Consider the following 45,051-nt stretch of genomic DNA (forward strand, 5'->3'; position numbering starts at 1 on the left):
CATCGACGACGGCCAGGTCCGGACCGTATACGACGCTATCAACCACAGACCACGCAAACGCCACGGCTACAGGACACCCTGGGAAATCCACCATTCAACAACGTTGCACTTGCTCTGAAAATTCAAGCTTCAAAAGTCTGTAAAACGTTGCAGAAAACGTTACAAGCGGCTGTTCCAATCTATGTCGTTGTCGGGGCATGTCGAAGGTTGTGCAGCGCTACGTGGACGCGCATGATGTCGCTCAGGTGATTGATCTGCATTATTTCAACACCAATCGTCTGGGAGAAGTGGATTTTGTGGTGCAGGACGGTGCGACAGTAATTCCCATTGAAGTGAAATCTGGCAATGACTGGAAGCGACATAAGGCGCTGGATAACATGCTGGCGGTTTCTGATTGGCATTTGAACGATGCCTATGTGCTCTGTAAAGGCAACATTGAGCAGGATGGTGCGATCACATATGTGCCTCTGTATATGAGTATGTTCATCAAGCCTTGCCCGAGACCGGCATCGATGATTCATACGGTTGATCTCAGCGCCTTGTAGTCCTGGAATGAAAGAGGCTGAGCGCGACAATCATCGTCCGGACAGGCTGGAACTCTGGTTCGCTTAGGCTTGAATTCCAAGTGGTCACTTCATCAATTCCACTTTGGACTTCGTTCGACACTCTATTATTAATGGAGATGGCTAATGAATGGTCGAAAGTGCTAGAAGACGTTTTGTTCCCAGAATGATTCGGAAGTTGAACAGGCCTTCTTCTTTTTGAAGACGGCGTGTTAAGCTATGAAAAAGGAGGCAACGGATGGGACTAACAACGCAGCGTATAGATACGCCGATGCAGGAGACGGCGCTTCCCGCCGTGCTGCAAGTCAAGACTCCGAAATTTACGCCACTACGGTCGACAAAATATCGTCGATCACTGTATGGAACCTATGTTCCCAAGACAGATGTTCGGCCCCTGCCGAGGTACCGCGCTGTGGAACAGGCTGATGGCTCTGTCGATGTGACTGTGTCATTGTCGAATTAGCATATCTCGTTGAGAGCACGGAGACAAGCCTCGCAGGCACTGAAGAACTGATTAGAAAATCGCGTGAGCTTACTCCGGACGTAGGCTTTATTATCACGCCAAGGTTTGTTCCCTCCACCACGGAAGTATTGATGAAAGGTTTGGGCGAACTGGTGGAGCGATATGGGTTGCCAGTGCAGTCACATCTGGATGAAAACTGAAGTGGCCTGATATGGTTGGTGGTGCAGATGACATTGATTCATCTGCACCACCAACTGGAGTGGCTTGATTTTTCTCAGAGGCTGGTGATCAAGGATGATTTTGAGTTATTCTGCCGCCTCGCCTGAATCATGTTCCATGAGTTCAATGAGTATTTCTTCAATATCAACGAGCGTCGGTTCTGGCATGCCCATCGCAGAGTAATACCCGAATGGTGAGCAGTCGCGAAAATAGTGGCAGAGAACTCGATATAGCGCGCGGTGTATGTCTTCTCGCAGATGAGACTGTTGTGCTCTAGGCAGTGTGCGGTACTGCTCTGCTGGGATTCCGTATAACTTCAGAATGTCGAAGAAGAGATTATCGTAATTCACCTCTTCCGGCAGATGATGCGCATAAGGGTGATGGACGGGAGAAAGGAAATGGTCCTTATACAGCTTGCGCATGTCCTTATCTGTGAGCTGGTCATAGAAGGGATCGAACTTTCCTTGAAGATACGAAGGGTCGACGTTGAGCGCCTTTGATACTTTTTCAAGCAGTTTCGGGCTGATCAACCCTTCGTCGAGACACCTTCGGATTGTCTTTTCGTTGACTCCGACACCGTCGTTTTCCGCCAAAGACTTTGCACTCCACCGTGGTGTTTGCAATTTCATGGCATCACGCAGTCTTTGCGGGTTGATTTTGATTTTTGTTGTTTTCCGGGTAACCATATTTCCTCCTAAGCGGACATTTTATTATAAAACACCCATCTTGATAAAGTTGTAATGTCCGTTTACTGTAGTTTTTGACAAGACAAAATAATGTGGAGGTGAAATCTATGAGCGTTCAATCGGGTTTGAGTGATTTTAGAGATAGGACTCAGGCGGAGGAAGCAACGAGTTCATCGGCTGTGCCGACAGATGCGCATGTGTTCCTCAGTTATAGCCATGATGATGACAACCATCTTAATGGTGGGATTATTCGCTTTATGAAAGACGTGGTAGAGGAATACACCTTCCAGGTTGGGAACACTCTTCAGTTATTTATCGACAAGGAGAGCATCAATTGGGGGGACAATTGGCGTACCGTTCTTGAGCGGAGCGTTGGGGCAGCCAATATCATTATCCCCGCGATTACCCCGCGGTATATGCGAAGCCGAGCGTGCAGGAAAGAGCTATTGGATTTCGAAGATGCAGCACAAGGAGACGAGTCGAAACAAATCCTTCCGCTCATGATTCAGAACATTGATGAGATGAGTGGCATCGATCGGCAGGATCCTGTATGGATTATTGCACACGACAAGCAATGGCACTCCCTCGATAATCTCCGCATGTTGAGCGAAAAAGAGAGACAAGAGCAGATTCTGGAGGTTGTACGTCGACTACGTGTAATCATCAAAAAGATAAATCAGACTGATGGAACTGATAGTAATGCGGCATCGCTGGTGGGTGCCGATAGTACGGTAGCCGATGAAACGGACCAGCCAGATGTGTTAGCGTCTTGGGGCGAATTAGAACAAATTGCACCCCGGATGAAGAAGTCGGCGGATAATTTCACCAAATCAGTGAATACAGTTGCCGAACTGATGTCATCGAATCCTGCACCTGTGAATGGAACTGCGACGCAGTATGCCGGATGGGCTTCCGGACTCGCTTCACAAGCGCAGCCTGTTCTCGATTCTCTCAATAAGTCCACAGAAGAACTGACTAGTCAGTGGAAGCAGGCATATGACGGGATGGCAAACTATGTCAATCTGGTCGAAATGATGCCGCAGGGGGATAGTCGCAATCAGATGATGGACAGTATGGGAACGACGTTTGATTCTTTGGGAACGTCTTTGGCGTTGCCGAATGAAGTCATGCAGCTTATTCCGTTGATGCGGGTGATAGGCAGTTTTGCCAAGCCGCTCCGTCCTCTTGCGAATTCGTTGGAGAAGTCCATAGGATTAATAGAAAGTATGCATAATATGGTGGAATTGCTTCAAAAACGTCTGGATCGGATTCCAAGATGAGCTGTCTGACTGCGAAACAGTGAAATCTCAGAATTGAGAAAACTTGAGTTGGTTCAATTGGTTACTGAGAATAGCGATATGCGTTTTGAACTGGTAAGGTTGCAGACGTTTCCTTGGAGACTGAGTATTTGTAGCTTTTGAGACCGGTGCCATGGCAGGGTGGGTCGACGGTAGTCTGGTTGGTTACCGTCGACCGGTTCTGATTATTGATCAAGCATGGTTTGCCTGTGTCGTTCCTGATCGTGTTCTGCACGATGTTTGTTTGGATTTCTGTGCACTTTATTTCATTAAAGCTGAATTAAAATATGTAGAAATCCAAGCGTTATCGACGTGTGCTTTGGTAAATGAACAACGATTATGCGTTCATTTATTAATAACTCTTCCCGGGGAATCGACCGCTGTATTCGGGTGTTCCATTACCCATTACATCTTCGGAATGAATTTTTAGCTTCATTCTCAATGACTCGATATTCTTTTCGAGTCCTTCGATACGTCTTTCGCAATAATGGATCCTATAGGAAAGCAGGCATCCCTTGTTCTCCCAACCCAAGCGAAAACACAGTATTTCCGGCAGGAAGTACACAAGGAGAAAAATCGGGACAGCCAACCAGGGTAACAGTTTCGACCAATCACCCATAATGAATCTCAGCAGAACGGGGCAAGATATGGCGCAGAAACGGTAACACCAAAGAAAGGCGCTTGTGACTTTACGATTGAATACGGCGTCTTCTTTCATTGTTAGTCTGGAGAGGAAGAACGGAATTTTCATTTGGCAGAAAAGCACAAGTAAGACAAACATAACAGCATCATCAGCCCACCTCAAATGCAGGTCCTTGGTCATAAACACAAGGACCAATGAGCCGAGGATGCCGCAAATGATGGAAGCAACACATACCCAAGCGTAAGCCCACAGCCGGTTTTTCAATTTGGGCTGCAATTTCTTTAGAAAGAGAACATGATTATGAAAACGTTCTTGCTCTTGGATCAGTTCGTCTAATTGAGCGTTGAGAATTTCCCAGTCGCTCACATTAATACAGAAACGTCCTACAAAAAACAGGATAAAGAAAAAACCAACGAAAAGAAACAAGCCGTATGCGTAGCCGTATTGATAGGTCATTCTTGGCATAAGCGCACCCACGAAGATCGCGACGAAAAACGAGGCTCCATACGTAAATCCTCCAACAACGTCAAGATCCGAGATTGCCTTTCTCTCCACGACAACCACCACCGCGAATGCGGCAAGAAAGGTTATGAACGACAGAACGAATCCACATGTGTCAATCTCTGGGAAGAAAGATCGCATGATATGCCAAGCTTCGAGCAGATTTAATCTTTCGGAACGTTCGGGCACGGGCATTGTTGCCCATAGGTAATCACCAGCTAATCCAATGTAAACAGATATGAAGAGCAGAAAAAGATGTACGTTCTTTGAAAAGATCGTGATATATCGATGCTGATGCTTTTTCATTATAGTTTTTCCGTTTTCCTTATTACCAATATTTTTTCAATAGAGATTTGAAGTTTTTAGCTACTTTCGGGTTCATGCAGTATCATGTTGGCTATCTGCGGACTTTATTCTGATAGTGTTTGGTCATGTCTCAAGGAGGGGCGAAAAGGCAAAATGACTGACAATCCGTAGTCAATAGTATCTGTCGTTTGCGCCGCTAATGGAAGTCGATAACCGTAATCTCGCGCGAGATCGGTGTGAACGAGCCGACTGTGCACAAGTATCTCAGGAAGGACGATTTGTCGCCCATGCTGCCAGTGCGACGATGCCAGGAATTGGTGGTCGCCGTGCGCTGGCGCGGAGCGATAATGCGCAGGCGGCATTTCGTATTGCAGGTGGTTGATGCAGAGACCTGCCTGGTAGCGTCCTTTTCCTGCTGAGCGGAGACCTTGTGAGCAATTACGCTGGACGCGGGGTGTGATCGAGCGCAGTTCTCGTTGGGGTCGCTCACCACCAGTCCTCGTCATCCGGAAGATTTGGCCATTGGGGGGGGGGCGCATATTTGATGGATGCGCTGGTAGTGATGCATTTCTCTATGTTGCCGGTCTCGAAACGTTCAGCTATGATGACGCCAGTGGCGGCAAGACTTTTCTTGGTGCAAGGCATGAGGCCCGATGCTTTGCACTCGCGGGTGAAAGATGTCCTTGGTAAGTGCTTTGACGGTGCATGTGTTAATGCTATCGTCTGCTTCATGATGAGCTCCTTACTACCTCGGTTCAGAACCAGCTGGCTTGTGTGGTTCGTGGGTTTTCCTTGCTTCAGTAGTTTCATTGTGGACAAAGCATGAAAAAGTAGACACCCTGCGCGCGGACTTACCAGTTTTTCGTATCACGGTATGTTGAAAATGGCGTTATTTCAACGCTTTAATAATGCTCCAAATGGTCGAGTTTTTTGTTAAAAAGTTGCGGTTTCCATACCCCCCCCCTACAGCCTTTTCCGCTGAACGGGCTTTTGACATAACCGCAACCCATGCTGCTGCATCTGGCAAACACGTCCTTGGAGATAGACGTCAACCAAATACGATTGTTTTAATGTGACAAGCTGCATTGTCATCCAGAGGACTACGAGGATAGCGTCCGGTTTTCTGCGTGTTCGCTGATTTGAGTCCTTGAAAAAGAGTGCAGTTTACTCTGCCGGGACGTGTGCAAGATCTTGGACTGACGAACTAGGCAAGTGACGATGAGGAACATGGTCGCCTCGTTTGTTTTTGCATGGGATTTCTCCACGTCTTTGAATTCGACGGTGATGTTCGTCTCGTTCACCGCCTCGTATGTGTTGTGCACGTATTGTTTTCAGGATCTCCTCGGTGCGTGTGTGAGTTTGGGAGAGCGGTGTTTGGCCGTTTCTTGGTAGCTTGAGCATATTCTGCTGCGCCCCGTTGAACATCTCCGTCCGTTCATCAGCGATGATGTCGGTGAGGAAGCCAGTTTTCTCCAAAGGCTTTGTGAAGGAGTCCACATCCATGCCGGGTTTAATCACCTGCGTCTACAGAATCGTGGTGCCACAGACGATGCTTTAGTCTATCAAGACTTACTAGCATCAATACCCACAACTGGACGATGTCGACTTCTTCGTCTCAATCGGCAGCAGGCCGGGCGTTCCCTGTGGATTTCAGTCCTTGTCCCTATCCCTCGATGCTCACATCGATTTGACGAAGAACACGGGTCACTTGATCCGTATGTTTGCCACCTTGTGCGGTGGTGTTCCGGGTTGCGCGATGGCCGTGATCTTCTGTGCGCGTAGAGTGCGAGGGAACATCACCGGCCCGTTGACGAATTCGGAGCGGGTGTCCGGCATAGGGGCAAGGCCGAGCGTGAATAGTTCGTCGCCGATTGCCAGTGCGAGATAGTCTTTGTTCGTCTCTACCAGTTCGAGATCGAGTTCAGGGATTCTGGAGAGCAGAGGAAGCGTCTTCGCCTTTCGTTTTGCGAATCGCTCGTTCGGGATGGTGATGGAGTTCGGCGAGAGTCTGTTGGACAGGATCGCGTCGTAGAAGTATTCGGCCTCGCCTCTGCGCGTCTTCGACTTGAACTCGCTTGGGGGACGGTTGCATTTCACGCCGCATAGGTGCATAAGACAGTCTTTTCGCCAAAGTACGTCGACACTATACCCGTCCTCGCAGATGATGATCATGTGGCGTTCGCATAGAACGCGGTCGTATTCAAGGGCGGCGGAATGGATGGCGCTAATCAGTTCACGCTTGAGCTGTACGAGCGCGACCATCTTTCTGCCTTTCCCTTGTGTCCGAATATGGTACGAGCCTCGGGGGCGTGATCCCGAGGCTCGTGGGAACCGTTGTTTATGGCTTCTGCATGCCGCCCCTCCTTGTGAAGGGGCCATGGCGAACCCGGTCCGGCACCGTCGTGTCTTTCCGTATCACCCGTTCGCGGGGCTAGGCCTTCGGTTCTCGCGGCGGGATTCGGGCCAGAATCCCGGAAGGCCCACGGCAGCCGGTTCCGCTTCAAGCTTCGGCTTACGCCCATGCCTCCGGACGGGAAGAGGACGTGGCGAAAGCTCAATTCATAAGAATATACCAATCTAAAGGGCGCGTCAAAAGAATACTTCTAGGATTCCACATTTATCCTTCGTGCTTCGGGCTTAATAAATGGCTCGTCATGGGTGAATGAAAAGCGATGACAGACTGGTTCGTCTGCTGTTTATGCTCTTTTTAGGCAGAGTCGTCATTCCCGCGGTGGCATAAACGGCCATGGGTCCTTCGAGTCTGGTTATGAGTTTGATACGTTGGTGGTGCGTGAGGATGAAAGCCCGTTGGATTGAGGAGCGTCTCGAACGCATCGTCTATGCCGGCGATGACCGTGATATCGAGGAGCGTTACGTTAGTGGGCGGCTGGTGCCCAAGCCATTTGACGCAATTTCTGGCGAATGATGGTGCTCCGATATGAGTAATCGGTGGGGAGGGTGAACTGATATCCCCGCCCCACCGATTACTCAATATCGTATCAAGGCTTTTGCCTTACCTGCAGGGTGAGCGGTGCTCAAACAGGTCAAGCAGTGTGACTCTGGGCTCCCAACATTCGGATCAGCTCGTTTGGTTAGTCTGCGTCTTCGAATTCGATGGTGATGTTGGTTTCGCCTACTGCTTCGCACATGGTGCGTACGTATTGTTCGAGGATGTCTTGGGCGCGCATGCGGCCTGTGAGAACAGGGTGTCGTCCGCTTGTGCGGTTTTCAGCATCTCTTGTTGGGCCGTGTCGTACATGCTCGTCTGGTCACTGGCGGTGATGTCGGTGAGGAACCCGGTTTCCATCAATGGTGTAGAGAACGAGTCCTCATCCACGTCGGGCTGGCCGATGATCTGCGCCTGCGGAATCGTGATGACATAGACGCTGCTATCCCCCTGCTTCCCCTTGCTTTTCACAGTGACCTTGCTGGCATTGATGTCCAGGCGGATGATGCCGCTGTATTCGATCCAAGCCTTCTTGTAGCCGTGGCTGAAGAACCAAGATCCGTCCTGGCTCAGCTCGGCCGTGTTGTGGTAGTAGTTCTCCATCGTGGTCAGTTCGGCGACATAGCCAAGATTGGAGAAGTCGGGAGCCTGCTGCTCCTTGCCGCAGCTTGTGAGCGACAGCGTCATAGCGGCGGCGATAGCAATGGAAAGAATTCGCTTACTTACGGTCATCAGACTGCTCCTGATATTCCAACGTATAGCCCTTTTCGTCTAGGATGGGCTTGCTGAGCGCTTCCACGGTTTTCTTGAGGTTGTCCGATGCGACCTGCATGATCTCGTCATCGGATTTGACCTCGTTGAGTGCATCCTGCTTGCACAGCTTGATGACTTCCTGAAGATCGGCATCCGGATTGCTTTCGAAGAAATCCAGAGAGGAACTGTCGATGACGGGGAATCGATGGTAGGGGTCGGCAGATACGCGATCACCTTGCCGGCATCTTTATCTTCCTTGAAGGAGATATCATCCATGGACACGCTCGTCGGCTGTTTTTGGTGTTTTTACTCCGGCAGAGGGCATCACCGATCTTATTGATTTCACCACTGAACTATTGCCAGAGGGGTGCCGTGCGGCGGAACAGGATGTGGTTCGGTTCAAGCTCAACAGAAGGCGTGTGTTTGCTCATAGTACTGTTGCTGCGGCTACCACTAGCGGTGTGTTGGTTGGCACAATACCGATTCCTATTCCGGATGCAGCCATTCTGGGGCCGGTCGAAATCGCCGAGGTGAATGCTCTAGCTAAAATCTACGGTATCAATAACGACGAAGATTCCCGTAAATTCCTCAATTCCATTGTGGAAGTTGGAACAGTGAGCATCGCAGCCAAAACAGCCATCAATGCCCTGAAAGCAATTCCTGGCATCAACATAGGGGCTACAGTACTCAATGCCGTTATTGCAGGAGGTATCGTCGCTGCGCTGGGGGAGGCATGCGTTTATGCCTTTGAGCAGGTGTATCTTGGCAATAAATCTGTCAGGGACATCGATCGGATTACCAAGTTCATGGAATCGAAACTTGCTTCGGGAATGGTGGACAGGTTGTCTGAAGTTTTGAAGAACGTCAAAGAAGGTATGTCTCCACAGCAGATTGCGGAGGTTGTTCTCAAGGCCATGTTTACCAAGTAGAGGCTTGCTGGTGACCTGATGTCTGTGTCTCTGCAGGCCAGACATCATCCAGCTGAATTAATTGTTAGCAGTGATTTCTGATAGGAGGCGGCGTCCGGTAATCAATCACGGGTTTGAACGGGGCCAGCTTCGATCCCGTGGCCGCAGCGTTCGGGAAGCCTGATATGTTGTTGCGCAGGCGTCGGCATTTTAGGCATTTCAACGGATTCCGTTTCTTTTTCCATCTTTTCGACACCGGCCCTAGCGCACTCATTCGGCGAGCTGCTCTTGAACCGGTTGATGTCACCGGCGATGGTCAGAGGTATCTGGTTGGTCACGGACATGCGCCTAAGTTTCTGCGTACGAATACAATGAGGATCATAAATGCCGCATGGAAGAGAGATAGATATGGGGCTTTTCGAATCATTGAAGCGAACAGCGAAATCGCTGCTGACAAATGCGCAACAAGAGGACGTTGAAAATGAAGCTCCATCTTCGGCCCCGGGCCCGGAACTGCGATTGAACATTTCCGTTAATCTTCCCGATTGCGTTCAGTTGAGCGGAACCACCACATCCTGTAAGGACTCCGTGCTGAGGCTTGCGCAACGCCACGGCATCGACCATGACGGATTTCTTGAGATCGCAGGCAAGATCCAGAGGGAGCCGGACAATCCGTATGATGACAAGGCCATTGCGCTCTATATAGAGGGGGAGCGTATCGGATACCTGCCTTCCATGTATCGGAATTATGTCGTTCTTCCGGAAGGAACCGTCAGGAGCGTGCCGGTGCAGCTCTTCACGGCGATGCTGCCTAAAGGTCTGCGTGGTGAAGCTTGGATTTGGATCGGCGATGGACGATCTGAATGGGAATGGTCGCGAGAGCGTAGACCTCGGGTGTTTCCAGAGAAAAGGCTCTTGCACGACACCGAAAGAATCAGGGTATAGTCGAGATGCCTTGGCCGATGTCGGTGAACGTGGACAGCAAATCTGTAGTGGCATGGCCAATGGTGTGCATTATCTGGAGATGGTTGAGCCGATCAAACAGCTCAAACGTGAATGGCGGCTCGAGGAGGCTCTTGTATTGTGCATGCAGGCCGTCGAGACGGCAGAGAACGATTCGACGGCCGAATGCGGGATCAGGGAGCCTGCGCCGTGGTATACGGAGCAGGCGGCCATCGTTCTTCGCAAGCTGAAACGCCCTGATGATGAGGAGAAGCTGCTGTGCTGTTATTTGGATCACGTTCCCAAGAACTGCATGCGGCGCACTGGGGCCGTGAGCATCGCTCAACGTCTGGAGAAGCTACAAGCGAAACGCAGGACAAAATGGTCATAATCAGGTAATGTGCAAACTATCGGGCACTACCTGCAGCTGCGAGTACTAATAGCATGTCCCCATGGTGCTCCTCATAAGTCCAGTTCTCTGTGATCCCATATCTATATCTATATGGTGTGAAGAAGCGGCTGTGCAAGGAGCTCATTGCTCCATTGGTTCAATGTTGGAAGGTATGAATACGCGTCGCAATGATGGTGTCGCAACGAAGTACTTAAGAACGAACCCGATAGAGATAGTGGTCGCGACTATTCGCGGCTTCCTCTGTATTCTCTTGAAGAATAGAAGTTGTTCGCGACCGTTCCACTTTTCTCGTGTGTATGCCTTCATCCAAGCAACCTCCATTGCACTGAGGTTATGCGTACTGTTTACGATTAGAACGCGCTTTTTACCCGCGTAGTGGAAACGCATTGAGAGGAATTGAGAGAGCATACTTGGGGAATGTTGCGTTGGGGGTGTTGATACACGAAGATCATTTTCCGTAGGTTCGCTCATGTTAAGAGATTGCGGGTCTCGGCGGTTATCCGTGGTCGGCGGGGGAGAAGTTGGTGTCGCGGATTTGTCTGGAGTTCCGTCTTCTAGGTATCGCAGGGATATGGGCTCTCCTCCCCTCGCGTTGTACTTCTCGATAAGATGGTTCCACTCCTGGGCTCGCCAGGACAAATCACTGTCGTTACCATGTTCAGGGTTGAGGTGGCTTGATTTTTGTTCCGGCTCACTATGAAGACAGAACAAAAATCAAGCCACCTCATCATGAAGAGATATACATATGATAATGACTACGCCATCATATAATCAACATCATCGAAAGTGATTAAAGCGCTACCTCCGGTGGCACGGACTGTTTCACCGATAACACTACGGCAGGAATCCGATATGAGCATAACAGCTATTGCGCCGATCTCTTCTGGAGCGCTCATACGTCCAATTGGAGAGTTGAGGTTGGTCAGGGAATGATTATCTTTGCCAACTAGCATAGGAGTGGCTGTCGGCCCTGGTGCTACGCCGTTTACAACTATGTCGTATGGTGCGAGACACTTTGCCAAGCCCTCCACCAGTCCGCGCAAAGCCCATTTTGATAAGTGGTATGGATTCATAGCTGGTCGGTATGCCGATGAGGACGTGACAAATAAGATATTGCCATGAATTGAATTGTCTCTCATGTATGTAGCTACAGTTTGTGTTAGGAAATATGTTCCTTTGAGATTGGTATTGAGAATCTCATCATATTGTTCCTCAGTAACCGAGCCGAAACAAGCACTGTTCAGTTGTCCCGCGTTATTTACAAGAACATCTATTGGATCTTCTAAATTCTTGCGGATTGATGCAAATTGTTGGCTAATAGAAGCGACGTTAGACAGGTCCAAAACAGCGGCTTGAACACGTGATTCATCACACTTCGTTTCTTCGACCAATTTGGCACAGGCTTGCTCAGATCGAGTCAAGGAACGTGAAGTGATGATGACATTGCCTCCTGCGTTCAGCACGGCTTCAGCAATTGAAAATCCAATTCCACTTGTACCGCCTGTAATCAGTACGCGTTTTCTTTGAAGCATTGCGCTTGAGAGCACCGGTACCCTGACCGGTTCCTTTTTCGCAAGAAGGGTTAAAATCTTTTTTACTGATGACTTCAATTTCATAATATTTTTCCTTTGAGAGAGGTAGTGTCTGATATCTTGCACACTTAAGTCATTGCCCGTCTGTGGCGTGATGACTTAAGTGCGCAAGATATCAGACACTACCTAGAAATTCTGTTTCGTTTTGATTATCTTCGACATTTTCATAGGCAGTATAATTGAATAATGTTGGTTCTTTTTATGCTAACTACTAACTAGAAAAAACGCCTTCCTAAGTATTTCAGAGTGGGTTTGATTCCAATTCCAGCAATATATTTCAATGAAGGCATACCCCCAACGAGTCGGTCGAATCTTCCATTGCGCCCCGGAGCTTCAAAAGCCACCATACCGTTACATGAATCCAGATAAGCACGCAGTTGCGTTTGTAATCCTGTCCGGATGCTGGTTAGCTGATTCTGCTTCAGACCTGTGACCGCGAGAATTTTGCTGTTATCTATGATGCGGTCATACATCCTGTCGTAACGAATCTGGTATTTCGCTCCGTGTACCTGTTCAAATTTTTCCAGCGAGCAGGTTACTACTGAGAGGGACACGATTTCTGTGTAGATGTCAGCGACCGTTTGCCATGTCTGGTGCTCGGCAGTCGAAACGGTGAATGCTTCGCCTATCGCATGACTGTTGCTAATGAGGAGGACTATCATGCGGGCAACGTCGCCGCCCCAAGTCATGGTGCCTTGTCTTTGCAGGATCTCGTCTGGTAATGGTACTGGGATATGGTGTAGCGCGCGCCATAGCCATGCATTGGATTCGTGGACTGCGAGTTGGAATCGACCGCTGCCGTCATAGGTGACGGCAGGACGGACGATGGTCCAATTGGTTTTGCTGCTTTTGAATAACATGTCTTCGCATCGGGCCTTGGCCAAAGCATATTCGTCAGTCGCAAGATATTCCTGATCGTCGATTACGTCAAGCAGACGGGGCGAATCCTCGCGGATTACGGGCGAGTCTGCATAGACGCGATAGGAGGAAACAAATACGTATTGTCCAGTTGCTTTGAGGAATTTCTCAACTCGTTCCTGGAAATCCGACGTAGACCAGACCATGAAGTCAATAATCGCATCCCATCGTTCAGAGAGTAGGCCATCCAAGAATAACAAATTCTTCGCGTCACCCATTCGATACACGAGACGCGGATTATCCGAGACCCGATGTCTGCGGCTCGTCACTATCACTTGATGCCCCATCTGCGTAAGGAGTTCGCTGACGTGGGTTCCCATCGCTCCAGTGCCACCGAGAATCAATACATGCATGTTTTCCCCTGGCCGGCGACGCCACGTTGGCCGAATCAGTGCCACCGAGAATCAATACATGCATGTTTTCCCCCTTTCACCTGCCGAGAATCTTCTTTACGGCTTTGACGCCCTCTTCTCCTATTAGTTTTCGCGCAACATTTTTGGCAGTTCTGGTGGCGTTGACCTCTAGAGTCGACATAATGCGCAATGCATCGCTTTCGTCCTGGCTATCAGTGAATACCTCAAGAAGCATGGGCTTGTTCGATTGCTCCGGAGAAGTGAATCGAACGATATTGCTGAGATACTCTTGCTTGTTGCTGGCGCTCATGTATTCGAAGCCGAGATCCTGTGCGTAATGTTTGAGCAGTTCGTGGGATTGGTTGCCGTAGTGGCCGCGGGCCGCAATAAATGCATCGGCTTCTTGTCCAAACTGTGCGGCTTTGTGATTATAGTTCTTGAATTCGGTGCCAACGCCGTTGTTTATGACCATGATGCGTACGTTACTTCCGACGTGCCGATTGCCCAGCGAATTGAGATCGTAGAAGCAGGCGAGATCGCCGATTACTCCAAAAAACAGTTTGTCCGGCGAAACAAGCGATGCTCCAATGAGCGAAGACATGCAGCCGTCGATGCCGAAGCCTCCGGTATTCGCATAGCAGCGGATGGACGAATCCACCGGGAAGAAGTTCCAGCTGCGTAGCGAATTCAGGATGGCGAGATGCAATACGGAACCGGATGGCAGCCTAGAAGAGGTTTGCTGCGCACACCAGATGTTAGAGAACGGCAGATTGGGAATCTTTGCACGCAACCCAGCATCTTCGGCGCGCCATTCATCAAGCAGTCGATTCGACATTCTCTCCGAACTATTCGACTGCAAAGCGTATGCCTCGAAGAACTCCTCTTCCTCCATGTCGAAGATATAGCGAAGCTTCCCGAATGCATCCCTTGGTTCACCATCCGAGCTGACCCGCCACACTTCCTTCGCGTACGGGTTAGCATAAGCACCAGAAATCTCTCCCATGTGAATCATGACATCCACCATCTGACAACTGGCTTTGTAATCCGATTGCTTAAGCAAAAGCATTGATTCAGCCCAGTAGTCTCCTGCATAGTTGGATGTATGGTCGCCAACCACTACGGCACCATATTTACAGCAGAAGTCATCAACCGCCTTCGTAAGACGTTCGTCCCATGCCATGTGTGCGCCCACATATATGGCAATGCGCTTGCCCTCCAGAGAGGGCAATACATCGTTCTGCTCGATGCGGTCAACATAGCCAACCTTTGGTAGCTGGTTAACGTTGAAATTTTCGCTGTACGTGGTCACGAGGTTGATGTGGACCGGCCCACCACCATGATGAGTAAGTTCAAGCAACGCACGGTTGAGATTTGCAGCGCACAATCGCCGATCAGCTTCAACACTGACGGACGGGCATTGCATACTGATTTTGCACACGTCGTTCAGCTCATTGGTACGATCGAGCATCTGCGGAGACATGTTGCCAATGCGACCGAGAGGTTGAGAACTGGTTACAGCTAGTACGGGAAGTTTGCGGTAATATGCCTCCGTTAAACCCGGCAGGTAGTTGCGTGACGCAGTAGCCCCCGTGCAAGTCAATGCGACCGGTTCACCAGATTCGGCGGCCATGCCACATGCCATATAGGCCGCAGACCGCTCATCCGCAGATGAAAAAACCATAAAGTACGGATCACGCTGCAGACAAGCGACGAAAGTAATATTCGTTGTTCCCGGGCTGGCCACCACTCTCCGTACCCCATGATGTTTCATGAGCGCTACAAGAATCTGTACATTGGCTTCATCCGTGTAACCAATAGACATTGCTGTTCCTTTCTTCATGTCGGCGGTTAATCCCAGCCGAGATCGCCTACACCGGTGCTTTAACCGAATGTTTAATATGCTTTGTTTCGCTCATAGACAAATCGCTAGGTTCTGTTAAACCACAGTTGGCATGATCTCCTAACCAAGGTTTCTAACGCCAACAATTAGAAGCCCCTCTTCGGAAGGTTATGTCAATTCTGGTTGAGCAGAGCAAATTGCTATCACGGGCAGTGTGCTGCTGAGTATTTTATTCTGATCATGGTTGTCTCATTTATCTGCTTGCTTTTTTCTGATGGTGTCAAATATGTGCTGACGTTCTTCCCTAGTTAGTGAGATGTGTAGTGTGCCTGCGGTGTAGAGGACAACGTAGATCACGCCCCAGAGGAGGAATGCGGGGATGGAATCGACAGGCAGGATCATGGTGCCCAGAAGACATACAGCAGTAACTGCGACAGCCATGGCAATAGTGGGTAACTGGTGTTTCCAGAAGTAGGGCATATCGAGTCCAATGCGCTTCTGGTAGTACCAGTTCATGAACAAACCGGTGCCTAGAATGACACTTACGATGTAGCCGATGGCGGTGGCCCAGTAGCCCATTGTGGGGATGAGAAACACCGCGAGCACGATGTCGATCACAGATGTGAGGATGTAGATTAGGCTACGGGCCTTGTGCCGGTTCTTGGCGCGTTGGATCTCGATGCCGGTGTTCTGGGTCAGGGGAATCATGACCGGCAGGACCATGATCACGGCCAGCCAGTACGCGTCCGCATTCCGCTCGCCGGCCCACAGCCTTACAAAATACTGGCCGAGGAGGATGAATCCTCCGTAGATCGCCCAGAACAGGATCATCTGGTAGCGGCCGACACGGGTCATGAGCTGGGTGAGGATCTTGTTGTCGTCGTGCTCGGCGACGATACGGTTGATCATCGGCACGAATACGCTAGACATGGTCGTGCTCATCGCCATGAAGATATTGCGGATTTGCATGGCGATGGAGAAAGTGGTCACGACGGTGGAACTGGCCATTGCGCCCAGGAGGAAGTTGGGCACGTTGTTGTTGACCAGATCGAAAATCTGGTTGAGGAAGATCCAGAAGCTGAACACCGCCACAGCCTTGAACATCGACCATTGCAATCCAGTGAACCGGAAACGCATGCCCAGCCTGCGGATTGCATAGGCGACGTTCATCGCAAGCAGGATGATGGTGATCGACAGCATAGCCAGAGCAACTCCGACTGCGCCCCAGCCAAGCAGCACGAGGGCCACGGCCAACGCAGGCTGGGCCAAGGTGGTGAGCAGCTGTCTGGTCTGCTGGTAGACGAAATGCTCCTTAGCGGTGATATACGAGTTGAATGGGCTGGATATAAATTGGGCCGTGATATTGAGGATCATAATGACCATGAGCTTACGAGTCAGAATTAGCTCGTGAGGCATCAGACCTCCCGAAAACAGTGCTTCCACATTGAAGGTCAAAGCCATGCCTCCGATAAAGCACAACAGTGCCGCCGCCGCGTACACCAGCAGGAACATGCCGTTGAGCCGGTGAAGCCCGTCCCTAGTACCGTGGGCGACCTCCTGCATGTAGAAGCGCACGTACGCGCCGGAGAAGCCCGCGCTCAGCAGGGTGAGGGTGAACACGACGCTGTTGGTCATCTGGAACACGCCGTAGTCGCCCTGTCCGACGTAGTGCAGCAGCAGGGGCACGTACATCAGGTTGACGAGGTTCTTCGCGACCACGTTCACGTAGCCCAGCAGGGCGCCCGCCTTGCGCTGACCGGCCATGATACGGTTCCTTTCCTCTAGTCCTGCATGGCCTTGTCGAGCCATGCTTGGGATTCGGCGCGGTGTTGTTCGAGCAGCCGGTCGACGTTCCCGTAGTCGATTTCGGGGGACAGTCCGTCGTCCATCATCACGGAGTCGAGCTCGAAGAGGCGGAACAGGGTCTCCATGCGTGAGTTCATGTTCGCCTTGCCTTCCGTGCCGGCACGGTTGAATACGGTGAACTGTTTGTGGAACAGCAGAGAGAAGCAGCAGGCGTGGTAGGAGTCCGCGAACACGTACTCGGCTTTGGAGAACAGCTCCACGAAGTCCTGCGGGCCTGCCACATACGTCTCGGGGTCGCGGAAGTCCATCAGCCTGCGCACGCGGCAGCCGTGCGCCTTCGCATACTCCTGGATGGTATGCTCCTGCGCCTCGCTCGGCTTGCCCAAGAAGTACGTCAGGACATACCGGTCGTTCTCGGGCACGAAGCCGCGCGTGATCGTCCTCCATCTGTCGGCGGTGAGCATCAGCGTCGGATCCAACACCACCGTCGCCTCAAGACCCGTCAGTTCTTCAATCATTTCTTTGGCACGATCCTCACGAACAGAAATCGCCCTCAAACGAGGCAAATACCTCCGGAAAACAACTGCAGATTCTTTTTTAACAGTATTAATACCAAAGCTTGCGGCATAGCTAATTATGCGAGTGCTCTCCTCTACGAAACTTCCCAATCGGAGAGAAAGCCCTTGGGGAGTAAGCCATCGATCATTCCAAACTTGATCAGAACCTATGGCAACATATTCTAGTTTTTTTATTCCCGTCGAAGTAACTCCTTTGACTGAAACAAAAAGCGAATTAGCGGGCACGTATTGTTGCGTAAACCTTCGAAAGTGGAATCGTCTCTCTGCGCGAAGTCCTCGCATGGTCCCCATATGGCGCAAAATATAGTCCTTTAAAGGATCGATATTATTTTTGAAATCACTCTTCAAAGAAGCAGCAAACCGCAAAGTGATAGTGCTGGTTATAGCATAATTGTTCAATAAAACAAATAATGCATAATTTTGTAATCTGTTTCCATAATTCTCTAGATCATTAATTGTAATAATGCCAATTGAAATATCGTTTTTCATATATTCAGCCTTAATTCTTTTATACTTTTATAGGTTTTGACAAGGCAATAGCACAGTAATGGATAAACCGTATAGATATAGACTAAAACAATTTTAATATTCAAAACATGATTCTGTTTCGCAAACATGGATGTTTGGACAAATATTTTTTTCCATCTCTGAAGATGAAATAGATTTACATCTTGCACTATTGAAGATAGAATTCCATAAGAACTGTTACATATATCTTTAGTAGCTTCTCGCATCATCATATTATTTTTTTTACAATACTGATATACGAGATTATGTGCAAACCATGAACCATATGCCAGTTCTACATCTTTCTTTGCATGCATAGCACTATCGGGATTGTCGGAACAATAGTGATAGCCTTCATATGGCATCAGCACCGTTTTCTGAGAGCCAATCAAAACTTGCATTTTTAATGATGTGTCCTCACCGTATCTAATCTCAGGAAAAAGAACATTGTTAAATAAATTTACATCATATAATGACGCCCACACAACGCATGTATATTGCTTATAGGCAAAAAAATCTGAAAGAATTTCTTTGGTTGAGAAAATAGTTTGCTGTTCAACAATCTTTCCAGATATTATATTCTTTTCAATTGCATTACAGCATACAATTTGAGCATTGTTTACTATCATGCATTTAACCATTTTTTCAAGATAATCTTTTTCAATATGATCGTCTGCGTCAACAAAACATACATATCGCCCCTTTGAGTATTGCACTCCTCTCTCTCGAGTTTTTGAAGCACCCTGATTCTTCTGACAATGTGCAATGATTCTCACATCCATCTTTGCAATTTCCTTGCAGATTGTCCAAGTATTATCTTGTGATCCATCATCTATGAGAATCAGCTCATAGTTCGTATATGTCTGAGACAATACGCTTTTAACACAACGCCTTATGTATTTTTCAGCATTATACATTGGAACGATGATACTAATTAAAGGAAGCGGCACTTTATTGTTACACATCAAGAACACCTTTTTCTTTAAAGTCCTCAAACTGCAGTCATTGGTAGTCGTGTTGTAATCACCCAGTACATGACTACAATGAAATCCTGATCAACATAGCTATTACTATCCACAATAGAGATGAACTTCCTCGGCATGCATCGGATCTGACATTCCTGACATCCAATAAACCATTGTTGGGCTTATGAATGATATGGCCTTACCATCACGCCGAATCCATACGTCGCACATTACCGGTGTGGCATCAGTAGAACCATCATCCACGAAGATTATTTCCAAGTCACAGTTCGCCTGTCTGGATAAGCTCTCCGTACAAAGGTTTGACCAAAGCTCGACGTTATGCGCGAGCACAATCACGTTGACCGGCGGATTAGCAGAATTGGCTGAAGAGTAGTCTAACTCGCCCTTGTTTCTCTCAGTTGTCGACGCTACGGCCAAGACCAGGTATTGTTGCACCATATCGGAACTCACCAAAGACCTATCTCTTGATGCCCAATGTTCGGGCAATTTTGAGAGCACGTTCCTTTCCAATGGTGTTTTTTATGAAATCCTTGCTCTTCATTTTGGCTTCGGCCACGGCATCATGAGGACGGCTCAGATTATAGAAATCGAAAATGGTCTGGGAGTCGGTGCTCATCTCGGTGAAAACCTCAAAGAGCATCGGCTTATCCGCCGCCATATTCATAAACTGTTTCACGGCTTCGTCATATGATGCCTTATCGTATGCCGACAGATACGTAAAACCACACGACCTCGCCCACCCCTCAGCCACAGCATGATGCCGCGCGGCGGTGTGCAGGTCACTGGCCTCGTTCTGCCACATGCCGTTGTAGTAGAACTCTTCGCCGCCATGGTTGTTAAGCAGGAGGATATGCACGTTATGTCCGATATGGCGTGACCGCAAGGCGTTCATACCATAGAAGAACGAAAGGTCTCCGATTACTAGGAAGCTCGGTATTGCTTCGTCTGCTACAGCTTGTCCCAGGAAGGACGGCAAACAACCGTCGATGCCATGCGTACCAATGTTGGCGTATACGTTGACTTTGGGTTGAAGCTTGAAAAAATTCGTTATACGAATGGAGCCATTAATACTCAGATGCAGCAATGAACCGGAAGGAATGCGGGTGACCACTTGCTGGATGGCATAGATGTTTGACCAAGCGAATTCTGGGATGGTTACAGACTGCTCATACTGCTTCAGACTTTGGTAATACAAACCATCGTTTTTGATGTTGTCAGACACGTGTTCGTCAAAATAAGTGAAGAAATGCTCTGGCGTGCATTCGAAAATGGTGGTAAGACTCTTGAACACGTCGCAGACCTCGCCATTCTCTTTGATGAGCCAATGCTCAAACCGGCCATGATTATGCAGGAGCATATCTTTGATGCCAGAGAAGATATTGCCACCATATGTAATGACGATATCGGGGATGTAATCTTTGAACTTTTTCCCAGTTACATAACGCGTGTCCATACATACCGAAGGGTTGAATGTGCCTTCGCATTCGACATTGGACATGTAATCAACGGCAATCGCACTGTTGAAACGATGGAAGAACTCCGCCATGGCCTTCTGCTGTGCCTCAGAGATAAAACTCTCCTGCCCGCCGATGACTAAAATGCGCTTCGCATGGGCCAATGCATCGATTTTCTTTTGCCACACCTCTTCAGGGGAGGATAGTTGGAGGCGTTCAATCTGCGGCACCGCCGGCAACTCTTTAACGGTGAATGCATGGTTATATTGTTTTAGCGGCACATTGATATGGACCGGCCCAGTGCCATTGTGATCCAGTTCGAGTAGTGCCTCATTGACTAGACGACGGCAATAGATGTAATCATCATTGTCACGAATGACCGGAAGGTTCACAGATTTACGGACATGACGGTCATACATGTCGACTTGATCGATCATTTGATCCTCAAGCTGTCCAAGCATTTCATAGTCCCTGTCACCGGTAAGTACGATGAGTGGCACATGTTGGTAGAAGGCCTCGGCCACAGGTGGCCAATAATTGCACGTGGCAGTGGCGGACGTACAGGAGATGACAACTGGCTCTTGTATACGCTGGGACAACCCAAGCGCAAAATAACCGGCACTGCGCTCATCGGTGAAGGAATAGCAAGTGAAGAACGGATCCTCTTCCACAGAATGCACGAAAGGCACGTTTCTCGAACCTGCTGAGAGCACACAATGACGGATGCCGCGATTCTTAAGCGATTGAATGATTATCTGATATGACTTGATTTCCGTATACATCATAAATCCTTTCTAACCTGATACGTCATCACGCTCTGGCTTTCGCAGCGATGCCGTTATTGTTCTGGGACAAGCACCCATCAAGGAAACGCTTACCCTCGCTACGGAATTCCACGAGGCTACATCTGACCGATGCCCAATCAATAGCCTTTTCGTCTACGTCGATGTCTTCGGGACAAGCATTGTCCGCCACACGCCGTTCGCTAAGATTGAAATCGTTGAGCACATCGGCTAAGCGTACCGAGAAGCGAGGCGGGTTAAACACCACCAGCGGCTTTTCGAATAGGATAGAGAAACATGTGCCATGGAAGGAGTCAGTCACCACATAGCTTGCATCGCGGAAGACGGCAAGCCACTGCTCGGGAGTCGGTTGGCAAATAGATTCGCATCCTTCAGGAGCCGGCTTACGGGGCGTAAAAGTCACCACCCTCGTCTTGATTCCAAGCTTTGCAGCCAAGTTCTTGGCATAGTCTGTCATGCACTCGTTCTTGTTCAACATGTAGACCAGCACGTATGGTTCGTTATATTTAGGCTCAGTCGCAGAAAGTTCATGCCAAAACTCTGGGCGGCAGAGGAGTACGGGATCCTTCAGCGCTACCGATCCAGTAATTCCCATGTGTTCAAGGATCTTCACGCTGGAGCTCTCTCGAACGGAAATCGCATTGAATTGTTTTAGAAGAGGTTTCATGCTTGCCTCTTCATCAGCGGGGATGGAGAGGCGACCAAAACTAGCTGATACAGTAATTTTCCTGCAGGATGCAGGAACGTTCATTAGCGTGTATACGGGATCGATACCTTTATTCAGCTCCTCGTTCCAAGTTTGATCGCTTCCGACACAGTAAATGGCCTCATTATCGAATTCTCCCCCGTTGATGAACTTGTCGGCATCGACAAGAGGCAGTCGCTGCGTGACAAAATTTCGGAACAATTTTCTGTTTGCTCTTAGTTCAGGAAGCGCAGCAGCATATCGTATGATATTAATCAGTAGATTATGTTTGCCATCCTTCAAATAGATATCACGCAATCCAGTCTTGGTCCAATCAGGTCGGCAATAATCGACAAACAAAGGATTTCCATATTGGTCTAACAGGTCTTTTGTTGCAACCGACTGTAGCACGGTTCCATAATTATAAGAATCAATAATTGTGGAAACATATATATCTCGAGACATTGTCATCTCCTTTTCTTCTTGACAATATACAATTAATTTTTGAGTTTCCGCTTTAGTTTCCCTCTAATTTTCTTTGAATAAATGTCTAGATAAAAGCGACTAGGGCAACGCAATAGAGGCAAACGTAAAGATGAAAGCGAATCTGGAATGTAAGACGCTTTGGCAAAACGATCAGGAAGAATTTCTATAGTATTTGAAGACAAAACCGATAACGGCATTCTAAGTTTTCTTGACATGAAATGCATGTACAAGAATTCCTCAACATGTATCTCTTTTGCTTCGGAATCCCATGAAACCGATATCACCCTCCCGTTATCCCAGTAATAACGAGCAAGCGTATAGTGACGCACAAATGTTCTCACTTGGGGATCGTACTGTGATCTTGTGATGCGATCGCACAGAATCGAAACGTTCATGGAAAGATCCTGAGTAAACACCTTTGCCTTATCCTGCAAAAAAATGGAATGCACGTTATACAAATCGGGGTTTTTCACGGAATCTGGGTTGTCTTCATCGAACACATAGATACGATTTGTAGTGAGAGCCTCTCGATAAATTTCACGTCCATCAAGAGATTTCATGAAGCGGCGATTGTTGTTTGGAGTATTGCGGTACAGAGTAAGATGACCAGCTGAAAATATCTTGTCATAGTCCTCTTTAAGAATCGGTGTCAGCATTTTTTCTAAATTACCGAAAATCAAATCACAATCACAGTGTCCCCAGTATTCGTATCCTTTGATATATTCTTCGAACAGGAGACCATAGGCAGGTTTGAAATCACAAAGCTTGTAGGGGCTGGGAATACAAGGGACAAATCCGAGTTTTATTGCAGCGTTCGCTCTGAACTCATCCAACGTCATCGGCATGATATGGACATTATTTGGATACATGTAACAATCTGTATTATCTGTAAAAATCAGATAATCATAAGTGGGGTTGGCACCACAAGACCGTAAGAACAAAGGAAAATAATTATTAAACTTACCAAAATAAGGAAGAATCAGTACACACTTGTTCATGCTTTCACCTTTTCTTTGGAAATATTTGCCAGTAGGACAAGGCAGGCAAAGAATAATGTGCTGAAAGTGATCTCTACAGTGGCAATGCAGATAAGGGCATAGATAAATGAAGTCACCGCGAGGATTCTCATCTTGCCCACTTGTGGATTGATCGACTTGATGGTGTTCCATATGAGAGCCAGAAGTAGTGCGCCGGCTGCCAAACCTCCGGCCAGCATAATTTCGGCAAGGCCATTCTGAGTATCTGGAACAAATCCGATACCTTGCCAGCTCATAACGTCGTAGCTCACTCCGTAGCCATATCCCAGAAAAGGTTTCTTTTCGAACGCTTGTGGAAAGACCTCGAAAATGTTGGTTCGTCCTGTCATTGTCGGATCGCGATGCAGAATGTCCACTACAAAATGCCGTACAGCGGAATTGTGCATGACTGTGGGGGCAACGTATAGGAATCCATAGCTAATTAACACTGTGGAAACAGCTGTTACAGGGTTACAAACAAATTTCGGGAATTTTGTTCCTAGCAAGAACCAAGTCATCATGAGTGCAAGTCCGACGACACCAGTCATGCAATCCACTCGAATACCGGTGATTATCGAAAGAATTATCAAAATGAACAGAGTCAATTGATTAACTGCGCTACGAGATATCTTTCCTGATTGAAGTCGGATGAACCAAAGTGTGATGACAAACATATGAAAGTATGCCACCGAAAACTTCAGGCCGAGAAGGTAAACTTCAGAGGAAGATGTGGTAAATAAAAGCACATCATTGATTATCAAAACACAAACGCTAATTTTATAAAAAATATCAAGTACAATTCCTAATTGTTTTTTTTGCCTTGCGTATTCCATAACCAATATGAATTCAATCAATCCTAAAAAAGCAAACGCACATGCAATGAACGGATTGCGTGAATAATTATGCCTATTTAGAAATGAAGATATCATCAGTATGCAAACGAAGAAAAGCCAAAGCCAAGTCTGTGTCAATAGTTTTGTGGAGAGTAGGCTTCTAATCTGCAGAAATAGAAAACTACCGATTATCGCAAGTAATACATATTTAGCTCGCGCATACGAAGAAATATAGCTAGAGAAATCAACAAAGACAAGGAAAAATGACAGACCATAGATTATGTTCTTGGCATTGAGTCGAAGGGGACTATGCCAAGATGAGACAGTTGTCATCATATGGCCTTTCTATATGGTATGAACTTTGTGTTCGCTTGATGTCAGAATAGGAATGTTCTATGGTAGCTATTTCAAATTTCCATTAAGAAGTACTCCATAATAGGTTGTTTCATTGTTGACGGTTTTGGGATATTCCTGTTTCCAAGTTAATTTGAATAGAGAGGTGTGAGCTTTCAATGTTTGCCATTCGTTTTCGTCAAATTTGTCACCGAGCTTGATCCATAGGTCATCGCAACGAGGATTGTTGGGCTTAATTGCTGCAAAAGCTTCCGCAATACGTGAATCATGTCGTTGCGCAAGTACAATTAGATAGTCGGTAAGCAAATAATCGATTAGATAATCGTTATTCTGCCAATAGTGAAGGTAAAAATCCCTCAAAGCTCGAAATATCCAACGGTTTGTTTTGTCACAGCCTAATGAATAATTAGCGAAATAACCTTGTGCGACTGAACAATGTAAGTATCCAGGCCTCTTGATAGAGAATACCGGTTTGCCAAACGCAATTTGTTCCAAATCGCCTGTACATAAGAATGTTGCGTCTAACCAAGTTCCTCCATAATCAGCAAGAAGACACAAACGCAACAAATCAGAGTAATGAGTCAAAGACATTACACCTCTGGATCGTTTATCCTTAACCCATTGCGGAAATTTCACATATTGTTCCACATTCTTCTCGGTGATGATTGTTACTTCATGATCGCCGGCATTGCGTTGAATGGATTCAACACATCGTTTTACGATTTCGGGAGCGTTCTCGATTCCTTGCCACCAACACAGCCAAATCCGCCCAGTCATATCTGGATCAGCCGGAGGAAGAGGAGCATCGTAATCGTAATTACGGTAGAAAGCACCGTATCGCTTTTCAAAGTAGTCGAGCATGATCTCATGCTTGCGAATCAGACGATCACGCACTGCAGGAGGTTCTTTGAACCCGTTGCGGTTCATCACCTGGATATCGCATTTCGCGCGAAACGTCTCTAGTGCGTCACTCCATGACGTCTGCGCAGCAATTGCTCGTGTAGCCCGTAGTTCCTCATATATGCGGTGGGTGATTCGCTTCAGACTATTATGCCCTGCCACCATTATTTCCACACCTTCTTTTTCAAAACCTGTCGCGCTTGCATCAAGAGGAGGACCTCCCACTCTCGGCCATGAAGCAGCGCTTGATGGAACATCCTCTGCTGCCGAGGTAGCTTTTTCAATGGGTAACTCGCGCTGTAGCGAACACATAATTCACTGTCAGTCAGCTGATGTAGATAACGAAGCTTGCTCGGAATCGACACGTTACCGTCAACTACCAATCCTGCATACAGACGGCAATAATCGATTGCTGTGCGTTTAACGCGTATCAGACATTCATCATGGTCGATCTGTTCTTGCTCGGCCAGTTGCCAGAGCCTCGTGATGAAAGTCTCATAACGAATGAGCTTGTCTGGAGAGAAGGATCGCATGATTGATGGCTGATTATCCATGCGATAGCAGTAGTTCGTATTATCGGTGAACACGATGATGGATGCTTCACGATAAGCGGACAGATTAAAAATCGTGTCTTCTGAGAGAATCTCCTCGAACCGAAGCCTTTTGTCCTGCAGCATGCTGTTGCGGTAGATGGTCGTCCAGACGCGCATAGGGAACGATTCAACGGTTGTGTCTTCAAGTGAATGCCCGAACAACTTGTTGCGAACGGGCATGATTTCATCGCTTCCGCTCAACACAGTATTCGCCAATGGATGCCGCTTGGTGATGCGTACATGGCCATTGACCATATCCCGATGGCCGCCGACTACTATATCCGCGTCATGTTGGGTGGCGGCAGTATATAGGTTCGCGAACATTTCTGTATCGACCCAATCGTCGGAATCGACAAATCCGACGTATTCGCCCCGAGCGTGTTCGATGCCAGTGTTGCGAGCGGGACCCAATCCGGCGTTTTCCTGATGAAATACATTCACCCGAGGATCCTTGACTGCATACTCATCGGCGATGGCACCACAACGATCGGGAGAACCATCATCCACCAGAAGAATTTCGATATCCTGAAGAGTCTGGCCAAGGAGACTATCAACACACGGCCTCAGATATCGTTCGACGTTATACATTGGCACGACGATGCTAACTTTGGGACGCATTATTCAGCCTCCTTGCTCTGATTGGAAGCGAAAGACTGCAGAAATGTGTGTCGATAGGAGTCTGCAAGACGCTGAATGTACGTATCCTGCTCGCAGTGATGTTCTATATATTGAACACAATTCTGCTGGATGGTTCCGTATGCTGCCTTGTCGACGCTTGCGGCTTGGTAAAGCTTGTCGGCAAGATCGTCAACGTTGCCGGATTCGAAGGTGTATCCGGTGTGGTCTTCCTCCACGAGTTCGGGGATGCCTCCGATGCGCGCGCCTATCACAGGGGTTTGCGCGGCGAGGGATTCGAGCCCGGAGTAGGGCATGTTCTCACGCCATTCGGAGCAGAGTACGGAAAAACGGGCGTTGCCGACTTCGTGTTGGAGATCCTCGCCGGTTTTGTAACCCAGGAGTTTGATTCGGGATTGGGCTTCTGGGCCAGCGGAGTTAATCATTTGTTCGATGGCCTGACGTTCGGGACCGTCGCCTACGATGTGAAGATCCCAGTTGGAGGGGAGTAGGGGATGAGATCCCCCGACTTCGCTGCGCCCCGCTCGGGATGACGAGGAAGTAGAAGACTCCGTTCGGGAGGATGAGGCACCCAATAGGGACAATGAAGGCTGCTGCTGCAAGCCTGCGGCTTTGAGGAAGGCTTGCACGAGTGTGAGAATGCCCTTCTCCTTGCTTAAACGGCCGAAGAACAGGAAATAAGGATGTGCTCCGGCCGCCTCATCCTCGAACTTATGGGTGTTGGCCACCTGCTGGGCCATGTCCATCTGACTTGCGGTCAGGAAGTTCTGCATGGCGACGACACGGCCGGCATACCCACCTTCCTCGAGCTTGCTTTTCATGAACTCGGATGGCGCGATGATCAGATCGATCTTGTCATAGCTCTTATGCCACTTGAGGAATTCCGCCTCCATCATGGCCAAGGCGCTTTTCGCCTTGGAACCTTTGACGCAGGTGTTGTCCAAGGCATGCTTGAACCGGCGATCCAGGCACAGGTCGCACACTTCGCCGTGCCCGTTGACCATCGTGTAGGCGGGGCACAGGAGAATGTAGTCGTGCGCGGTGTAGACCACGGGCACACGGTGGCGCTTCAGGTATGGCGCATCCAGAATCGACAACGTCAGCTGGCGATGCACATTGTTCAGATGGATCACATCCGGCTTGAATTCCTCCAGCAGCGCTTCGAACTTGCGTTTCGCCTCGAAGGAGTAGATCAGCGTCGCTGCTTCCTTCGCTTGCTGGAACGCGGAGATCTTGCCCACGTAATCCTTTTCGGAGACGAAGTACTTGCTCCAATAGCTGGGCTCGTTCTGCGGGTGCTGCATGGAGAAGAACGCGACCTCATGGCCGAGCGCCTTCAATCCTTCGGCCAAAGCGAAGAAATAGGTTTCGGCACCGCCCTTGCGGTAGAAGTATTTGTTGACCAGAAGCACTCGCATCGCTCACGCCTCCCCGCGATACAGGGCGAGCGTCTGATCCACCACCTGATCCCAGTCGTACTTGTTGGTGATATAGTCCGCGGCCTCGGCCTTCAACTTGGCTACACGGTTGGAATCCGACAGCAGATCGCCCAACTGGTCATGCAAATCATCAACATCGCCGTGGCGGAACGTAACCGCATGGTCGCCCACAACCTCGGCGCATTCGGGGATGTCGGAGGTCAGGCAGGCGTTGCCGTAGCTCATGGCCTCCAGCAGGCTCATCGGCATGCCCTCAAGATCGCTGGGCAACACGTACAGGTAGGCGTTGCTGTACAGCTCCTCCAAGGTCCGGCCCTCGATGAAGCCGGTAAGAATAATACGTGGATCCTCGGCTGCGGCGGCTTTGATCTGCTCGTAGTACTCGGAGGAATCCGAGGAGCCGCCGGCGATTACCAGCTTCTTATCGGTGCCGAGTCGTTTGAATGCCTCAATCAGATAGTGCACGCCCTTCTCCGGCACGATACGACCGAGGAACAGCACGTAATCGTCCTTCGCGAGACCGAAACGCTCGGCAATCTCCTGCACCGGCACCGGTTGATGGCGTTCGATGCCGTTGGGAATGAATCGCGTATCACGACCATACGTATCCTTGAAATACCGCTGTACGTTACGACTTAGCACAATGACCTCATCCGCACACTTCGCGGCCGTGCGCTCGCCCAACTTCAGATACATGGAAGCGAACCGACCCCACTTGGCACGCTGCCAATCAAGACCATGAATCGTGGCCACAGTGCGAATGCCCATCCAATGCGCCAAACGCAACGGCACGCACGGGCCCTCCGCATGATAATGAATCACATCCGGACGTGCTTTGATCGCCTTCAACGTGGCGAAGAACGACGAGGACAAAGCAGCCAGACCTTTAGCATCGATGGTGGTAACCGGTACGACCCTCACACCCTTGTATATATAAGGAGCGTCATGCTGATTGGCCGAACCGTCATACTGCGCGCCGGCGACGTTGTGCCCCTTGCGGTTATACGCGACCACGCGCTCGCCATGCGCTGCCATGCGGGTGGCAAGCTCCTCCACCACGATCTCGATGCCACCCTCGCGCGACGGAATGCGCTTATGGCCCACCATCGCAATCCTCACAGAGAGACCCCCATACCGCGGCACAACAGCGGAAACGCACAATCGACATAACGGCCGTTATCGGCAAAATGCTGTTCCACCGCGGGCCTCCTTCTCTCATGCTGCGCCGTTTTGGCTGTTGCTCAATTGCCGCCAGTATACAACTACGGGGGTACCCCTAATCAATACCCCCGTATCATTCTGAGAAGACTTCACACAACGCGCCCATCTTCGGGGGTATTGGGTGACACAAAAGCGGGAGTCGGCACACTCGTGACAAACGAGTGTGCCGACTCCCGTCTAGCTGCACTATATATAAGGACTTACAGCTACGGTTCTGTCAATCCATGTTCAGTCCAGGCGCTCCGCCGCCACGGCGCAGTGCTTACCACAGACTGCAACGCCCCAACGTAACCGTCCTTGGGCGTTCTTCGGCAAAGCGCCCTCGTCGTAGCCCCGTTCCGCAATCTGCTGCAGTGCTTCATGTGCCTTGTCGGTCAGCACTGTGTCCATATCCGCGTTGGTTGCGAGGTCTTTTGACTTGATGAACTTCAGCTCTATGGTGACCAGTGGCCGAATCTTCGGTGCTACGAACGACAGATCAGCATCAGTATCTCCGCCGGGAGCCAAACGTATGTCGTAACGACCATACCCAGATTCCCTGTTGGACTGTGGCCCGCTATAGCCGGGCACTCCGAAGCAGAGACCGAGCATCAACATATGCAACGAGTTCTCTGACATCATATCGAAACTGGAGACTCCATCTCTCAGAATGTTCGTCAGCTCGCGCTGCACTTTATCCTTATCACCGGCAACCAACGCTTGCTGGAAGTCCAATAGACGAACATTGCCGCCTGCCATGTCCGCAAACCTGCTGATGATCTCCGTTTTATAGAGCAAGGAGATTTCCAAATCGGGGATACGAAGTCGGCGCGGCACGTCGACTCGACTTGGCGCTTTCACATCCTGCGTGGTTAGGTATCCGGCCAAATACAGCATTGACCAGATTGCTTGGGGCTTGGCTTTCAAATCGGGGAATACAATGCCTAGATCCAGCGGGGCTACCACTACGCCATCTGGATTCATCAGACTATACACATCGTTCAACGTTTCCTGATCGGCGTTGCGAATCAAATCGCCCACTACGGAATTACCGGAAGTGTTGCCCCAATAGACATCTGGCTCGCAATCCTGTTTGAAGTAGTTCAGTATGCTCCACGGGTTGTAGACATCCTGCTTGCCAAACCGGTAGCCGTCATACCATTCCTTCGCTTCGCTCTCGAAGCCGCTATGCCCCAGATACTCGCCAAGAGCTGCCACTTCCTCTTCCGTGAACCCGTATCGTTCATCGAATTCCGTAGACAGCGCGGTATTGACCACCAGATTGTTGAGATCACTGAAAATGGACTCCTTGCTGATACGCTGCACGCCGGTCAAGCAGGCGAATGCTAACGATTCACCACTATCTTTCAGCACGCCGGTCATCCATGTTTTCAGGAATCCAACGGCCTGATTGTAATAGCCGCCATCAGGTGCGGAATATGCAGCCATCACCGGCGCATCATATTCGTCGATAAGCACCACCACACCAGTATTGTGGTATGCCTTCAGCATGGCAGCCAAGCGTCTGAGAGAATCGGCGAATTCCTGTTCTGTTCCTTGTCCTGCGGCAATGGTGTGGAAGAACCCACGATCTGCCTCTCCCAGCTGATCGCTGTTCTCCAAATAGCCATGACGCCGGTATTCAGCGGAAATCATGGAGCATAGCGAACCATATGTGGCTTTCCATGTGTTGCCCTTGGCCGTGCGCATGCTCAGATGAATTACTGGATAAGCACCTTGGTATGCACGATAACGGCCGTCCTCCGCCTGCCATACATCAGACCCCTCGAATAGCGGTGCACGACTGTGCCCATCCGGAGGAATCTCGAAGAACGCCTTCATCATCGTCATATTCAACGTTTTGCCAAACCTACGCGGGCGGCAGAACAACATCACTTTATATCCGCTGTTGAGAATATCCACGATGAGCTGGGACTTGTCCACCAGCACCGAGTTCCGTGCGGCTGTATCGAACCCATCGTCCCCGATGGGCAGCATTTTGCGGCCGCTGTGGTCGATAATGCACGCGCGCGGTGTGCGCCATACGCCATTGCCGGCTTTGCTTAATGTCTGTGCCTGTTCAACGCCCATATGCTCTTCCTTGCCCGTTCTTGCCCGGATTGGTGTTGTTCGCTACTGACTATTGTATGGCGACAGCGATGCTGCCTACCTTGGAGGTTAAGGCAGCGGCTGTCTACAGCAGGTCAGCCATATAGAGCGGCAGACGAATCAGGTCTCCTTCCACGGACATGGGCTTGGGATGCAGAATATAGCGGGTTCCAACACGTTTGCCGAACTTCGTCTTGAACTTGTCCAGCGATCTTGCCGCGTATCGTTTGGTTGACTTGACCTCCACAGGTGAGATTCTCATGCGTCCGGCAGCGTCATCGTATTCCTTGGGCAGCAGAAAATCGATTTCCATGGTGTTGGACTGGTCTTCGACATCGCGCTTTGAATAGAAAAACAGCTTGTGGCCTGAAGCTACGAACTGTTGTGCCACGATGTTTTCCGTGAACATACCCTCGTTGATCTCGAGTTTGCCCAGAAGGATATCGCGATACAGCTCATGAGGCGTGCGAGTATTGTCTGCAAACAACTGGGATATGAGAAGACCTGTGTCACTCATGTAGCACTTGAAAGAACTCTCATTCATACTGGCGGAAAGCCCTACGCTTGGATCGTCAACGTTATAGGCAGTAGCGCTGATACAAGCATCAGACAGCCAGAAGAATGCATCGGCGTATTCCCTGCTGCGAGCGCTTCGATCCAACGACGATAGTTTGAACTTCTTCTCATGGCGTGCCAACTGGCTGGGCAAGGTGGCGAGCACCCGCCTAATGCGAAGAACGTCTTGGGCACCGAAATGGGATATATCATTACGGTACAGCGTGAGAATGTCTCGCTTCACATCATCCACTATGCCGAAATCTTTGCTTTCTATATATGCTTCAACAGTTTGCGGCATGCCCCCCACCAGCATGTATTCGCGGAACAGCCGCTCTGCCTTGCGATGTAGGGAATCGGGTAGCGGCTGCAAACGAGCGTACGAAGTTCGAATGGCTTCCATAAGAGGTTCTTGGCCGGATGCGCACAAGAACTCTTCGAAATCCAATGGGTTCAACCGCATAGAGGTTTCTTCCGATGGCACCACTATGCCTTGCACGTTGTGCCGAATCGAAATGAGAGATCCGGTCTCGATATAGTCATAGCGTCCATCTGCAACAAGCTGCTTGATGAACTCGCGAGCCGTGGGGAAACGCTGCACCTCGTCGAAAACGATGACGGAATCCCGGCGAGGTAATGAGACGCCTGTATATGCCTGCAAATACATGAAGAACGAATCTACGTCGGCTCGATACTCGTGGAAGAGGTCTTTGATGTCATCGGATGCTTCAGAGAAATCAATGACCAGATGAGCGGAGTACTCCTTCTTGGCGAATTCCCTCACGAGTGTGCTCTTCCCGACTCGACGCGCTCCTTCGACAAGCAACGCACGTTTGCCGTGAGTTTGCTGTTTCCATGCCTCAAGTGCCGCATAGGCTTTACGGTGAAACATCAGTGCCTCCAAAAGCTTGCAATATCAAAGAAAAACACGAAAATACAAGTTTGTTATAGCTCAATTATACACGAAAATACAAGTTTGAAAGGGCTTATTTCTACACGAAAAGATGAGTTTGAGCTTTTGAGGTGTGAGTCTTTCCTCACTCATTCGTGCTGTGCTACAGGGCAGTTTGGCGTGCTCCTGGCGTCGCTGCGTTGTCTCTCATCACCACTGCTAAGCCGATAACGGCCGTTATGTCGATTGTGCTGCTTGTGGTCTGGCCACCGATGGGTTTGGAGATGATGTCGCTCTGTTCGTCGAGGTTGCACGATGAGTGGCCCGATTCGTGTTGCCCAGGTGGTGGGGCGGATGATGGGTGGTGGCGTCGAGGCCACCATCATGAACCACTATAGGCATATTGATCACAGTCGTGTTCAGTTTGATTTCATTGCGCAGACCGATTCCACTGTGGTGCCACGCGATGAAATCGAGTCTCTGGGTGGGCGAGTATTTTTCGTCCCGTCGTATAAGAACCCCGTTGCTTATGTCAATGCGTGCCGAAAACTGTTCACAACAATCAAACCGGACATCGTGCATTCGAATATGAACGCAGTAAGCGTGTTCACTCTGATGGCCGCCAGTCAAGCCGGAGTAAAAGTTCGCATAGCGCACTCCCATTCCACTAGCAATCCCGCTGAACGCGGCAAGACCTTGGTGAAGAATGTGCTAAGGCCTTTCTCTCGCGTATATCCCACCCATTATGCGGCGTGCTCTGATTTCGCTGCAAGGTGGCTGTTCGGCGACAAACTAGTTGATTCCGGGGCTGTGTATCTCATGCGGAACGCCATCGACTTGGATCGTTTCGTTTATTCCCAACAGTTACGAGATGCGAAGCGCTCTAAACTCGGTATATATCCGAATCAGCTCGTGGTTGGGCAGGTCGGGCGGCTATGCTTCCAAAAGAACCAAGCATTCTCCCTAAAGATGTTCGCAGAACTGTTGAAGCAGCTCCCCGATGCGGTGTTCGTCATCGTGGGTGATGGTGATTCCCGCGGCGAGCTTGAGCATCAGTCAAGAGCGCTCGATATCGCCGATCATGTCAAGTTCCTCGGCGTACGTGAGGACGTCGCAGAACTGTATTCCATGTTCGACGTGTTGTTGTTCCCCTCCACTTACGAGGGTTTGGGCATGGCTGCTGTCGAGGCGCAGGCAACCGGACTACCAGTCATCGCATCAGACCAAGTACCAGATGAAGCCGCTGTCGTTCCTGAACTGATGCAACGCCTCTTGTTGAATTCGGATCCCGCACAATGGACCGAGGCCGTCGCATCAGCCAGGAATGTCTCGATAAAGCGCTTGGGACGAAAAACCGAGCTTACACGAGCCGGCTACGACATCCACCAAAGTGCAAAACAACTTACCAATTGGTACGAAACATTGTCTACGGGGAATCATTCAAGGGGAATTGCATGAATAACAGGGTCGCCGTAATCACCTCTGGTTACCTTCCCGTTCCCAACGTTCTTGGCGGCGCGGTGGAGGCACTTGACATGATGATGGTGCGGGAGAACGAGCGTACTGCGGATTTCGATTTCACCGTCTTCTCGTCCTGGACCAAAGAGGCGGAAAAAGTTGCCCAAGAGGAATCGCTGAAGCACACGCAATTCCGATTCGTCAAGACGCCGACACTAGTACGTTGCGCGGATCGCATGATCTACATGGCTGCCAAATACCTGCTTCGCAAGAAGAAACTCATGAGCTACCGATATATCGCGCAACGGTTGTGGTATATACATAAAGTCGCCAAGACCCTTGCCCATGGCGACGCGAACGGTAACGCCCCTTTCGACAAGGTGATGATCGAGAATCACGCCACATTGTTCATGACAATGCAGAAGCACGGCAACGCCGAGCGTTATGCGGGCAAAGTGTATTACCACCTTCACAATGAAGTCTTGAACGATTTCGGCTGTAAAAAGGAGATCTCACAGGTCCGCAGGGTGCTGGGCGTATCGAATTACATCCTCGAAACGCTTGACTCATTTCTGCGATCGCATGGCGAGCCTGGGCTGCGCGATGACCAGAAAGCAGTTTGGCGCAACGGCGTGGACGCGTCCCGTTTCGGCACGGCGGAGGCCGCACAGCAGGGGCGATTGTTCCGAAAACAATGGGGTATTCCTGAAGATGCCATCGTGTTCCTGTTCTCCGGTCGTTTGACTGAGGAAAAGGGCGCGGAACAACTGCTGCAGGCATTCAAGCAAGTCGCCGCAAAGGAGACAAACGTCTGGCTGGTCATCGCAGGGGCATTCTTCTTCAATTCGAGCATCGCAAGCCCGTTTGAACAACGGCTTCACCAACTTGCGGACGATCCCACGGTAAAGAATCGAATCGTCTTCACCGGATTCGTGAATTATGAGGATATGCCCGCGGTCTACGCCATGTCGGACATATGTGTTCTGCCGAGCATTTGGGACGATCCTGCGCCGCTGGCGGTTATCGAGTCTCTAGTTTCCGGAAAGCCGCTGATCACCACGAGATCAGGCGGCATCCCCGAATATGCGGATGATGAATGCGCCATTGTTCTAGATCAGGACGAAAACCTTGTAAGCAACTTGGTCGAAACAATGATGCTGCTTGCAGACTCTCCCGAACGACGGCAAGCAATGAGCCTTCATGAAGCTGTTGTAGCCCCGAGCATGAGTGAACATTCGTTTATGCTTCGTTTAAGGGAATTGCTGGGGTGAATTTGTGAACAAGTATAAAAATCTGCTGATTAATATAGGTTTATTCGGTCTCAGCGCCGTAGCAACTAAGCTGATGGCTTTTATTCTAATGCCGCTTTATACCCTGCATTTCACTACGGGCGAATACGGCGTAATGGATATGGCGACTATTCTAATCACCTTGTTGTTCCCGATACTAACTTTATTAATCAGCGAGGGAATGCTCCGGTTTATTCTCGATGACAAAGCTAATGTGAAATTCTATATTACTGAAAGTTTTGTGGTAATGACTGCAAGCTGCATGGTCTTGCTGGCATTGCTGCCACTATTGGATTTACCAATATTTGGCGGTCTTGGTGAATATAAATGGTGGTTTTTGCTATCTTACATAGCATTATGCTTTCCCACGGTAATGTCCACTGTTGCAAGGGCACTGGATCAAACGCGGCTTATGGCTTATGCTTCAATCCTCTCAGCAATTTTGATGGGAATTATCGCCTATGTGACCATCGCACGCATGAACCTTGGCTTGATTGGATATTTCTACTCGTACATCATTGGAAATGGCTCTGCGGCTTTGATTTATATTGTAGGCGGCAGGCAGTATCAATTCATAAGTCTTTCAGAGTGGATAAACAAACGCCATCTCCGTAAAGATTTATGGAGATATTCTTTGCCGTTGGCTCCGAATAGTTTATGTGACCAAATCCAGACAACCGCAAGTAGATTGATTTTAACCGGAACACTAGGTATTTCCTTTTCTGGCCTATATGCAGCAGCATCGAAAATACCAAATCTTCTGAATGTACTACAACAGATTTTCTCTCTAGCTTGGCAAATATCAACGTTTCAAGAGTTTAGAAGCAGAAGCCTAAAACATTTCTACGATGTTATATGGCGAGGATACAACGCCATAATGGTGCTTGGAAGTTCTTTGGTAATACTTTTGACCTCATTCATTGCGAAAATATTAATGCAAGGATCTTTTTACGCCGTTTGGCCGATAACTACCATTCTGGTTCTTTCATTCTATTTAGCATCCCTCTCTAATTTCCTAGGAACAATTTACCAAGCATACATGCATACCAATTCTTTATTACTTGGAACTTTTGCGGGAACAATGGTTTGTATAGCGTGGACTGCCACAACAGTAAGTCATTTAGGAATTGTATCCGCCGCAACAGGAGCACTGATTGCCAATCTTCTTATTTTCATTATTCGCGCGATAGATACTCGTAAATTTATGAAAATAGATTTCCATATATACAAATTTTTAACAACTCTTTTTCTTTTAGCCGCACAGACAACAATTGTTTTTCTGCAATTTACTCAATATCAAGTGTTTTCTCTTTTTTGTTTCCTAGGCATTACCCTTATTCAATGCTTTGAGTTATTACCCTTCATGAAAATAATTGTTAAGAAGAAAGAACAACACTAATGAATGATAACCTCAAAAAAACATCTCCACTCATTTCTGTAATAGTGCCGGTGTATAAGGTTGAAGCATATCTTGATCGTTGCGTGCAGTCCATCATCAACCAGACATACTCAAATATGGAAATATTTCTTGTCGATGATGGATCCCCAGATTCTTGTCCATGTATTTGCGAAAAATGGGCAAAAAAAGATAATCGCATACATGTAATTCACAAGACGAATGGCGGACTGGCATCAGCTCGCAATGCAGGACTTGATGCATGCACTGGTTCCTATATAGGTTTTGTAGATTCTGACGACTATATTGAACCGGATATGTATGCAACATTGATGAAAAATATCCAATCATTCGATGCTGAATTATCAATTATAGGCGTCAAGAGGGTATATGAAGATGGGAAAGTTCATGCTATAGGCCCAAAGATAGGACCTATAGCAATGGACTCTGCGGAAGCATTTCGATATATAAATCTTCCAGGATATTTTGATGTTGCGGCTTGGAATAAGTTAGCATCACGTACGTTATTTGAAAACCTGCGTTATCCGACTTCAGAAAAGACAGCAGAAGATTATCCAGTCACCTATGCTTTACTCGATAAGGCTGAGACGATCGTATACGACTCGAAAGCTTGCTACTCATATTGTCAATACTCCAGAACAACATTATCCGGCGGCATCTCTGATGCTAAATATCGCTTCAGCCTGCAAATGCTCAGACTAGTTCAAGAGCATTATCCGGAAAGTATTGATTACGCTCTATACGGACATGTCTTTGCTTCAGTAAGTATGTACGACGCTATACTTTCATCTAGACAATTAGATAAATACCGTTCATATGAAAAAGAAGTCATCAATTTAGTGAAAAAATCTTATCCCACAATCAGAAAAAAAATACAGCTACCTACGTTAAGACGTATGCAAATTTCTTTTCTTTATCATTCTCCTGCTTTATATAAGCTACTTTTTCTATTTTATAAACATATGAATAAAAAATTAATTGATTAAAACTTATGGAGGATTCATGCTTCACGCATTGAAACATGTAATATCTGGGATGATATATGGGCATAAAGCAACTTCAGATCGATACGTTGCCTGGCTTCGAAAACAGGGTGTTCGCATCGGCAGTCACGTCCATTTATATACTCCTTGGTCTATAAAGATTGATACGCAGAGGCCATGGATGATTGAAATTGGCAACAATGTGCATATCACCGCAGATTGTTCAATTCTTCAGCATGACTACAGTTGGAGCGTCATTCAACATCTGACAGGCGAGGTACTTGGAGCATGTGGCAAAGTACATATTGGGAATAATGTATTTATTGGACAAAAAACTGTAGTGCTCCGCGGCACTGAAATTGGTGACAATACCATCATTGGTGCCGGAAGTGTGGTTGTAGGCAGACTCGAAGGAAATGCTGTCTACGCTGGGGTACCAGCACGAAAGATATCAAATTTAGACACATTCATTGCCAAGCGTCGAACACAGCAAATTATTGAAGCCACTCAACTTGTTGAAGAATATAAAGCTGTATATAAACAGTTTCCCAGCAAGGAAATTTTAAGAGAATTCTTCTGGCTCTTTGAACAAAGAGCCAGCAATGTCGCATTGAATCCTGTATTCCAAAAAGTTCACGAGCTTGATGACAATAAGGAGCGTTCTACGCAAGCGTTCATGAAAAGTCATCCTCAATTCGATAACTATGAATCATTTCTTGCCTATATAAAAGAACACGACAATAGCAATATCGTTTAAATATAGAAAGCCGTATCATGATATTCGTCTCCTATACCACACACAACAGACCAATCAACTATAGAATAGTTGTTTTACAGAAATATGGTCTCAACACTACATTATGAAAAATTAGAGTTGCGGCACATGTCTTAAAATATACTCTTACGTTTTTTAGAAAACTAACGAAGCTGAAAATTTTCGTGAGAAAATTATACTTGTTGATCCTCACAACTTACGGAGAACGGATTACTACTATCATCAGTTCAAAGTAAGTATAGTAACGCTAACTTACACGTGCTTTGATTGTCTTTCTAATAACAGTTAGAGACCTATTCTAACAATAGTTCTCATATCTTGAACTAATATAAAGAAGACAAATGGATACCATCTTTACTTTTATTACAATGGCTTTCCCTAAAGCTGGAGCTCAGGTTTCAGGCTTGCCTCTTACACTTAACTTACTTTTAACGGCATATGTAGTATTACGCCATCCTAACCAAACTTTATTAAGTATTCAGAAATATCATGACCTTGCTGTTGCTTATGCTCTTCTATTTGTGTTCGGCTTACATTCTATGTTACTGGCTGTCGCACAAGGAGTATCGCCATATGCACTTTCTCAAATGCTCATCGTAATAGGCTCTCCACTAGTTGCCGTCTCAGCATTGCGCCTAAATGCCGAAAAATTTACCAAAATTGTTATCTGTGCGATGCTGATTGTCAATCTCTACGCAGTAGCTCAATACACAGCAGGAATTGAGAATACAGCCATTGAAGGAATCACCTATACTTATGGACAGAGCATTTTTGATAAGCCCATCGGTCTAAGTGTCGATGGCACAGCTGAAAAAATGATTTCAACATATCAAAATGGCAATTCATTTGGATTATTTGATGCACTTGGTCTCAGTTATCTATTGAATCGACTCCCAATCGACCACAAGTGGAACATTGCTAAATTATGTGCACTATTTCTAGGATTTATCGGATTTATGCTATCTGGATCACGCTCTATCCAAATTCCTTTCATTCTTGTCTTACTTTTTATTTTAATACAATATATAAAACGAACTCCAAGCAGATTACGACAAAATATAATAGGTGGCTGTATAACAGGATTGGTCATCATGGCCATCTTTCTCAGCTACAACTCGACAATGATGTCCAAGTTTTTGGATCGATTAATAACTCAAACAGTTGCTGACCCTACGGCCAGCGGCAGAACAGAGCAATGGAATATTATTTTTTCATCTATTAGCAATATGGATACAATAACACTCATTCGTCAGTTCTTATTGGGAAAAAATCCCCAAGCAGATTTTCGTGGCGAGGGGTTACCGGATTTTTTTGCCACATTTGGCTTACCTTGTACTATTGCATTTTATAGTGGTCTTATTTTGTTAATTATTCATTGCTGGAAATCGAAATACGGAAAAACCACAGCTCTTGGAATCCTATCGGTATCTATCGCATTTTGCTTTGACCAATCATATTATTATCCTCCCGACATTATGAACGTATATCTATTTGCTGCAGCAGTCTACCTCCTTTCAAATCAAAAAGCAATGCAAACCAGATGTTTAGAAAGAAGATTTGCATGATGATAGACGAAACATTTATTAAATACGTTTACGGAAAGGAAAAATATATCAGCGGAAATAATTTATATATACAGCATAATGCAATAGACAAAGGGACAACAGATAGAGACAAGTCATCCGATGGAGCTTCTTCATTTCCCTACTTTTATTGGCTTGATTCCCTTAAGGGATTCGGCATTTTGCTAGTAGTTATGGGCCATACGTGTACTTATGACTCTATACTTCATTGGATTTATTCATTTCACATGGCTTTATTCTTTATTATCTCGGGATTGCTATTCCGCCCACGTCCACTCATTGAAGCCATAAAGCATAAAGCGAAACATCTACTTGTACCCTATGTTTTTTTTGCCACTCTCACTTTTGTATACTGGGCGTTAATTGAACGCCATCTACGACCGGATAACATTCCTGTCTCCAGCGCATTTATGAATCTGTTTCTTGCCCGTGCAGGGTCAGATTATCCGCAGAATGCAGTGATGTGGTTCTTACCATGCTTGTTCGTTACGGAAATAGCATTCCTCATCTTGCTGCGAACCCTCCAAATCGTAACCTCTGCATCGTCAAATCGTGTCATCTTACGGCATGCTTTATTCATCGGTCTTATAGTAGTCTGTCTTGCCATCGGTTATTGTTCTGAGCATTGGCTGATACCAATGTTAAAAACTCGAATGCCTTGGGCTTTGGACATCGTCCCTTTTTCGTTATCGTTTATCATTATCGGCTATCTTCTACAACCGCTATTGTCGCCTGTCGATAATATCATTCGTCATTTTTCTTCTATACGACTAGGTGTCGCTGTATTGGGGATCATCGGTTCTGCATTGCTATGGGCATTTGTTCAAATCACTAATCTTAATGTGAATTTGAATCTTGCTGTTGTCTCGAATATCGCGTGGATGCTCATTGCATCTCTCTTAGGTTTCGTCTCTTCAGTGTGTCTTTGTTCAGCTGCGGACAATTCTGCTTTACGTTACATTGGCGCGGCTTCATTAACTATTATGTGTGCACATGAGCCAGTTAAACGCGTAGTTATTCAATGTTGTACAATGATCGTCAGAACTAATAGTTCGACATTACGCTCTAGTCTGCTTATCAGTTGCGCAATCGTCGCTATCGCTGTATGCATTTGTCTTGTCGCCCATGTCATGATTAAGCGTTTCGCGCCAATTCTTATAGGCATCAGCAACCCCCCGCAGAAACATACAAAGTGTACGTATTGATAGCACAACATTCTCGGATCGTCATCTGCTCATATGAAAAAGGAGCATCATTATCTGCCTCGAACCTAAAACTCAACCAATAGATTGGTGTGTTCAAATAGAATGTCGACAGTATTCAAGAATACTTGACAAAGTTCACATTGATTTGACAAAAGATATTTGCAAATTCAAATTGACCTCCGATAAATGACTCCTATTCCGTTACTAATAAGGATTAAGCAATGCACTCTCAACAACGCATCCAATGGATCGACATCGCCCGCGCGCTTGCCATGTTCCTGGTATTCTTCGGACATCTGGGAGAAACATGGTTTCCGCTGCTCCAACCCGCGCTCGATGCCATCTACACATTCCACATGCCACTGTTCTTCCTCCTCAGTGGATTATTCTTCAAACCGGGAGTCCGCCTGTCCGATCTAGCACGCAAACGAGCACGCACACTGCTGATCCCCTACTATGTGTTCTCAGTGCTTGCTCTTATCTCACCTGTGGTGAAGCTGTTGCAGCCTTCTTTATACGCCGAAGCCGGCAAATCCACCACTACAAACCCCCTTCACGAGATCCTATCGATCGTCCTGTCACAAGGAAATTCCGGGCTTTGGTTTTTATGGTCGCTGTTTGTCGCCCTACTGGCCCTGTGGCTCATACTCCGTCTTACGAAAGGCAACCGGATCGCACAACTGATCGTGCTCCTACTCTGTCTCGCCACCGATTACGCCACGGCAGGTGCTGTATGGCGAGACACCATGCCATTTCAACTGGGTAGGATATTCGAGGCCACCGCCTATGTGGGACTGGGACACCTCATCGCGCAAACCTTCGATATCCGCAGCTGGGATCATATCCCGGTAATACAAAAAGTCGCATGCTTCGCCGCCGGGCTCCTAGCGTTCCTCAGCCTAGAATTCATCACCGTCACACATCCCGTGTGCACAAGCCCTGCATCATGGCCGCTCGTTTTCCTCACCACGCTAGCAGGAATCGCCACGTCCATTAGCGCCAGCCTTCTAATCCCCGAATACGAATGGCTGAGCGTCATCGGGCGCGACAGCCTCGTGTTCTACGCCCTCAACGACATCGCTCTGAAGGTCGTGAAATTCGGGCTGTTTTCCGTCATCAAACTCCCCATTGCCACGATGAATCTCCCGCTCGAGCTAGCAGTGGGATTGTTCATCGTCATACTTGCAATGGGCATCTGCTATGCGAGCAACTTCTTCATCCAACGGCACATGCGCTGGAGTATCGGAGGGTGATCACACAGAATAACGACACAGACTGTTATAAACACGCTGAGATACAGGAGGAAAAATACAAACCTAAACTTTGTTATCTTTAACATCGCCTTTTTGTTTGACTTCCCCTGAAGACCATTATCGTGGCGATTTGGTTCATTTCACATTACAGTACAAGCACATACCACTACCTTAACATGCCACATCTTGATAACAACCTAAGGCAGCGAACTTACCCTTGCACCAAGGATAGGTATGGTCAAAGTGTGCAAACCATCGGGCCCTACAACATTTTAGGGCAGGAGCAAAAGCATGAAAAAATGCGTCTTAATACTTCCATATTTCGGCAAATTCAATAATTATTTTCCTCTTTTCTTACGTTCTTGTAAAGCTAATCCATCCTACGATTTTCTAATTTTCACTGACAACACAGAGCATTACGTATATCCTTCGAATGTTCACGTCGTGCCAATGACTCTGAATGAGTTCAAAACAAATGCTGCCATTAAACTAGGATTCAAACCTTGCATTCCCAGACCTTACAAACTTTGCGATTTTAAGCCTGCTTATGGTTTCTTGTTCGAAGAATATATCCAAAACTATGAATACTGGGGACATTGTGACTGTGACTTGATCTTCGGAAATCTAGGAAAAATATTGACACCAATTCTCGAAAAAGGATATGACAAAGTATTTGCAGCCGGACATTTGACCATCTATCGTAATACACACGAAAATAATCGTCGTTTTATGAAACCTCTCAATGGACACGAGATTTATCGCGAGGCGTTCACTACCAGCAAAATCTATGTTTTTGATGAAAATGTTGCTTGCTGGATGAATCCAAATCGTAAAAATGTTCATTCAATTTTCAAACAAGATAATTGTGAAATATTCGAAGAAGATTTATCTTACAACGTTAGCACTCAAAAAAGCGTAATCACAAGAACAAAATATAATCCACGAACACAAGGTTTTTCTGTGATTTCATTACCCTATTCTAGAGTTGGTTATTATTTTACCAATAGTGGAGTGCATGAAATTGCTTGGGATAATTCGAAGTCATCTATTACGAAACGTGATTACCTTTATATGCATCTTCAATCAAGACACATGAGGATTAATGATAAAGATTTTAGCGCAAGTGTTATCAGTATTCGTCCAGATAGATTTATAGGATTAAATCAAATCCCTCAGAGCAAGAAGCAAATTCCACTTATCATCTTTCAAAAGCTAAACATGTTTTGGATTGACACATATAAAATGAAAATCATCAAGAAAATCCGTTCTTTTAATAAGAGAGAACAATAACGTTAAAACAGCAGTCATTGAGAATAGGGCTGCGCTACAAAACCAATTCCCGGTCTTATGCCGAACTTCTAGTTCTGACACATTCTATAGTCCCAGAAGCAATCGCTTGGAACAGAGCAAAATAATGTCCAGTTTCCAGCACACTTTGTGATTTGAACCGAATGCGGAGGTGACCCGCGCGGTTTGCGTTTTCAGCCGCCAGAAAACGCAAACCGCAATTGGAAAAGGCACAGGCCAGCCCACACCCAAGGAAATCTTACAATTCGAACAAAACGTATATAAATCATCGAGAGTAGCTTCGAGCGGAGCCAATGATTCTGGGTGGCAGACCGGAGACCCGCCGCGATTTCGGTATTTCTCATAGATTGCGGGCATGGAGGGGCCGAAGAAATGGCACCATTTCAGCGACCACAGGTGTTCGAAAGTCGAATGAGAATATGGTTTGTGGCAATCGATGAAGGCCGCGTCCCCAGTATTGAGCATATAAGTTTTGTTCTCTTGAATTTTCAGAGCAAGTGCAACGGGTGTGAATGATATGGGCCCATGGGTTCCCGATAGCATGGTGTTTGCTTACGACAACCAGACATCGGGAGGGCCCATGGGCCGGTACACCCATCTTACC

The 45,051-nt window shown here is 47.7% G+C and carries 39 protein-coding genes and 1 pseudogene; 16 read left to right on the top strand and 24 right to left on the bottom strand.

Going from position 1 to position 45,051, the window contains the following annotated elements; all coding sequences use genetic code 11:
• Positions 1–118 (top strand): annotated as a pseudogene (locus tag G1C95_RS12865) (IS30 family transposase); the annotation flags it as partial.
• 103 nt (positions 119–221) lie between these two features.
• Positions 222–545, top strand: coding sequence for a DUF4143 domain-containing protein (locus tag G1C95_RS12075; RefSeq protein ID WP_335341434.1), 324 nt, complete (start codon positions 222–224; stop codon positions 543–545).
• Positions 546–1,331: 786 nt separating this feature from the next.
• On the opposite strand, the gene G1C95_RS12080 is transcribed toward G1C95_RS12075, so the two are convergent.
• Entirely contained in the window at positions 1,332–1,931 is a 600-nt protein-coding gene (locus G1C95_RS12080) for a helix-turn-helix transcriptional regulator (protein WP_169173206.1), read from the bottom strand.
• Positions 1,932–2,038: 107 nt separating this feature from the next.
• On the opposite strand from G1C95_RS12080, the gene G1C95_RS12085 reads away from it, so the two are divergent.
• Positions 2,039–3,211 carry a toll/interleukin-1 receptor domain-containing protein gene (locus G1C95_RS12085; RefSeq protein WP_169173207.1) on the top strand — a complete coding sequence of 391 codons (1,173 nt, stop codon included), beginning with the start codon at positions 2,039–2,041 and terminating at the stop codon, positions 3,209–3,211.
• Between the two features lie 370 nt (positions 3,212–3,581).
• On the opposite strand, the gene G1C95_RS12090 is transcribed toward G1C95_RS12085, so the two are convergent.
• From G1C95_RS12090 to G1C95_RS12105, 4 genes are all read right to left on the bottom strand, one after another.
• On the bottom strand, positions 3,582–4,679 hold the full coding sequence (locus G1C95_RS12090; protein WP_169173208.1) for a hypothetical protein: 1,098 nt from the start codon (positions 4,677–4,679) through the stop codon (positions 3,582–3,584).
• A 196-nt stretch (positions 4,680–4,875) separates the two neighbouring features.
• Complete coding sequence (locus G1C95_RS12870) at positions 4,876–5,169, bottom strand: hypothetical protein (protein ID WP_240947563.1); 294 nt, start codon at positions 5,167–5,169, stop codon at positions 4,876–4,878.
• On the bottom strand, positions 5,166–5,411 hold the full coding sequence (locus G1C95_RS12100; RefSeq protein ID WP_169173210.1) for a hypothetical protein: 246 nt from the start codon (positions 5,409–5,411) through the stop codon (positions 5,166–5,168). The genes G1C95_RS12870 and G1C95_RS12100 overlap by 4 nt, the downstream gene beginning before the upstream one ends.
• 972 nt (positions 5,412–6,383) lie before the next feature.
• Positions 6,384–6,941 (bottom strand): PBECR4 domain-containing protein, encoded by a 558-nt coding sequence (locus G1C95_RS12105; RefSeq protein WP_169173211.1) that lies wholly within the window; start codon positions 6,939–6,941, stop codon positions 6,384–6,386.
• Positions 6,942–7,470: 529 nt separating this feature from the next.
• Here G1C95_RS12105 and G1C95_RS12675 point away from each other — a divergent pair.
• The gene (locus tag G1C95_RS12675; protein WP_277348222.1) at positions 7,471–7,605 is read left to right on the top strand and encodes a hypothetical protein; all 135 of its coding nucleotides are present in this window, start codon (positions 7,471–7,473) and stop codon (positions 7,603–7,605) included.
• A 207-nt stretch (positions 7,606–7,812) separates the two neighbouring features.
• On the opposite strand, the gene G1C95_RS12110 is transcribed toward G1C95_RS12675, so the two are convergent.
• A complete protein-coding gene (locus G1C95_RS12110) occupies positions 7,813–8,358 on the bottom strand; it encodes a DUF4230 domain-containing protein (RefSeq protein WP_240947564.1) in 546 nt (181 codons plus the stop codon).
• A 410-nt stretch (positions 8,359–8,768) separates the two neighbouring features.
• Between G1C95_RS12110 and G1C95_RS12115 the strand changes: the two genes are divergently transcribed.
• On the top strand, positions 8,769–9,308 hold the full coding sequence (locus G1C95_RS12115; protein ID WP_169173212.1) for a hypothetical protein: 540 nt from the start codon (positions 8,769–8,771) through the stop codon (positions 9,306–9,308).
• A gap of 101 nt (positions 9,309–9,409) precedes the next feature.
• On the opposite strand, the gene G1C95_RS12120 is transcribed toward G1C95_RS12115, so the two are convergent.
• A complete protein-coding gene (locus tag G1C95_RS12120) occupies positions 9,410–9,631 on the bottom strand; it encodes a hypothetical protein (protein ID WP_169173213.1) in 222 nt (73 codons plus the stop codon).
• A gap of 64 nt (positions 9,632–9,695) precedes the next feature.
• Between G1C95_RS12120 and G1C95_RS12125 the strand changes: the two genes are divergently transcribed.
• Complete coding sequence (locus G1C95_RS12125) at positions 9,696–10,232, top strand: hypothetical protein (RefSeq protein ID WP_169173214.1); 537 nt, start codon at positions 9,696–9,698, stop codon at positions 10,230–10,232.
• 52 nt (positions 10,233–10,284) lie between these two features.
• Complete coding sequence (locus tag G1C95_RS12130; RefSeq protein ID WP_169173215.1) at positions 10,285–10,620, top strand: hypothetical protein; 336 nt, start codon at positions 10,285–10,287, stop codon at positions 10,618–10,620.
• A 776-nt stretch (positions 10,621–11,396) separates the two neighbouring features.
• On the opposite strand, the gene G1C95_RS12135 is transcribed toward G1C95_RS12130, so the two are convergent.
• The 17 genes from G1C95_RS12135 to G1C95_RS12215 form a co-directional block, all read right to left on the bottom strand.
• Positions 11,397–12,257 carry an SDR family NAD(P)-dependent oxidoreductase gene (locus G1C95_RS12135; RefSeq protein ID WP_169173216.1) on the bottom strand — a complete coding sequence of 287 codons (861 nt, stop codon included), beginning with the start codon at positions 12,255–12,257 and terminating at the stop codon, positions 11,397–11,399.
• Between the two features lie 191 nt (positions 12,258–12,448).
• On the bottom strand, positions 12,449–13,504 hold the full coding sequence (locus tag G1C95_RS12140; protein ID WP_169173217.1) for an NAD-dependent epimerase/dehydratase family protein: 1,056 nt from the start codon (positions 13,502–13,504) through the stop codon (positions 12,449–12,451).
• A gap of 76 nt (positions 13,505–13,580) precedes the next feature.
• Positions 13,581–15,326 carry a thiamine pyrophosphate-binding protein gene (locus G1C95_RS12145; RefSeq protein WP_169173218.1) on the bottom strand — a complete coding sequence of 582 codons (1,746 nt, stop codon included), beginning with the start codon at positions 15,324–15,326 and terminating at the stop codon, positions 13,581–13,583.
• 267 nt (positions 15,327–15,593) lie between these two features.
• Positions 15,594–17,108 (bottom strand): lipopolysaccharide biosynthesis protein, encoded by a 1,515-nt coding sequence (locus G1C95_RS12150; RefSeq protein WP_169173219.1) that lies wholly within the window; start codon positions 17,106–17,108, stop codon positions 15,594–15,596.
• A gap of 17 nt (positions 17,109–17,125) precedes the next feature.
• Entirely contained in the window at positions 17,126–18,217 is a 1,092-nt protein-coding gene (locus G1C95_RS12155; protein ID WP_169173220.1) for a polysaccharide pyruvyl transferase family protein, read from the bottom strand.
• Positions 18,214–19,200 (bottom strand): glycosyltransferase family 2 protein, encoded by a 987-nt coding sequence (locus G1C95_RS12160; protein ID WP_169173221.1) that lies wholly within the window; start codon positions 19,198–19,200, stop codon positions 18,214–18,216. Before G1C95_RS12160 ends, G1C95_RS12155 begins: the two co-directional genes overlap by 4 nt.
• A 105-nt stretch (positions 19,201–19,305) precedes the next feature.
• Positions 19,306–19,659, bottom strand: coding sequence for a glycosyltransferase (locus G1C95_RS12850; RefSeq protein WP_169173222.1), 354 nt, complete (start codon positions 19,657–19,659; stop codon positions 19,306–19,308).
• A 19-nt stretch (positions 19,660–19,678) separates the two neighbouring features.
• Positions 19,679–21,460 carry a 2-succinyl-5-enolpyruvyl-6-hydroxy-3-cyclohexene-1-carboxylic-acid synthase gene (gene menD / locus G1C95_RS12170; protein ID WP_240947565.1) on the bottom strand — a complete coding sequence of 594 codons (1,782 nt, stop codon included), beginning with the start codon at positions 21,458–21,460 and terminating at the stop codon, positions 19,679–19,681.
• A gap of 25 nt (positions 21,461–21,485) precedes the next feature.
• Complete coding sequence (locus tag G1C95_RS12175) at positions 21,486–22,628, bottom strand: polysaccharide pyruvyl transferase family protein (protein ID WP_240947566.1); 1,143 nt, start codon at positions 22,626–22,628, stop codon at positions 21,486–21,488.
• A gap of 32 nt (positions 22,629–22,660) precedes the next feature.
• A complete protein-coding gene (locus tag G1C95_RS12180; RefSeq protein WP_169173224.1) occupies positions 22,661–23,647 on the bottom strand; it encodes a DUF6625 family protein in 987 nt (328 codons plus the stop codon).
• On the bottom strand, positions 23,644–24,498 hold the full coding sequence (locus G1C95_RS12185) for an O-antigen ligase family protein (protein ID WP_169173225.1): 855 nt from the start codon (positions 24,496–24,498) through the stop codon (positions 23,644–23,646). The genes G1C95_RS12180 and G1C95_RS12185 overlap by 4 nt, the downstream gene beginning before the upstream one ends.
• Before the next feature lie 402 nt (positions 24,499–24,900).
• Complete coding sequence (locus tag G1C95_RS12190; protein ID WP_169173241.1) at positions 24,901–25,917, bottom strand: capsular polysaccharide synthesis protein; 1,017 nt, start codon at positions 25,915–25,917, stop codon at positions 24,901–24,903.
• Positions 25,917–26,963, bottom strand: a complete 1,047-nt coding sequence (locus G1C95_RS12195; protein WP_169173226.1) for a glycosyltransferase — start codon at positions 26,961–26,963, stop codon at positions 25,917–25,919. Before G1C95_RS12195 ends, G1C95_RS12190 begins: the two co-directional genes overlap by 1 nt.
• A complete protein-coding gene (locus G1C95_RS12200) occupies positions 26,963–28,399 on the bottom strand; it encodes a glycosyltransferase (RefSeq protein WP_169173227.1) in 1,437 nt (478 codons plus the stop codon). The genes G1C95_RS12195 and G1C95_RS12200 overlap by 1 nt, the downstream gene beginning before the upstream one ends.
• Positions 28,400–28,402: 3 nt before the next feature.
• Positions 28,403–29,539 (bottom strand): glycosyltransferase family 4 protein, encoded by a 1,137-nt coding sequence (locus G1C95_RS12205; protein ID WP_169173228.1) that lies wholly within the window; start codon positions 29,537–29,539, stop codon positions 28,403–28,405.
• Positions 29,540–29,869: 330 nt separating this feature from the next.
• The gene (locus tag G1C95_RS12210) at positions 29,870–31,711 is read right to left on the bottom strand and encodes an AAA family ATPase (RefSeq protein WP_169173229.1); all 1,842 of its coding nucleotides are present in this window, start codon (positions 31,709–31,711) and stop codon (positions 29,870–29,872) included.
• A 103-nt stretch (positions 31,712–31,814) separates the two neighbouring features.
• A complete protein-coding gene (locus tag G1C95_RS12215; RefSeq protein ID WP_169173230.1) occupies positions 31,815–33,176 on the bottom strand; it encodes an ATP-binding protein in 1,362 nt (453 codons plus the stop codon).
• A gap of 315 nt (positions 33,177–33,491) precedes the next feature.
• Between G1C95_RS12215 and G1C95_RS12220 the strand changes: the two genes are divergently transcribed.
• The 9 genes from G1C95_RS12220 (at position 33,492) to G1C95_RS12260 (ending at position 44,429) form a co-directional block, all read left to right on the top strand.
• Positions 33,492–34,634 carry a glycosyltransferase family 1 protein gene (locus G1C95_RS12220; RefSeq protein WP_169173231.1) on the top strand — a complete coding sequence of 381 codons (1,143 nt, stop codon included), beginning with the start codon at positions 33,492–33,494 and terminating at the stop codon, positions 34,632–34,634.
• Entirely contained in the window at positions 34,631–35,905 is a 1,275-nt protein-coding gene (locus G1C95_RS12225) for a glycosyltransferase family 4 protein (protein WP_169173232.1), read from the top strand. The genes G1C95_RS12220 and G1C95_RS12225 overlap by 4 nt, the downstream gene beginning before the upstream one ends.
• 4 nt (positions 35,906–35,909) lie before the next feature.
• Positions 35,910–37,322: an oligosaccharide flippase family protein gene (locus G1C95_RS12230; protein WP_169173233.1), complete on the top strand. Its 1,413-nt coding sequence runs from the start codon at positions 35,910–35,912 to the stop codon at positions 37,320–37,322.
• Positions 37,322–38,326 carry a glycosyltransferase family 2 protein gene (locus tag G1C95_RS12235; RefSeq protein ID WP_169173234.1) on the top strand — a complete coding sequence of 335 codons (1,005 nt, stop codon included), beginning with the start codon at positions 37,322–37,324 and terminating at the stop codon, positions 38,324–38,326. Before G1C95_RS12230 ends, G1C95_RS12235 begins: the two co-directional genes overlap by 1 nt.
• 16 nt (positions 38,327–38,342) lie before the next feature.
• A complete protein-coding gene (locus G1C95_RS12240; protein ID WP_169173235.1) occupies positions 38,343–39,080 on the top strand; it encodes an acyltransferase in 738 nt (245 codons plus the stop codon).
• 359 nt (positions 39,081–39,439) lie between these two features.
• Positions 39,440–40,663, top strand: coding sequence for an O-antigen ligase family protein (locus tag G1C95_RS12245; protein WP_169173236.1), 1,224 nt, complete (start codon positions 39,440–39,442; stop codon positions 40,661–40,663).
• Positions 40,660–41,886 (top strand): acyltransferase family protein, encoded by a 1,227-nt coding sequence (locus G1C95_RS12250; protein WP_169173237.1) that lies wholly within the window; start codon positions 40,660–40,662, stop codon positions 41,884–41,886. Before G1C95_RS12245 ends, G1C95_RS12250 begins: the two co-directional genes overlap by 4 nt.
• Positions 41,887–42,107: 221 nt before the next feature.
• Entirely contained in the window at positions 42,108–43,139 is a 1,032-nt protein-coding gene (locus G1C95_RS12255; protein WP_169173238.1) for an acyltransferase family protein, read from the top strand.
• 291 nt (positions 43,140–43,430) lie between these two features.
• Positions 43,431–44,429, top strand: coding sequence for a DUF6625 family protein (locus G1C95_RS12260; RefSeq protein WP_335341435.1), 999 nt, complete (start codon positions 43,431–43,433; stop codon positions 44,427–44,429).
• Positions 44,430–45,051: the final 622 nt, after the last annotated feature.

Source organism: Bifidobacterium oedipodis (assembly GCF_012932425.1).
GTDB lineage: Bacteria > Actinomycetota > Actinomycetes > Actinomycetales > Bifidobacteriaceae > Bifidobacterium > Bifidobacterium oedipodis.

Excerpts from the sequence above, each read along its gene's own strand:
- G1C95_RS12080 (WP_169173206.1), bottom strand. The coding sequence starts at position 1,931 with ATGGTTACCCGGAAAACAACAAAAATCAAAATCAACCCGCAAAGACTG.
- G1C95_RS12085 (WP_169173207.1), top strand. The coding sequence starts at position 2,039 with ATGAGCGTTCAATCGGGTTTGAGTGATTTTAGAGATAGGACTCAGGCG.
- G1C95_RS12090 (WP_169173208.1), bottom strand. The coding sequence starts at position 4,679 with ATGAAAAAGCATCAGCATCGATATATCACGATCTTTTCAAAGAACGTA.
- G1C95_RS12100 (WP_169173210.1), bottom strand. The coding sequence starts at position 5,411 with ATGAAGCAGACGATAGCATTAACACATGCACCGTCAAAGCACTTACCA.
- G1C95_RS12105 (WP_169173211.1), bottom strand. The coding sequence starts at position 6,941 with ATGGTCGCGCTCGTACAGCTCAAGCGTGAACTGATTAGCGCCATCCAT.
- G1C95_RS12110 (WP_240947564.1), bottom strand. The coding sequence starts at position 8,358 with ATGACCGTAAGTAAGCGAATTCTTTCCATTGCTATCGCCGCCGCTATG.
- G1C95_RS12120 (WP_169173213.1), bottom strand. The coding sequence starts at position 9,631 with ATGTCCGTGACCAACCAGATACCTCTGACCATCGCCGGTGACATCAAC.
- G1C95_RS12125 (WP_169173214.1), top strand. The coding sequence starts at position 9,696 with ATGGGGCTTTTCGAATCATTGAAGCGAACAGCGAAATCGCTGCTGACA.
- G1C95_RS12130 (WP_169173215.1), top strand. The coding sequence starts at position 10,285 with ATGGCCAATGGTGTGCATTATCTGGAGATGGTTGAGCCGATCAAACAG.
- G1C95_RS12135 (WP_169173216.1), bottom strand. The coding sequence starts at position 12,257 with ATGAAATTGAAGTCATCAGTAAAAAAGATTTTAACCCTTCTTGCGAAA.
- G1C95_RS12140 (WP_169173217.1), bottom strand. The coding sequence starts at position 13,504 with ATGCATGTATTGATTCTCGGTGGCACTGGAGCGATGGGAACCCACGTC.
- G1C95_RS12145 (WP_169173218.1), bottom strand. The coding sequence starts at position 15,326 with ATGTCTATTGGTTACACGGATGAAGCCAATGTACAGATTCTTGTAGCG.
- G1C95_RS12150 (WP_169173219.1), bottom strand. The coding sequence starts at position 17,108 with ATGGCCGGTCAGCGCAAGGCGGGCGCCCTGCTGGGCTACGTGAACGTG.
- G1C95_RS12155 (WP_169173220.1), bottom strand. The coding sequence starts at position 18,217 with ATGAAAAACGATATTTCAATTGGCATTATTACAATTAATGATCTAGAG.
- G1C95_RS12160 (WP_169173221.1), bottom strand. The coding sequence starts at position 19,200 with ATGTGTAACAATAAAGTGCCGCTTCCTTTAATTAGTATCATCGTTCCA.
- G1C95_RS12850 (WP_169173222.1), bottom strand. The coding sequence starts at position 19,659 with ATGGTGCAACAATACCTGGTCTTGGCCGTAGCGTCGACAACTGAGAGA.
- menD (WP_240947565.1), bottom strand. The coding sequence starts at position 21,460 with ATGATGTATACGGAAATCAAGTCATATCAGATAATCATTCAATCGCTT.
- G1C95_RS12175 (WP_240947566.1), bottom strand. The coding sequence starts at position 22,628 with ATGTCTCGAGATATATATGTTTCCACAATTATTGATTCTTATAATTAT.
- G1C95_RS12180 (WP_169173224.1), bottom strand. The coding sequence starts at position 23,647 with ATGAACAAGTGTGTACTGATTCTTCCTTATTTTGGTAAGTTTAATAAT.
- G1C95_RS12185 (WP_169173225.1), bottom strand. The coding sequence starts at position 24,498 with ATGGAATACGCAAGGCAAAAAAAACAATTAGGAATTGTACTTGATATT.
- G1C95_RS12190 (WP_169173241.1), bottom strand. The coding sequence starts at position 25,917 with ATGGTGGCAGGGCATAATAGTCTGAAGCGAATCACCCACCGCATATAT.
- G1C95_RS12195 (WP_169173226.1), bottom strand. The coding sequence starts at position 26,963 with ATGCGTCCCAAAGTTAGCATCGTCGTGCCAATGTATAACGTCGAACGA.
- G1C95_RS12200 (WP_169173227.1), bottom strand. The coding sequence starts at position 28,399 with ATGCGAGTGCTTCTGGTCAACAAATACTTCTACCGCAAGGGCGGTGCC.
- G1C95_RS12210 (WP_169173229.1), bottom strand. The coding sequence starts at position 31,711 with ATGGGCGTTGAACAGGCACAGACATTAAGCAAAGCCGGCAATGGCGTA.
- G1C95_RS12215 (WP_169173230.1), bottom strand. The coding sequence starts at position 33,176 with ATGTTTCACCGTAAAGCCTATGCGGCACTTGAGGCATGGAAACAGCAA.
- G1C95_RS12220 (WP_169173231.1), top strand. The coding sequence starts at position 33,492 with ATGAGTGGCCCGATTCGTGTTGCCCAGGTGGTGGGGCGGATGATGGGT.
- G1C95_RS12225 (WP_169173232.1), top strand. The coding sequence starts at position 34,631 with ATGAATAACAGGGTCGCCGTAATCACCTCTGGTTACCTTCCCGTTCCC.
- G1C95_RS12235 (WP_169173234.1), top strand. The coding sequence starts at position 37,322 with ATGAATGATAACCTCAAAAAAACATCTCCACTCATTTCTGTAATAGTG.
- G1C95_RS12240 (WP_169173235.1), top strand. The coding sequence starts at position 38,343 with ATGCTTCACGCATTGAAACATGTAATATCTGGGATGATATATGGGCAT.
- G1C95_RS12245 (WP_169173236.1), top strand. The coding sequence starts at position 39,440 with ATGGATACCATCTTTACTTTTATTACAATGGCTTTCCCTAAAGCTGGA.
- G1C95_RS12250 (WP_169173237.1), top strand. The coding sequence starts at position 40,660 with ATGATGATAGACGAAACATTTATTAAATACGTTTACGGAAAGGAAAAA.
- G1C95_RS12255 (WP_169173238.1), top strand. The coding sequence starts at position 42,108 with ATGCACTCTCAACAACGCATCCAATGGATCGACATCGCCCGCGCGCTT.
- G1C95_RS12260 (WP_335341435.1), top strand. The coding sequence starts at position 43,431 with ATGAAAAAATGCGTCTTAATACTTCCATATTTCGGCAAATTCAATAAT.